Annotated in this window: 48 protein-coding genes (2 of these 48 cut by a window edge); 28 read left to right on the plus strand and 20 right to left on the minus strand. The window is 64.8% G+C overall.

Features of this window, described 5'->3' with window-relative positions:
• Positions 1–279, minus strand: partial view of a hypothetical protein gene (locus tag DM872_RS11905; protein WP_179059686.1) — the 5' portion only. Its footprint begins 93 nt before the window's first position; the window shows 279 of its 372 coding nt (coding positions 1–279); it begins with the start codon at positions 277–279; its stop codon lies beyond the left edge, outside the window.
• A 109-nt stretch (positions 280–388) separates the two neighbouring features.
• Between DM872_RS11905 and DM872_RS11910 the strand changes: the two genes are divergently transcribed.
• Entirely contained in the window at positions 389–586 is a 198-nt protein-coding gene (locus DM872_RS11910) for a heavy-metal-associated domain-containing protein (protein WP_069085773.1), read from the plus strand.
• 116 nt (positions 587–702) lie between these two features.
• Here the strand turns inward: DM872_RS11910 and DM872_RS11915 are convergent, their stop codons facing one another.
• On the minus strand, positions 703–1323 hold the full coding sequence (locus DM872_RS11915; RefSeq protein ID WP_179059687.1) for a TetR family transcriptional regulator: 621 nt from the start codon (positions 1321–1323) through the stop codon (positions 703–705).
• 145 nt (positions 1324–1468) lie between these two features.
• Between DM872_RS11915 and DM872_RS11920 the strand changes: the two genes are divergently transcribed.
• The 3 genes from DM872_RS11920 (at position 1469) to DM872_RS11930 (ending at position 7183) form a co-directional block, all read left to right on the plus strand.
• The gene (locus DM872_RS11920) at positions 1469–2644 is read left to right on the plus strand and encodes an efflux RND transporter periplasmic adaptor subunit (RefSeq protein ID WP_179059688.1); all 1176 of its coding nucleotides are present in this window, start codon (positions 1469–1471) and stop codon (positions 2642–2644) included.
• Positions 2645–2657: 13 nt separating this feature from the next.
• A complete protein-coding gene (locus tag DM872_RS11925) occupies positions 2658–5798 on the plus strand; it encodes an efflux RND transporter permease subunit (RefSeq protein WP_179059689.1) in 3141 nt (1046 codons plus the stop codon).
• A 194-nt stretch (positions 5799–5992) separates the two neighbouring features.
• Positions 5993–7183 (plus strand): Bcr/CflA family multidrug efflux MFS transporter, encoded by a 1191-nt coding sequence (locus DM872_RS11930; protein WP_179059690.1) that lies wholly within the window; start codon positions 5993–5995, stop codon positions 7181–7183.
• Here the strand turns inward: DM872_RS11930 and DM872_RS11935 are convergent.
• The 3 genes from DM872_RS11935 to DM872_RS11945 form a co-directional block, all read right to left on the minus strand.
• Entirely contained in the window at positions 7180–7359 is a 180-nt protein-coding gene (locus DM872_RS11935; protein WP_120655344.1) for a hypothetical protein, read from the minus strand. The genes DM872_RS11930 and DM872_RS11935 overlap by 4 nt on opposite strands.
• A 106-nt stretch (positions 7360–7465) precedes the next feature.
• On the minus strand, positions 7466–8479 hold the full coding sequence (locus DM872_RS11940) for a PAS domain-containing protein (protein ID WP_179059691.1): 1014 nt from the start codon (positions 8477–8479) through the stop codon (positions 7466–7468).
• A 282-nt stretch (positions 8480–8761) separates the two neighbouring features.
• On the minus strand, positions 8762–9775 hold the full coding sequence (locus tag DM872_RS11945) for a zinc-binding alcohol dehydrogenase family protein (RefSeq protein WP_179059692.1): 1014 nt from the start codon (positions 9773–9775) through the stop codon (positions 8762–8764).
• Positions 9776–9875: 100 nt separating this feature from the next.
• Here DM872_RS11945 and DM872_RS11950 point away from each other — a divergent pair, with 100 nt between their 5' ends.
• From DM872_RS11950 to DM872_RS11970, 5 genes are all read left to right on the plus strand, one after another.
• Positions 9876–10790, plus strand: coding sequence for a LysR family transcriptional regulator (locus tag DM872_RS11950; RefSeq protein ID WP_179059693.1), 915 nt, complete (start codon positions 9876–9878; stop codon positions 10788–10790).
• A gap of 171 nt (positions 10791–10961) precedes the next feature.
• A complete protein-coding gene (locus DM872_RS11955; protein ID WP_179059694.1) occupies positions 10962–13502 on the plus strand; it encodes a PAS domain S-box protein in 2541 nt (846 codons plus the stop codon).
• 120 nt (positions 13503–13622) lie between these two features.
• Positions 13623–13889, plus strand: coding sequence for a PepSY domain-containing protein (locus tag DM872_RS11960; RefSeq protein ID WP_179059695.1), 267 nt, complete (start codon positions 13623–13625; stop codon positions 13887–13889).
• 3 nt (positions 13890–13892) lie between these two features.
• The gene (locus DM872_RS11965) at positions 13893–14426 is read left to right on the plus strand and encodes a cytochrome b/b6 domain-containing protein (RefSeq protein WP_179059696.1); all 534 of its coding nucleotides are present in this window, start codon (positions 13893–13895) and stop codon (positions 14424–14426) included.
• A 316-nt stretch (positions 14427–14742) separates the two neighbouring features.
• A complete protein-coding gene (locus tag DM872_RS11970) occupies positions 14743–15396 on the plus strand; it encodes a 7-cyano-7-deazaguanine/7-aminomethyl-7-deazaguanine transporter (RefSeq protein ID WP_179059697.1) in 654 nt (217 codons plus the stop codon).
• A 64-nt stretch (positions 15397–15460) separates the two neighbouring features.
• Here DM872_RS11970 and DM872_RS11975 read toward each other — a convergent pair whose 3' ends face one another.
• The 4 genes from DM872_RS11975 to DM872_RS11990 form a co-directional block, all read right to left on the minus strand.
• Complete coding sequence (locus tag DM872_RS11975) at positions 15461–16411, minus strand: adenosine deaminase (protein WP_179059698.1); 951 nt, start codon at positions 16409–16411, stop codon at positions 15461–15463.
• Positions 16412–16920: 509 nt separating this feature from the next.
• Entirely contained in the window at positions 16921–17505 is a 585-nt protein-coding gene (locus DM872_RS11980) for an IMPACT family protein (protein ID WP_179059699.1), read from the minus strand.
• Positions 17505–18173, minus strand: a complete 669-nt coding sequence (locus tag DM872_RS11985) for a TetR/AcrR family transcriptional regulator (RefSeq protein WP_179059700.1) — start codon at positions 18171–18173, stop codon at positions 17505–17507. Before DM872_RS11985 ends, DM872_RS11980 begins: the two co-directional genes overlap by 1 nt.
• Positions 18174–18402: 229 nt before the next feature.
• A complete protein-coding gene (locus DM872_RS11990) occupies positions 18403–19323 on the minus strand; it encodes a LysR family transcriptional regulator (protein WP_179059701.1) in 921 nt (306 codons plus the stop codon).
• 120 nt (positions 19324–19443) lie between these two features.
• On the opposite strand from DM872_RS11990, the gene DM872_RS11995 reads away from it, so the two are divergent.
• From DM872_RS11995 to DM872_RS12005, 3 genes are all read left to right on the plus strand, one after another.
• Complete coding sequence (locus DM872_RS11995; RefSeq protein ID WP_179059702.1) at positions 19444–20790, plus strand: aspartate aminotransferase family protein; 1347 nt, start codon at positions 19444–19446, stop codon at positions 20788–20790.
• Positions 20790–21077 carry a cupin domain-containing protein gene (locus tag DM872_RS12000; RefSeq protein ID WP_077524298.1) on the plus strand — a complete coding sequence of 96 codons (288 nt, stop codon included), beginning with the start codon at positions 20790–20792 and terminating at the stop codon, positions 21075–21077. The genes DM872_RS11995 and DM872_RS12000 overlap by 1 nt, the downstream gene beginning before the upstream one ends.
• 111 nt (positions 21078–21188) lie before the next feature.
• Positions 21189–22685 (plus strand): CoA-acylating methylmalonate-semialdehyde dehydrogenase, encoded by a 1497-nt coding sequence (locus tag DM872_RS12005; RefSeq protein ID WP_179059703.1) that lies wholly within the window; start codon positions 21189–21191, stop codon positions 22683–22685.
• Positions 22686–22847: 162 nt separating this feature from the next.
• Here DM872_RS12005 and DM872_RS12010 read toward each other — a convergent pair whose 3' ends face one another.
• Positions 22848–23663, minus strand: coding sequence for an NYN domain-containing protein (locus tag DM872_RS12010; RefSeq protein ID WP_077524296.1), 816 nt, complete (start codon positions 23661–23663; stop codon positions 22848–22850).
• A 149-nt stretch (positions 23664–23812) separates the two neighbouring features.
• On the opposite strand from DM872_RS12010, the gene DM872_RS12015 reads away from it, so the two are divergent.
• On the plus strand, positions 23813–23977 hold the full coding sequence (locus DM872_RS12015) for a type II toxin-antitoxin system HicA family toxin (protein WP_179059704.1): 165 nt from the start codon (positions 23813–23815) through the stop codon (positions 23975–23977).
• Positions 23978–24009: 32 nt separating this feature from the next.
• A complete protein-coding gene (locus DM872_RS12020) occupies positions 24010–24417 on the plus strand; it encodes a type II toxin-antitoxin system HicB family antitoxin (RefSeq protein WP_179059705.1) in 408 nt (135 codons plus the stop codon).
• Positions 24418–24499: 82 nt separating this feature from the next.
• Here the strand turns inward: DM872_RS12020 and DM872_RS12025 are convergent, their stop codons facing one another.
• A complete protein-coding gene (locus DM872_RS12025; protein ID WP_179059706.1) occupies positions 24500–24838 on the minus strand; it encodes a zinc ribbon domain-containing protein YjdM in 339 nt (112 codons plus the stop codon).
• Between the two features lie 239 nt (positions 24839–25077).
• Here DM872_RS12025 and cysC point away from each other — a divergent pair, with 239 nt between their 5' ends.
• Positions 25078–25659, plus strand: a complete 582-nt coding sequence (gene cysC, locus DM872_RS12030; RefSeq protein WP_256873383.1) for an adenylyl-sulfate kinase — start codon at positions 25078–25080, stop codon at positions 25657–25659.
• Positions 25660–25662: 3 nt separating this feature from the next.
• On the opposite strand, the gene DM872_RS12035 is transcribed toward cysC, so the two are convergent.
• The 3 genes from DM872_RS12035 to DM872_RS12045 all read right to left on the minus strand — a co-directional run bounded on the left by DM872_RS12035 (position 25663) and on the right by DM872_RS12045 (position 28370).
• Positions 25663–26133: an LEA type 2 family protein gene (locus DM872_RS12035; RefSeq protein ID WP_179059708.1), complete on the minus strand. Its 471-nt coding sequence runs from the start codon at positions 26131–26133 to the stop codon at positions 25663–25665.
• 498 nt (positions 26134–26631) lie between these two features.
• Positions 26632–27381, minus strand: a complete 750-nt coding sequence (locus DM872_RS12040) for a phytanoyl-CoA dioxygenase family protein (RefSeq protein ID WP_373273708.1) — start codon at positions 27379–27381, stop codon at positions 26632–26634.
• A 155-nt stretch (positions 27382–27536) separates the two neighbouring features.
• On the minus strand, positions 27537–28370 hold the full coding sequence (locus DM872_RS12045; protein WP_179059710.1) for an arylamine N-acetyltransferase family protein: 834 nt from the start codon (positions 28368–28370) through the stop codon (positions 27537–27539).
• A 390-nt stretch (positions 28371–28760) separates the two neighbouring features.
• On the opposite strand from DM872_RS12045, the gene DM872_RS12050 reads away from it, so the two are divergent.
• Positions 28761–30206 carry a sodium:solute symporter family protein gene (locus tag DM872_RS12050; RefSeq protein ID WP_179059711.1) on the plus strand — a complete coding sequence of 482 codons (1446 nt, stop codon included), beginning with the start codon at positions 28761–28763 and terminating at the stop codon, positions 30204–30206.
• Between the two features lie 339 nt (positions 30207–30545).
• On the opposite strand, the gene DM872_RS12055 is transcribed toward DM872_RS12050, so the two are convergent.
• From DM872_RS12055 to DM872_RS12070, 4 genes are all read right to left on the minus strand, one after another.
• Positions 30546–30857 (minus strand): hypothetical protein, encoded by a 312-nt coding sequence (locus DM872_RS12055; protein ID WP_179059712.1) that lies wholly within the window; start codon positions 30855–30857, stop codon positions 30546–30548.
• 108 nt (positions 30858–30965) lie between these two features.
• Positions 30966–31784 (minus strand): outer membrane protein OmpK, encoded by an 819-nt coding sequence (locus DM872_RS12060; protein ID WP_179059713.1) that lies wholly within the window; start codon positions 31782–31784, stop codon positions 30966–30968.
• Positions 31785–32172: 388 nt separating this feature from the next.
• Positions 32173–34377: an Ig-like domain-containing protein gene (locus DM872_RS12065; protein ID WP_179059714.1), complete on the minus strand. Its 2205-nt coding sequence runs from the start codon at positions 34375–34377 to the stop codon at positions 32173–32175.
• A 42-nt stretch (positions 34378–34419) separates the two neighbouring features.
• Positions 34420–35715 carry a hypothetical protein gene (locus tag DM872_RS12070; RefSeq protein WP_179059715.1) on the minus strand — a complete coding sequence of 432 codons (1296 nt, stop codon included), beginning with the start codon at positions 35713–35715 and terminating at the stop codon, positions 34420–34422.
• Between the two features lie 388 nt (positions 35716–36103).
• On the opposite strand from DM872_RS12070, the gene DM872_RS12075 reads away from it, so the two are divergent.
• The 3 genes from DM872_RS12075 (at position 36104) to DM872_RS12085 (ending at position 39678) form a co-directional block, all read left to right on the plus strand.
• Entirely contained in the window at positions 36104–37516 is a 1413-nt protein-coding gene (locus DM872_RS12075; protein WP_179059716.1) for a sensor histidine kinase, read from the plus strand.
• 6 nt (positions 37517–37522) lie between these two features.
• Positions 37523–38953 carry a sigma-54-dependent transcriptional regulator gene (locus tag DM872_RS12080; RefSeq protein ID WP_179059717.1) on the plus strand — a complete coding sequence of 477 codons (1431 nt, stop codon included), beginning with the start codon at positions 37523–37525 and terminating at the stop codon, positions 38951–38953.
• A 191-nt stretch (positions 38954–39144) separates the two neighbouring features.
• On the plus strand, positions 39145–39678 hold the full coding sequence (locus tag DM872_RS12085; RefSeq protein WP_179059718.1) for a response regulator: 534 nt from the start codon (positions 39145–39147) through the stop codon (positions 39676–39678).
• Between the two features lie 570 nt (positions 39679–40248).
• Here DM872_RS12085 and DM872_RS12090 read toward each other — a convergent pair.
• The gene (locus tag DM872_RS12090; RefSeq protein ID WP_179059744.1) at positions 40249–41439 is read right to left on the minus strand and encodes a type II secretion system F family protein; all 1191 of its coding nucleotides are present in this window, start codon (positions 41437–41439) and stop codon (positions 40249–40251) included.
• Between the two features lie 5 nt (positions 41440–41444).
• Complete coding sequence (gspG, locus tag DM872_RS12095) at positions 41445–41867, minus strand: type II secretion system major pseudopilin GspG (RefSeq protein ID WP_179059719.1); 423 nt, start codon at positions 41865–41867, stop codon at positions 41445–41447.
• Positions 41868–42032: 165 nt separating this feature from the next.
• Between gspG and DM872_RS12100 the strand changes: the two genes are divergently transcribed.
• The 9 genes from DM872_RS12100 to DM872_RS12140 form a co-directional block, all read left to right on the plus strand.
• Positions 42033–42653 carry a lytic transglycosylase domain-containing protein gene (locus DM872_RS12100; protein ID WP_179059720.1) on the plus strand — a complete coding sequence of 207 codons (621 nt, stop codon included), beginning with the start codon at positions 42033–42035 and terminating at the stop codon, positions 42651–42653.
• A gap of 401 nt (positions 42654–43054) precedes the next feature.
• Complete coding sequence (gene mnxG / locus DM872_RS12105; RefSeq protein ID WP_256873384.1) at positions 43055–48868, plus strand: manganese-oxidizing multicopper oxidase MnxG; 5814 nt, start codon at positions 43055–43057, stop codon at positions 48866–48868.
• A gap of 573 nt (positions 48869–49441) precedes the next feature.
• Positions 49442–51352 (plus strand): YncE family protein, encoded by a 1911-nt coding sequence (locus DM872_RS12110; RefSeq protein ID WP_179059721.1) that lies wholly within the window; start codon positions 49442–49444, stop codon positions 51350–51352.
• A 10-nt stretch (positions 51353–51362) separates the two neighbouring features.
• Positions 51363–52085, plus strand: coding sequence for an SCO family protein (locus DM872_RS12115; RefSeq protein ID WP_179059722.1), 723 nt, complete (start codon positions 51363–51365; stop codon positions 52083–52085).
• Positions 52082–52714, plus strand: coding sequence for an SCO family protein (locus DM872_RS12120; RefSeq protein WP_179059723.1), 633 nt, complete (start codon positions 52082–52084; stop codon positions 52712–52714). The genes DM872_RS12115 and DM872_RS12120 overlap by 4 nt, the downstream gene beginning before the upstream one ends.
• A gap of 11 nt (positions 52715–52725) precedes the next feature.
• Positions 52726–54285 carry a cytochrome c/ABC transporter substrate-binding protein gene (locus tag DM872_RS12125; RefSeq protein ID WP_179059724.1) on the plus strand — a complete coding sequence of 520 codons (1560 nt, stop codon included), beginning with the start codon at positions 52726–52728 and terminating at the stop codon, positions 54283–54285.
• Between the two features lie 24 nt (positions 54286–54309).
• Positions 54310–54945, plus strand: coding sequence for a SurA N-terminal domain-containing protein (locus tag DM872_RS12130; protein WP_179059725.1), 636 nt, complete (start codon positions 54310–54312; stop codon positions 54943–54945).
• A gap of 418 nt (positions 54946–55363) precedes the next feature.
• Positions 55364–57052, plus strand: a complete 1689-nt coding sequence (locus DM872_RS12135; RefSeq protein ID WP_179059726.1) for a GspE/PulE family protein — start codon at positions 55364–55366, stop codon at positions 57050–57052.
• Positions 57033–57671: the 5' portion of a hypothetical protein gene (locus DM872_RS12140; RefSeq protein WP_179059727.1), read on the plus strand. Its footprint extends 153 nt past the window's final position; only the first 639 of its 792 coding nucleotides appear in the window; the start codon lies at positions 57033–57035; its stop codon lies off the right edge, out of view. Before DM872_RS12135 ends, DM872_RS12140 begins: the two co-directional genes overlap by 20 nt.

Genomic DNA, 57671 nt, shown 5'->3' on the forward strand with positions numbered 1-57671 from the left:
CTGCTGGCGCAGTTGCTCGATGCCCGGCTTGCAGCGTCCGGGACCGAGCAGGCTCAGGCGGATCGACAGGGGCCCCGGCGGCAGGTTGAAGGAGACTATCTGGCCCTGCACCAGCCGCGCCGCCAATTGGTCTTCCAGATAGAGGCCGACGTCGCAGGCCGTGGCGAGCTCCAGGCGCTCCCGGGAGACGATCAGCACGCCATAGTCGACCGGAGGCTGGGCCAGGGCCAGCAGCGGGGCCGCCAGAAAGGCGAGCAGGGCGGGGCGGAAGCCGTACATGGCAGAAGTCTCCTACAAGACATTCAACCCAGTGTAGGACCAGCCCTTGACCTTGCCACGGTGGAAAGGATGAGACTGGCGCCAGGTTCCACTCACAAGGAGAACGACCATGCAGGTATTCAAGGTTCAAGGCATGTCTTGCGGACATTGTGTCCGTGCCATCACCCAGGCCGTGCAGGCCCGCGACCAGGCCGCCGAAGTGCAGGTGGACTTGGCGGCCGGTGAAGTGCGGGTGGCCAGTCGGTTGGCGGAAGAGCAGGTCCTGGAAGCGATTCGCGAAGAGGGCTATCAGGCGGAGGCGGCCTGAAGTCCGTACCCTGTGGGGGCGATTTCAATCGCCAAGCGGACCGCAGGTTCGCCATTCGGGCCTCGCGGGGCGGCTGCGCCGCCCGTAGGGGTGAATGAATTCGCCCCTACGGGCATTCAATCCCAGTCCTTCACCAGTCCCCGGAACAGCGCATCCACCATCGGCTCGGCATCGATCAGCGGGTCGAACAGGGCGGGGTCGCGTGTCCAGTCGCTGAACAGTCCAATCACCAGTCCATGCACGGCTCGCGACGCTTGTAGCGGGGTGATGCCCGGGCGCAAGCGCTCGCGGCAGGCGGGGCGGGCGAACAAGGCTTCGCAAAGCTGGATGAACTGGTCGACGAAGGCGTAATGGCGTTCCTCGGCCTCGCGCAGTTCTTCAGTGAATTCGCAGCGATGCAGCAGGATGTTGAAGATGCGCTTGCGCTGCTCGTCCCGCGCCAGGTTGAGAATGGCTTCCAGGCACAGATCGCGCAGTGACAGCATCGGGTCCTGGCCATTGCAGCCGCACAGCCGTTCGGTCATCTGCTCCTGAGGCAAGCGCACCTGGGACAGCATCTCGTGGAACAGATGGGCCTTGTTCTGGAAATGCCAGTAGACTGCCCCACGGGTCACCCCGGCGGCGCGCGCGATCTGTTCCAGTGATGTGTGCGCCACGCCGTTCTCCAGGAACAGGTGTTCGGCGGCGTCGAGGATTGCGCCTCGGGTTTTCTCTGCTTCTTCTTTCGTTCTGCGCATAGCAGTTGGGCCAATAGTGACTAGGCTTCTTGTTTGGGGAGCGGAGTGTACCGATTTTGCCGGGACATGACCGTTACAAACACAAATGAATGTATAGCTTAACGCCTGCTTCATTTGCCGATTCGGCACCGTATGGAGACACCTTATGCCGTTTACCCGCAGCCTTCCCCTCAGCCTTGCATTTCTAGCCGTAAGTGCCAGTTTCGCCGGTCTCGCCGGCGCTGCTGATGCACCCGGCGGCGCACCCCCTGCGCCTGAGGTGGTGGTGGAAACCGCCAAGGCCGCGCCGCTGCCGCTGGTCCTCGAGTATGCAGGGCGTACAGCGGGCTTCCGCGAAGTGGAGGTGCGGGCGCAAGTCAGCGGCATCCTTCAGCAGCGTACCTACACAGAAGGCAGCCGCGTGAAGCAGGGCCAGATCCTGTTCCGTATCGACCCGCGTACCTACGAGGCGGCACTGGCACGGGCCAAGGGTGCGCTCGCCCAGGAACAGGCGCGCTACCGGCAGACGGAACGCGACTTGAAGCGTACCCGCGAGCTGCAGAAGAAGGGCTTCGCCAGTGAAAGCGAGCTGGACAACGCGATTTCCAACTTCGAGCAGAGCAAGGCCAACGTCGAGGCCGCGCAGGCCGAGGTGAAGGCCCGCCAGATCGACCTCGACTACACCACGGTGGAAGCGCCCATTTCCGGCATGACCAGCAAGGAAACCCGTTCCGAGGGCAGCCTCATCGTGGCGGGTGACCCGAACGGAAGCCTGCTGACCCAACTGACCCAGCTCGATCCGATCTACGTCAATTTCGCCTACCCGGATACAGAGGCCGAACGCCTGCGCGAAGGCGTGAAGACCGGCAAGGTCGAGCTGCCGCCAGATGGGCTGCTCAGCGCTGACCTGAGGTTCGGCGATGGTTCCACCTACCCGCTCTCCGGCCGGGTCGATTTCACCGACAGTTTCGTCAACACCGGCACCGGCACGGTCAGTGCGAGGGCCGTGGTGCCCAATCCGGAGCAGAAGCTGCTGCCCGGCATGTTCGTGCGCGTGCTGGTGAAGGGGTTCACCCGGCCGCAGGCCATCACCCTGCCGGAACGTGCCCTGGCCCAGGGGCCGCGCGGCACTTTCGTCTACGTGGTGGACAAGGACGGCATGGCGCGGGTGCGCCAGGTGAAGACCGGCGATACCCGCGATGGCCGCTGGGTGATCGAGTCCGGCGTCACGGATGGCGACCGCGTGATAGTCGAGGGCCTGCCCAAGGTTCGTCCCGACTCGCCGGTGAAGGCCGTGGAGGCCAGCCAGGCCCCGGCCGCACAAGCTGCCAAGCAATCCTGAAGGAGCGCCTAACGTGATCTCGCGCTTCTTCATCGACCGACCGGTATTCGCCGCGGTCATCTCCATCGTGATCGTGCTCGCGGGCCTTGCCGCCATGCGTGCGCTGCCCATTGCCCAGTACCCGGAAATCCTCCCGCCTCAGGTGTCGGTCACGGCGGTCTATCCAGGTGCCAGTTCCCAGGTGATCGCGGAAACCGTGGCCGCGCCCCTCGAGCAGGAAATCAACGGCGTCGAGGGCATGATCTACCAGCTGTCCAACTCCGACAGCAGCGGGGCCATGAGCCTGACCGTGTATTTCGAAGTGGGCCGCGACCCCGACCAGGCCACCATCGACGTCAACAACAAGGTCCAGGCTGCGCTCGCCAAGTTGCCTGAAGAGGTGCGCCGGCAGGGCGTGAAGGTGGAGAAGAAATCCTCCGACATCCTCCAGGTGGTCACCCTCTACTCGCCGGACAACTCCCGTGACCCGATCTTCATCAGCAACTACGCGCTGATCAACGTGATCGACGAACTGAAGCGGATTCCCGGCGTGGGCGACGCCAGCCAGTTCGGTTCCAAGGACTACTCCATGCGCATCTGGCTGCGGCCGGACAAGCTGGCGCAGTACGACCTCACCCCGACCGATGTGGTCAATGCCATCCGCGAACAGAACTCCCAGTTCGCCGCCGGCAGCTTCGGCCAGCAACCGCTGGACCAGCCCCAGGACTTCACCTACACGGTGACCACCCAGGGCCGTTTCACCGATCCCAAGGAGTTCGAGGGCGTCATCCTGCGTTCCGACGCCACCGGCGCCAGCCTGCTGCTGAAAGACGTGGCGCGGGTGGAACTGGGGGCCCAGGACTACTCCCTGATGACCTCCCTCAACGGCCAGCAGAACGCCGCCTTCGGTATCTACCTGCAACCCGGCGCCAACGCCCTGGACACCGCAGACGCGGTGAAGTCGACCATGGAGCGGCTGGCGAAGCGCTTCCCTGAGGGCATCGCCTACAAAATCCCGTACGACACCACCAAGTTCGTCCAGGTCTCCATCGAAGAGGTGATCAAGACCTTCTTCGAGGCCCTGCTGCTGGTGGTACTGGTGGTGTTCATCTTCCTGCAGAACTGGCGCGCCACCCTGATCCCGGTGCTGGCGATCCCCGTTTCCCTGGTGGGCACCTTCGCCGGCATGTACATGCTCGGATTCTCCATCAACCTGTTGACGCTGTTCGGCATGGTGCTGGCCATCGGCATCGTGGTGGACGACGCCATCGTGGTGATCGAGAACGTCGAACGGGTGATGTCGGCCAAGAAGATCGGCCCGCGGGAAGCGGCCATCGAAGCCATGGAAGAGGTGACCGGTCCGATCATCGCCATCGTGCTGGTGCTCTGTGCGGTGTTCATCCCGGTGGGCTTCCTCGGCGGCCTGGCGGGGCAGATGTACCAGCAGTTCGCGATCACCATTGCGGTGTCCGTGGTGATTTCCGGCATCGTCGCGCTGACCCTGTCGCCAGCGCTCTGCGCCCTGATGCTCAAGCCCACCCATGGTGAGCCGGCAGCACCGTTCCGCTGGTTCAACACCTTCTTCGAGCGCATGACCAATGGCTATGGCGCCGGGGTGCAGTTCTTCCTCAAGCGTTCGCTGATTGGCCTGCTGCTGTTCGGCGGGATGATCGCGCTGCTGGTCATCCTCTTTGGGCGGGTGCCTGGCGCGCTGGTGCCGGACGAGGACCAAGGCTATGTGCTCAACGCCTACTTCCTGCCGCCGGCGGCGTCGCTGACCCGAACCGAAGAGCTCACCAGCACGGTCACCGAGGAACTGATGAAGCACCCGGCGGTGCAGGATGTGGTCACCTTCGCCGGTTTCGACATCCTCACCTTCGGCACCCGCAGCAACGCCGGGGTGTCCTTCGTGCCGCTGAAGGACTGGAGCGAACGCACCACGCCTGAACTCGATGCGCGCAACCTGACGCACACCTTCATGCAGATGGGCGCCGGGCAGAAGGACGGCATCGTGATGTCCTTCAACCCGCCGCCGATCACCGGCATGAGTACCACCGGCGGCTTCGAGTCCTACATCCAGGACCGCAGCGGCGGCACCGTGCAGCAGCTCGAAGCCGTGGTGCAGAAGTTCGTCGCCGCGGCCTCCAAGCGTCCCGAACTCGCGGGGGTGAACACCACCTTCAACGCCAACGTGCCGCAGTACTACATCGACCTCGACCGCACCAAGGCGCGTGCCCTGGGCGTGGCGATCAACGATGTCTTCACCGCCATGCAATCCACCTTCGGCAGCTACTACGTCAACGACTTCACCCTTTACGGGCGAACCTGGCAGGTGAGCCTGCAGTCGGAGCCGGAGTTCCGCCGCAAGCCGGATGACCTCAGCCAGGTCTATGTGCGGTCGGCCTCTGACGATCTGGTGCCGCTGTCATCCCTGGTGCGGGTGGAGCGCATCCTCGGTCCGGACTCCTACGCGCGCTTCAACGTCTACCCGGCCGCCAAGGTGCTCGGTGGGCCGGCACCGGGCTACAGCTCGGGTCAGGCACTGGAGGCGATGCAGGAGGTGGCGAACGAAGTGCTGGGTGAGGACTACAGCCTCGGCTGGATCGGTTCCGCCTACCAGGAGCTCGCGTCCCACGGCTCCGGCAGCACCGCATTCGTCTTCGGCCTGATCATGGTGTTCCTCATCCTCGCCGCCCAGTACGAACGCTGGACCCTGCCGCTGGCGGTCGTCACCGCCGTGCCCTTCGCGGTGTTCGGCGCCATCCTCGCGGTGTGGTTGCGGGGCATCCAGAACGACGTGTACTTCCAGGTCGGCCTGGTGACCCTGATCGGCCTCGGGGCGAAGAACGCCATCCTCATCGTCGAGTTCGCGGTGCTTTGCCGCGAACAGGGCATGGGGCCGGTGCAGGCGGCGCTGGAAGCGGCCAAGTTGCGTTTCCGTCCGATCGTGATGACCTCCCTGGCCTTCATCCTCGGTTGCGTGCCGCTGGCTATCAGTTCCGGCGCGGGCTCGGCAAGCCGCCACTCCATCGGCACCGGGGTGATCGGCGGGATGCTCGCCGCCACCATGCTGGCGACCTTCCTCATCCCCATGTTCTTCATGCTGGTGGAGAAGGCTTCGGACTGGCTGGAAAGCAGGAAGGCGCCCAAGTCCGAGCAGGCTCACGAGGGCTAGGGGCATCTAGATAATTGTGGGGGCGAATTCATTCGCTGATGGGCGCGCAGCGCCCACTTTCGGGCTGCAATGCCGGACCTGCCGGTCCGGTTAGCGAATGAATTCGCCCCCACAGAAAAGCTGCTCCGCCGCAGTCCTATTCACCCCTGTTACTATCTGGCGCCTTGTCCGCAATGGATGGCGCCCGATACACCATGACTTTCCGCATCCTCCTCCTGCTTGGCGCCCTCAGCGCTTTTGGCCCCATGGCCATCGACTTTTACCTGCCCAGTTTCCCGGCGCTCGCCAAAGCCTTCGCCACCGACGTGGAGCATGTGCAGCTCACCCTGGCGTCCTACTTCATTGGCCTGGCACTCGGCCAACTGATCTATGGTCCGCTGGCGGACCGCTTCGGGCGGCGGCCACCGCTGCTGGTGGGGGTGACCATCTTCACCCTGGCTTCGGTCGCCTGCGCCCTGGCACCCAGCCTGGAGTGGCTGGTGGGCGCGCGTTTCGTCCAGGCCCTGGGTGGCTGCGCGGGGATGGTGGTGTCGCGGGCGGTGGTGCGTGATCTCTGCGATCCCATCGCCTCGGCCAAGGCCTTCTCGCAGTTGATGCTGGTGATGGGGCTGGCGCCGATCCTGGCGCCCCTGGGCGGAGGACTTCTGCTGGAACTGTTCGGCTGGCAATCGATCTTCTGGGGTCTGACCCTGTTCAGCGCGCTGGTGCTGCTGGGCATCGCCGCCTGGTTGCCGGAGACGCTTTCCAACGTCACGCCTCGCGCGCCGCTGAATGGCGCCCTCGGGCAGTACCGTCGGCTGTTCGGCGACTGGCAGTTTCTCGCCTATGGCATGACCGGTGGTTTCGCCATCGCCGGGATGTTCGCCTACATCGCCGGCTCGCCCTTCGTTTTTATCGAACTCTATGGCGTGCCGCCTGAACACTATGGCTGGCTGTTCGGCTCCAACGCGGCGGGATTCATCCTGGTGGCCCAGATCAATGCCGTGCTGCTCCGTCATCGCGGGCCGTCCTTCTGGATGCGGCGGATGGTCTGGGTCTATCTGGTGTGTGCGCTGGCGCTGTTGGCGGTTTCCAGCCTGCAGACGCAAGCGCTGTGGCCGCTGCTGTTACCGCTGTTCGGCTGCATCGCCAGCCTGGGGTGCATCCTGCCCAATGGCTCGGCTTGCGCAATGGCTGGCCAGGGCCAGAACGCGGGTAGCGCCTCGGCGTTGATGGGCAGCCTGCAGTTTGGAGTGGCGGCGGGAGCTGCCGCGCTTGTGGGGTGGCTGCACGACGGCACTGCCATGCCCCTGGCCCTGGTCATCAGCCTGTGCGGCTGCGCGGCAGTCGCCTGTTCGTTGCTGACCTGGCGCCTCGACCGTAACGGCCAGGCGCCCCTGGGTTAACTCGCGATCCGTCTAGACCAGTCAGGCAGGACATGGGGCGCCTTCAGGCGCTCTTCGAGGACGCTGACGAATCGGCGTGCTTCGGCCTCGCTACGAAAGCTCACCGCATGCTGGTCAAGGCAGACTTGCCAGCCGGAACCCTGCGGGGTGGCGGTCGGACGGACAAGAATTTTCACCTCGGTCATCTCCCAATCAAGTGGCGGGGAAGCTGAGTGTAGACCCGGCCAGATGACAGAAAATGACCCGTATCAAGCAGCCGACTGGTGGTCGATACCGTTCGTCCTAACCTTGTTCGCCGCTGCTTGATTGGCGCTCTGGGGCGCGTTGGGCAAGGCTTTCCAGCAATTCCTGGTAACGATTCTCGCTCTGCCGAAGAGCGTCCCGCGCTGACTTCAGGGCGCTGAAATCGATGTCGACGCAGTAGAGCTCCAACTGGTTGTGCAGGTTGCGCAGCACCAGATGGCTGGAGAACACCGTCACCGGGCTGCCATCGCTGCGTTGCAGGGTCAGTTCACTGGCGGGGACGGCGGGGCCGCCGATCAGCCAGTTGTTGATGTCGGCCACCACCTGCTCGCGCATGGCAGGCGGAATGATGAGCTCCTCCAGATGACGCCCCATGGCTTGCTCCAGCGTGTAGCCGTAGAGCTGCTCACTGGCGTGGTTCCAGTAGATCACCCGGCGCTGACGGTCGTAGCCCTGCACCGCGATACGGGGTGTCTGCTCGAACAACTGGCGGAAGCGCCGTTCGCTGGCGCGCAAGGCCTCCTCGTCGCGCTTCTGGGTGCTGATGTCCTGCAGCGTGCCGAATGAGCGGCCATCGGGCTGGACCTCGCCGCGCAGGGCCAGCCACACCGTCTGCCGGTCGCTGGGGAGGTTCAGCCGTGCATTCACCGCAAGGGCCGCGCCTTGCTGGAACAGCGCTTCGAGGCTGCGTTGCACGTTGCCGCGGTCGGCTGGGTGGAAGCGGTTCAGCAGGTCTTCGAGGCTGTCTTCGCCGCCGCAGCCGAGAATGCGCTGGGCGCCCAGGCTCCAGGCGAAACGATGATCGAACTCCCAATTGCCCAGGGTCGCGTCACGCTGCGCCTGCTCCAGTTGCAGGCTGGTGCGCCTCAGTCCTTGGCGCAGGTGCTCGCGGCCCAGGCGGTGACGGCGTTCGAGGAAGAAGATCAGCAGGGCGCTGAACAGGATCAGTACGAAGACGCTGAGCGGCCCCGCGCCAAGGACCAGGAGCCAGGCGCCGGCGCACAACAGGTAAAGGCCTGCGCGAATGGCGGGCCGGACGACGGTGGGATGCATCCTGAACCCCGGCGGAGCTGAAACGATGCGGCGTGGCCGGCCGCTGGCGAGACGAGAAAAAGCATAGTCCCTTTGCACTCGCGTACCGGACCGTTCGCCAGCGCATCAGCTCGCCGGTCAGTGCCGACTCGTCCGTTCGCGGTGCAGCCCTTCGCGAATGAATTCGCTCCACAAAAGCGTGCGGGCGCTCTTCTTGTAGGAGCGAGCTTGCTCGCGAAGTCCGAGCACGGTCTTTCGCGAGCAAGCTCGCTCCTACAGAAAAGGAGTTCCCAACGGACAGGCTCAGAAACCTTCGAGCACGATCTTGCCCTTGGCCTTGCCACTTTCCAGCAGCGCATGGGCGCGGCGCAGGTTGGTGGTGTTGATGGTGCCGAAGTGCTCGCCCACGGTGGTCTTCAGCACGCCCGCGTCAATCAGTTGGCTGACACGCTCCAGCAGACGGTGCTGTTCGAGGATGTCCGGCGTCTGGAACATCGAGCGCGTGTACATGAACTCCCAGTGCAGGGACAGGCTCTTACGCTTGAGCTTGGCCACGTCCAGCGAAGCCGGGTCGTCGATCAGACCGAGCCGGCCTTGGGGCGCCAGGGCTTCCACCAACTGATCCAGGTGCTGATCGGTCTGGGTCAGGCTGGCCACGTGGGTGACCTGGGTGAGGCCGGCGCGGCGCAGTTCCTCGGCCAGGGGCTTGCTGTGGTCCAGCACGTGGTGGGCCCCCAGTTCGCGCACCCAGGCCTGGGTTTCCGGACGCGAGGCGGTACCGATCACGGTCAGGCCGGTGAGTTGTCGGGCCAGTTGTACCAGGATCGAACCCACGCCCCCGGCAGCGCCTACCACCAGCAGGCTCTGGCCCTGGTCGGCCGTGCCCTCGGCAATCTGCAGGCGGTCGAACAACAGCTCCCAGGCGGTGATGGAGGTCAGCGGCAGGGCGGCGGCCTGGGCGAAGTCCAGGCTCTCCGGCATGTGGCCGACGATGCGCTCATCCACCCGATGGACTTCCGCGTTGCCGCCCGGACGCGTCAGGTCACCGGCGTAGAACACGCGGTCGCCCGGCTGGAACAGGGTGACGTCGCTGCCCACTGCCTTGACCACACCCGCCACGTCCCAGCCCAGCACCTTGGGTTGACCGGCTTCGGGAGGCGCATTGCGGCGGACCTTGGTGTCCACCGGATTGACCGAAATGGCACGGACCTCCACCAGCAGGTCGCGTGGGCCCGGTTGTGGCTCCGGCAACAGGATGTCCTGCAAGGACTCGGGATTGTCGATGGGCAGGTTCTGGAAATAGGCGACGGCTTTCATCGGGATTCTCCGCATGGGGCTTGATGCGCCGCATGGTCGGTTATTTCGCTGGCGAGAGAAATCGGCTAGAAAGCGACAGTCTTTCAATGAGAATTTGAAAATGCTGCGCCTCGACGATCTCGCCCTGTTCGTCAGCACCGCTGACCACGGTAGCCTCTCGGCCGCCGCCCGCAAGCTGGATGTCTCACCGGCCGTGGCCAGCGCCGCGCTCAAGCGCCTGGAGCAGCAGTTGGAGGTGCGCCTGTTCGCCCGCTCCACCCGCAGCCTGCGCCTGACGCCCGAGGGCGAGCAGTTCCTCGTCCATGCGCGCAACGCTTTGGCCAGCCTGGAAGAGGGGCAGCGGCAACTGGCGGGCGGCCGCGAAGATATTGCAGGGGTGCTGCAGCTGTCGGTGCCCTCGGATTTCGGCCGCAATGTGCTGGTGCCCTGGCTCGATGACTTCCAGCGCGAGCACCCACGCCTGGCCATTCGCCTGCACCTCAGCGACCGGGTTGCCGATCTGTTCCGCCAATCGGTGGACATCGCCATCCGCTACGGCGAGCCGGAAGACTCCAGCCTGGTGGCGCTGCCTCTGGCCGCCGCCAATCGTCGGGTGCTTTGCGCCTCCCCCGATTATTTCGCCCGTCATGGCCGGCCGCAGCAGCCTGAGGACCTGGCGGGGCACAACTGCCTGCTCTACCAACTGGGCGGGCGCGTGCATGATCGCTGGAGCTTCAGCGAGGGTCGGCGCGAGCAAGTGGTGGCCGTGAGCGGCAACCGTACCTGCGACGATGCCGACGTCGTGCGACGTTGGGCACTGTCCGGGCAGGGGCTCATCTACAAGTCCTGGCTGGATGTGGCCGGGGATATCCAGGCCGGGCGCCTGGAACTGGCCTTGCCGCAGTACCGTGGGCAGGCCACGCCGCTGAACCTGATCTGCGCCCACCGTGCCCAACTCAGCAAGCCGGTACGGCTGCTCCGCGAGTTCGTCCAGGTTCGCTGCGCCACGCTACTCGTCGGCGCGCCCTGGAGTTGAGTGTCGGTCGTGGTAATGCCGGCGTCTGATCGTCGAATTGCTCGGGCCTGAGGTTCCGCTATCGTCTGGATAAGCCGTGGCCTGCGTGGAGACTCCCGTGGCTGACTTGTGTCCGACCTACCTGAATCCTGCCGGGCCCGCGCCTGGCGCCTGCCGTGGGAGTGCCGGCTGATGCTGCGTAACCGCGAGCCTGGTGCTTTCCTGCCGACCTTGCTGCTGGTCTTCAGCGGTTACCTGCTGCTGGCCCTGGGGGCTGTCTGGCTGTCTCGCCAGCCCGGCAGCATTGCCACCCTCTGGTACGCCAACGCCTTCACCGTGGCCTTGCTCTGGGACCAGCCGCTGCGCCGCTGGGCGCCATTGCTGGTGGGGGCGATGCTCGCTGATCTTCTGGCCAACCTGGCCTTCGGCGATGGCTTTTTCCGGGCGGCGAGCTTCATCCCGCCCAATCTGTTGGAAGTGGTGCTGGCCGCGTCCCTGTTGCGGGTCAGCGGCGCGGCATTGCGGATGAACGAAAGCCCCGGGGCCTTCCTCCAGTTCATCTTTTTCGGTGCCCTGCTGCCGCCATTGATGGGCGCCAGCCTGGGAGCCAGCATTCTCGCCTGGCAGGGGCTGGATTCCTTCGAACGGGGCTGGATGTACTGGGTCGAGGGCGCCATGCTCGGCGCTGTCTCGGTGCTACCCCTGGCCGTCTGGCTGCGCCAGCACAGCGGCTGGGAACTGATCGGTGAGCGCCGCCACCACGAACTGCTGCTCTATGTCGGGCTGGTGGTGCTGGGCACACCCTTCGCCCTGCTGCTGTTGCCGTTCCCCTTCGTCTACCTGTCCCTGCCGCTGATCATCGCCGCGGTGCGCCTGACCTTCGCCAGCACCGCGCTGCTGGTGGCGCTGGCGTCGGTGAGCGGCGGGCTGATCATTGCCCTGGGCATGATGGAGCTGCCCGTTCCGCAGGAGGGCTGGCGCGACCTGCTGATCTACCTGCCGCTGCTGCTGGCACTGTTGCCGGCGCTGCTGCTTGCCTCGGCGGTGGAACAACTGCGTCGGCGCCGGCGCGAACTGGCGGCCAGCGAATCACGCTTTCGCGACGCCATGGACCATTCCGCCATCGGCATGGCGCTGGTGGGGCTGGATGGCCGCTGGCAACGGGTCAACCGGGCGCTCTGCGACATGCTCGGCTATGCGGAGGAGGAACTCGCCCGCCTGAACTTCCAGGACGTCACCCACCCCGACGACCTGGAGGGCGACCTTGAACTGGTGCGTGAGGTCCTCGCCGGGCGGCGTCACAGCTACCGCCTGGAAAAGCGCTACCTGCATAAGAGTGGGCGGGAAATCTGGGGATTGCTGGCGGTATCCCTGGTGCGTGACCACGAAGGTGAGCCGCTGTACTTCATTGCGCAGATCGAGGACATCGACCGGCGCAAGCGCGCCGAGGAGCGCGAGGCGGAACTGGCGCGCCGCTATTCGGTGGCGACCGAGGCCAGCGGTGTCGGCGTCTGGGAATGGGACCTGGTCAACGATCGCCTGCTCTGGGACGAGGGCATGTATCGCCTGTATGGTCGCAGCCTGGGTGATGAGCTGTCTTTCGCCGATTGGCGGGCCCACCTGCACCCGGACGATGCCACCCGCGCCGAACGCGAGGTGCTGGCCGCGCGGGAAGGCAGCCGGCGCCTGGACATCGAATTTCGTATTCGTCGTGGTGACGGCAACCATCGCGTCCTCAAGGGGCATGCGCGACTGGTCTGCGATGCCAACGGTCAGCCGCTGCGCATGGTCGGCACCAACTGGGACGTCAGCGAGCTGCACCAGCTTGCCGAGCGCCTGCGTGATGAACGCGAGCGACTGCAGGTGACCCTCGATGCCATTGGCGATGGCGTCATCACCTCCGACCTGGAAGGCAGGGTCAGCTTCCTCAATCCGGTGGCCGAACGCCTCAGTGGCTGGGGCAGCGACGAGGCCCGGGGTCTGCCCATCGAACAGGTGTTGCTGCTGGAAGGGGAGGACGGGCGGCTGGTACCCAACCCGGTGCGCGACTGCCTGGAGCGTGGCTGCGCGGCCAGTCTCCAGGGCCTCGCCTCGCTGCGTCACCCGGCCGGGGGCACCATCGCCCTGCGCGGCCAGGCGGCCCCCATGCGTGCAGGCGACGGCACCCTGCTCGGCAGCGTGCTGGTGCTCACCGACGTCAGCGAAGCCCGCGCCATGCAGAAGCACCTGCGCTACGCCGCCACCCACGATGCCCTGACCGGCCTGCTCAATCGTTCGGCCTTCGAGGATGCGCTTGCCGAAAGCTGTCGCGAGGTCGTGCAGAACGGTGGCAACAGCGTGCTTTGCTTCATCGACCTGGACCGCTTCAAGCAGGTCAACGACAACGCCGGTCACGCCGCCGGGGATGAGCTGCTGCGACAGCTTGCGAGGCTGATGCAGGCCCAGGTCCGCGCGGGTGACCAACTGGCACGCCTGGGTGGCGACGAGTTTGCACTGATCCTGCGCAGTTGCCCGTTGGCCCAGGCGGAACTGCTGGCGGCGCGGCTGATCGCCCAGATCCAGGGCGTAGTGCTGGCGTGGGAAGGCCAGGAATTCCGCGTAGGTGCCAGCGTTGGCATCGCCTGCATCCACAGCGCCAATGCGCAGCCGGCGGAGCTTCTGAAACAGGCTGATACAGCTTGCTATCGGGCCAAACACGCAGGTCGGGGACAATTCGCTGTCGAACACCGCTGAGACCGGCGGACCGATATATGACAGCCGCCAAGGCCTGGCCTAATCTCCATCGTCATGGCAGTGAATGAGAAACCCTTGCATTGCCCTTCGCCATACAACGCAAAATTCGAGGTCGATACCATGCGTAAGCTGCTCCTTCTTTCCCTGGCCCTCGTCAGCCCCCTGACCTTCGCCAAGACCGAGTGCACCACCGCCGACAAGTCCACCTGGCAAGACCAGGCCAAGTTCCAGGAAGACCTCAAGGCCCAGGGCTACGACATCAAGAAGTTCAAGGTGACCGCTGGCAACTGCTACGAGATCTACGGCTGGGACAAGGACAAGCGCAAAGTCGAGATCTACTTCAACCCGGTCGACGGCAAGGTGGTCAAGCAGGAGATCGAGGACTGACCCGTGAGCACCGAAACCGTTCGCCTCTGGGACCCGGTCATACGGATCGGCCACTGGTCCCTGGTGGCTGCCTTCATCGGTGACTACTTCCTCAACGAGGCAGGCGACGGCTGGCACCGCTGGCTCGGCTATTACGCCGTGGCGGTGGTGCTGGTGCGGCTGGTGTGGGGCTTCGTCGGCCCCGCATCTGCGCGCTGGGCGGATTTCTCGCCGCGTCCCTCGCAGCTGGCGGCCCATGCCAGGACGCTGCTGAGCGGCGGCCACCTGCACCGCATGGGGCACTCGCCCCTGGGTGGGCTGGTGATGATCCTCATGCTGCTGCTGATGTTCGGCCTCGGCGTCACCGGTTTCCTGATGGAAGAAGTGGACTACTTCTGGGGCGAGGACCTGCCCCGTGACATCCATGTCTTCATGGCCGATAGCCTGTTCTGGCTGGCCTGCCTGCACGTGCTGGCCGCGCTGGTGGAAAGCGTGCGCCTGCGTGAGAACCTGCCCTGGTCCATGGTGACGGGGCGACGCAAGGTGCTTCGCGACTAAGGGCCGCATCGCGGCCCTTTTCGTATGCATTCCCTTTGTAGGGGCGAATTCATTCGCCATTGTAGGAGCTAGCTTGCTAGCGAAAAGTGGCCATTCGCTGGCAAGCCATCTCCTACGGGCATTGCAGCCACTTACAACACCTAATGCATACACAGCGAATGAATTCGCCCAACAGCGTTTTTGCCGCAGACGGATGCGGGCTCGGACGAAGCGTCTTTTCCTGACGCGAGGGTCAAGTTAGAATGCGCGCCGTCGTTGGCCAGGGGGCCGCGACATGGGTTCCCTCACCCCATCGGCAAAAAGGATGCGAACCACTATGCCCGCTGCAACGCCCTCGATCTGGCGCCCGGCCCTGACCGGCCTGATCGCTTTCCACATCCTGATCATCATCGCCAGCAACTACCTGGTGCAGTTGCCTATTACCCTGTTCGGCTGGCACACCACCTGGGGCGCATTCAGCTTTCCCTTTATCTTCTTGGCCACCGACCTGACCGTTCGCCTGATGGGCAAGCAGGCTGCGCGCCGGGTCATCGCGCGGGTCATGGTCCCGGCGCTGCTGGCGTCCTATGCGGTGTCGGTGCTGTTTCAGGAAGCGAGCTTCCAGGGCTTCGCCGCTCTCGGTGAGTTCAACCTGTTCGTCGCGCGGATCTCCCAGGCCAGCTTCCTCGCCTACGTACTGGGCCAGGTGCTGGATATCCAGGTCTTCGACCGCCTGCGGCAGATGCGCCAGTGGTGGATAGCCCCGGTGGCCTCGACCATCGCCGGCAACCTGCTGGATACCTTCGCCTTCTTCTCCGTGGCCTTCTGGCGCAGCGACAACCCCTTCATGGCCGAGCACTGGGTGGAGATCGCTACCGTCGACTATGGCGTCAAGCTGGCCATCAGCCTGGTGTTCTTCGTGCCGCTCTACGGCATGTTGCTCGGCAGCATCCTGCGGTTGCTCAGCCCCCGTCCCGCACCTTCCCTCTAAACGCCTCGCATAACCTGTAGGTTGGGCAGAGCGAAGCGAAACCCAACCTACGAACGCCTTGTGCCTATTTGATCAGCCGCGCATCCAGGCTGTTCTGCGCCAGGCGCTTCGCCTGGTTCTCGGTCATGCCGAGGTGCTCGTGCAGGGCGGCGAAGTTCTCCGTCACGTAGCCGCCGAAGTAGGCCGGGTCGTCGGAGTTCACTGTCACCTTCACACCGCGCTCCAGCATGTCGAGGATGTTGTGCTGGCGCATGTGGTCGAACACGCAAAGCTTGATGTTGGACAGCGGGCAGACGGTGAGCGGAATCTGCTCGTCGATGATGCGCTGCATCAGTCGCTCGTCCTCGACGGCACGTACGCCGTGGTCGATGCGCTCGATCTTGAGCAGGTCCAGGGCTTCCCAGATGTACTCCGGTGGGCCTTCCTCGCCGGCGTGGGCAACGGTGAGGAAGCCTTCGGCGCGGGCGCGGTCGAATACACGCTGGAACTTGCTCGGCGGGTGTCCCTTTTCCGAACTGTCCAGGCCGACGGCGATGAAGGCGTCGCGGAAGGGCAGGGCCTGATCGAGGGTCTTCTGCGCCTCGTCTTCAGAGAGGTGGCGCAGGAAGCTGAGGATCAGCCCGGAGCTGATGCCCAGTTGCTCGCGACCGTCTTCCAGGGCCTGGCGGATGCCGGATAGCACCACCTCGAAGGGAATGCCCCGGTCAGTGTGGGTTTGCGGGTCGAAGAAGGGCTCGGTGTGGATCACGTTCTGCGCCTTGCAGCGTTGCAGGTAGGCCCAGGTCAGGTCGTAGAAATCCTGCTCGGTGCGCAACACGTCGGCACCGGCGTAATAGAGGTCGAGGAACTCCTGCAGGTTATTGAAGGCATACGCCTTGCGCAGGGTTTCCACATCAGCCCAGGGCAGCACCACCTTGTTGCGTTCGGCCAGGGCGAACAGCAGTTCGGGCTCCAGTGAACCTTCCAGGTGCAAGTGCAGCTCGGCCTTGGGCAGGGCATTCAGCCATTCGTACATGGTGGATTCTCTTCATCAGGCGGGGATGGCGGAAAGTTTACCTGTTGTTTGGGCAGATTCATTCGCCAGGGACGGGCACTCTTCGCTCGGTTGGTTTTGTTCGTTTTTCGATCAGCTTCCCGCAAGGCTCGCCAGCCTTGGGCTGCGGCGGATACTCCCAAGCTTATCCACAATCTTTTCCCCGTTGGGCGTGGACAAGATCGGCCCTGCCGAGCGCTTGCTGCGCTGCATGGGGGCGCGGAGGAATGCACCGCAAATCAGATGCTTATGTTTGGGGCAGGGGATAAGTCGGCTACTGGGCAAAAAGCGAACAGTTCTCGCTAAGCCGCGCCGCTGCGGCGTTCCAGGAAAAAGCCCACGAGTTATCCACAGCTGACTCCACAGAATTTGTGGGTGGTATCGAACGTAGGTTCAGACGCGTTGTAGGAGCTAGCTTGCTAGCGAAAAGGGGCCATTCGCTGGCAAGCCAGCTCCTACCGGCAATGCAGGCACAACCAGTGAATTCGCCCCTACAGTCGTTTCACTTCCAGCCGCCCCCGACTGATATCCCGCAGGACCTGCTCGAACCCGGCAATACGGCCCTCGGGCAGGGCCAGGACAAGCTCGGCGCCTTCGGCATCGAAGCGTTCACTTTCCACCAACACGTCGAACTCGGCGAGGCGCGCTTTCAGTAACGGCAGTTCAGCAAAACCGGGATGGCAACTGATGCGACTGCGCGCCACCAGTTCCACACGCTGGCCGCCTTGCAGGCATTTGGCGGCGCTGCCGCCGTAGGCGCGGGCGAGGCCGCCGGTGCCGAGCTGGATTCCGCCGTAATAGCGGATCACCAGTACCGCGACCTGATCGCAGTCCTGGCCTTCGATGGCGGCGAGAATCGGGCGTCCGGCGGTGCCGCCGGGTTCGCCGTCGTCACTGAAACGGTACTGGTTGCCCAGCTTCCAGGCCCAGCAGTTGTGAGAAGCGCCGGGCTCGGACAGGCGTGCGATGAAGGCCTGGGCCTCCTCGACGCTGGCCACTGGGGCTGCGTGGGCGATGAAGCGGCTCTTCTTGATCTCCTCGCGATATTCGGCGGGAGCGGACAGCGTGTACGGCATCAGGCGGTCGCGGGCGGAGTCAGGCCGCAGCCCTTGAGGATGATCTGGATGAGGTTCTGCGTGGCCGCTTCGAAGTCTTCCTTGGTCAGGCGCTTGCGGCCGGTGACGCGGCAGATCTGGGTGTTGAAGTCGGCGTAATGCTGGGTGCTGCCCCAGAGCAGGAAGATCAGGTTGACCGGGTCCACCGGGTCCATCTTGCCGGCGGCGATCCAGGCTTCGAACACGCCCGCGCGGCCCTTGAACCAGGTCCGATAGTCCTGATCGAAGTGCTCGGCCAGGCAGCCACCGCCGCTGATGATCTCCATGGCGAAGATCTTCGAGGCCAGCGGGTGACGTCGGGAGAACTCCATCTTGGCGCGGATGTAGCGGGCCAGCGCCTCGGCCGGGTCATCTTCGGCGGTGAGAGCGTTGAAGGTGCTGTCCCAGAGTTCCAGGTGGTTGCTCAATACCGCGATATACAGCCCCAGCTTGTTGCTGAAGTAGTAATGCAGGTTGGCCTTGGGCAGCCCGGCGCGCACGGCGATGGTGTTCATGCTGGTGCCTTTGAATCCGTGGCGGGCGAACTCTTCTTCCGCAGCAGCGAGTATCAGCTCTTCGTTCTTCTGACGGATACGGCCGGCGGGTTTGATGGAAGGGTCCGGGCTGTGGGCGGGCACCAGTGAAGTCATAGGCTTCCTTATTGTAAGAGGGGGTTGGCGACAGCACTGATAACCCAGGATGACCGCGCCTACAAGCGAAACTGGAGCATCGGTCAGGTTATTCGCGGATTTGTCCGGGCTGCACCGGAATGGAGCTTGAGCGTAGGGTGGATCACGCTTCACCGATCCACCATCGGTGCCGGGCTTGGCCTCGTTGATGGATGTAAAAAGCGACATCCACCCTACAAGATCCGGTTCCTCAACTGGTTGCGGCCAGCGCTTCCAGGAAACTCTCCAGCACCAGGTGCGGCCGGCGACCCTTGCGGGTTACCGAGGCGAGAGACAGGTCATAGAAACGGCTCGCCGGTTTCAGCGCCCGCAGGCGCCCCTGTTGCACCCAGAAGGTGGCGTAGTGGTCCGGCAGATAGCCAATGTAGCGCCCGGTGAGGATCAGGAAGGCCATGCCCTCGCGGTCCGAGGCGCTGGCCGTGCTGTTGAGCACCTGGTAGTGCGACTGGATTTCCGCCGGCAGGCGGAAGGTGGGGGCGATGGCGTCTTGCTCATTCAGGCGCTCGTCGCTCAGTTGCGCATCGTCGGCATAGAACAGCGGGTGGCCGACGGCGCAGTAGAGCAACGAACGCTCGCTGTACAGCGGCTGATACTCCAGGCCGGAGAGGGCCGCGGTCTGCGGTACCACGCCGACGTGCAAGCGTCCGTCGAGGACCCCTTGCTCCACTTCGCTGGGTGGCGTCATGCGGATGTTGATCTGCACATCCGGCCCGAGGGTCTTGAGGCGGGCGAGGGCGTTGGTAATGCGCATGTGCGGCAGGGTCACCAGGTTGTCGGTGAGGCCAATGTTCAGCTCGCCGCGCAAGTGCTGGTGCAGGCCATTGACCTCGGTGCGGAAGGTTTCCAGCGCCGCCAGCAACTGCATGGACGACTGGAACACCTCGCGGCCTTCCTCGGTCAGCGCGAAGCCGGCGCGGCCACGCTGGCACAGGCGCAGCCCGAGGCGTTGCTCCAGGTCGCTCATCTGCTGGCTGATGGCCGAGCGGCCGATGCCCAGCACGCTCTCGGCAGCGGAGAAACCGCCGCATTCCACCACGCTGCGGAAGATGCGCAGCAGGCGGATGTCGAAATCGCTGACCTGCGCCAGCGGTTCGGGGCGGCGGCTGCTCATGGTTTAGTAACCTCTGATCTAAAGATAAGTAAAGTTGGATTTTCGTGACTTTATGCCCGTGGCAATGTCGGCAGCAAGTAGCGCGTCGTTCCTCAGAACAAGACACTTTCGAGGCCATACATGAACATGCCGCAGACCGCCCAGCTTCCCCTCGCCAGCCAGCTCAAGCTGGACGCTCACTGGATGCCGTTCTCCGCCAACCGCAACTTCCAGCGCGACCCGCGCCTGATCGTCGCCGCCGAAGGCAGCTGGCTGATCGACGACCAGGGCCGCCGCATCTATGACAGCCTCTCCGGCCTGTGGACCTGCGGTGCCGGCCACTCGCGCAAGGAAATCCAGGAAGCCGTGGCCAAGCAGCTCGGCACCCTCGACTACTCCCCGGGTTTCCAGTACGGCCATCCGCTGTCCTTCCAGCTGGCCGAGAAGATTGCCAACCTGACCCCCGGCGAACTGAACCACGTGTTCTTCACGGGCTCCGGCTCCGAGTGCGCCGACACTTCCATCAAGATGGCCCGCGCCTACTGGCGCCTGAAAGGCCAACCGCAGAAGACCAAACTGATCGGCCGCGCCCGTGGCTACCACGGCGTGAACGTCGCCGGCACCGCCCTGGGCGGCATCGGTGGCAACCGCAAGATGTTCGGCCAACTGATGGACGTCGACCACCTGCCGCACACCCTGCAGCCGGGCCTGGCCTTCACCAAGGGCGCTGCCGAAACCGGCGGCGTGGAACTGGCCAACGAACTGCTGAAGCTGATCGAACTGCACGACGCGTCCAACATCGCCGCCGTGATCGTCGAGCCGATGTCCGGCTCCGCTGGCGTGATCGTGCCGCCGGCCGGCTACCTGCAGCGCCTGCGCGAAATCTGCGACCAGAACAACATCCTGCTGATCTTCGACGAAGTGATCACTGCCTTCGGCCGCATGGGCACCATGACCGGCGCCGAGTACTTCGGCGTGACCCCGGACCTGATGAACGTGGCCAAGCAGGTCACCAACGGCGCCATCCCCATGGGCGCAGTGATCGCCAGCCGCGAGATCTACCAGACCTTCATGAACCAGGCGACGCCCGAATACGCCGTCGAGTTCACCCACGGCTACACCTACTCCGCACACCCGGTCGCCTGCGCCGCTGGCCTGGCCGCCCTGGACCTGCTGGAGAAGGAAAACCTGGTGCAGCAATCCGCCGAACTGGCCCCGCACTTCGAGAAGGCCATCCATGGCCTGAAGGGCGCCAAGCACGTCATCGACATTCGCAACTGCGGCCTGGCCGGTGCCCTGCAGATTGCCCCGCGTGACGGCGATGCCATCGTCCGTCCGTTCGAGGCCGGCATGGCCCTGTGGAAAGCCGGTTTCTACGTCCGCTTCGGTGGCGACACCCTGCAGTTCGGACCGACCTTCAACGCCAAGCCGGAAGAACTGGATCGCCTGTTCGACGCCGTCGGCCAGGCCCTGCAGGGCGTCAACTGATGAGCCAACGCCCCCAGGCCGTGCCCACCGTGCAGGTGGATAACGACGAGGTGATCGTCACCGAGTGGCGCTTCGCCCCCGGTGCCGAAACCGGTCGCCACCGCCATGGCTATGACTACGTCGTGGTGCCGATGACCAACGGCACCCTGCTGCTGGAAACCCCGGAGGGCGACAAACACGCCCCCCTGGTGGCCGGCCAGAGTTACTTCCGCAAGGCGGGCGTCGAACACAACGTGATCAACGCCAGCGACCACGAAGTAGTCTTCGTGGAAACAGAATTGAAATAGCGCACGGACTGCCCCCTCTCCCTCTGGGAGAGGGCCGGGGGTGAGGGTAATACCCGCCCCTCGGACCTGCCGGCGCCACCAAGACAAAAGCCCTACAAGAGACCCCCACCCATGAGCCTCATCCCGCACCTGATCAACGGCGAACGCATCGACGACCAAGGCCGCACCGCGGACGTGTTCAACCCGTCCACCGGCGAAGCCCACCGCAAGGTTGGCCTGGCCAGCCGCGCCACCATCCAGCAGGCCATCGACGCCGCCAAGGCCGCTTTCCCGGCCTGGCGCAACACCCCGCCGGCCAAGCGCGCCCAGGTGCTGTTCCGCTTCAAGCAACTGCTGGAGCAGAACGAGGCGGTGATCTCCAAGCTGATCGCCGAAGAGCATGGCAAGACCCTCGAAGACGCCGCCGGTGAACTCAAGCGCGGCATCGAGAACGTCGAATACGCCTGCGCCGCCCCGGAAATCCTCAAGGGCGAATACACCCGCAACGTCGGCCCGAACATCGACGCCTGGAGCGACTTCCAGCCGCTGGGCGTGGTCGCCGGCATCACCCCGTTCAACTTCCCGGCCATGGTGCCGTTGTGGATGTACCCGCTGGCCATCGCCTGCGGCAACACCTTCATCCTCAAGCCCTCCGAGCGTGACCCGAGCTCCACCCTGCTGATCGCCGAACTCTTCCATCAGGCCGGCCTGCCCAAGGGCGTGCTGAACGTGGTCAACGGCGACAAGGAAGCCGTGGACGCGCTGATCGAAGCCCCGGAAGTCAAAGCCCTGAGCTTCGTCGGCTCGACCCCGATCGCCGAATACATCTATGCCGAAGGCACCAAGCGCGGCAAGCGCGTGCAGGCCCTGGGTGGCGCGAAGAACCACGCCGTGCTGATGCCCGACGCCGACCTCGACAACGCCGTCAGCGCGCTGATGGGCGCGGCTTATGGTTCCTGCGGCGAGCGCTGCATGGCCATCTCCGTGGCCGTCTGTGTGGGCGACCAGATCGCCGATGCGCTGGTCGACAAGATCGTCCCGCAGATCAAGGGCCTGAAGATCGGCGCCGGCACCAACTGCGGCCTCGACATGGGCCCGCTGGTCACCGCCGCCGCCCGCGACAAGGTGGTCGGTTATATCGACGACGGCGTCGCTGCCGGCGCCAAGCTGGTGGTGGACGGTCGCGGCTACCGCGTCGCCGGTCATGAAGACGGTTACTTCGTCGGCGGCACCCTGTTCGACAACGTCACCGCCGACATGCGTATCTACCAGGAAGAAATCTTCGGCCCGGTGCTCTGCATCGTTCGCGTTGGCAGCCTGGAAGACGCCATGCAGCTGATCAACGACCACGAGTACGGCAACGGCACCTGCATCTTCACCCGCGACGGCGAAGCCGCCCGCCTGTTCTGCGACGAAATCGAAGTGGGCATGGTCGGCGTCAACGTGCCGCTGCCGGTCCCGGTGGCCTACCACAGCTTCGGCGGCTGGAAGCGCTCGCTGTTCGGCGACCTCCACGCCTACGGCCCGGACGGCGTGCGCTTCTACACCCGCCGCAAGGCCATCACCCAGCGCTGGCCGCAACGCGCCAGCCACGAGGCGGCGCAATTCGCCTTCCCCAGCAACGGCTGAGTGATGCGTTGAAACAGAAAGCCCCGGTGATTGCCGGGGCTTTTCTTTGATGGGTACCGCGTCGTTCCAGCGGAGCGCCGCCTGCGATACCCATCAGAGCCTAGAGGCACGGATGTAGGTTGTGGCTGAGCTATGCGAAGCCCAACGATACCGGGCGGACGGCTATTTGCCGGTCTTGCGATTGCGCACGAACAGCACCTTTCCCCCGGTCGTGGTGGTTCCACGTTCCTCAAGTTCGAAGCGATGAGGGTTTCCCTTGATCAGGTCGCTCAGCTTCTTGAAGCCGTACAAACGTGGATCGAAGTCGGTTCGAATCTTGGTGATATCGGAGCCAACTGCCGCAAGCGGCGCCCAGCCGTCTTCGTCGTCGAGTCCGTCGATCACCGTGGCGATCGCATCCACCGGAACCTTCTGCGGCTTGATCGGAGCAGGCTTGTCAGTCGATTTGGCTGGCTCGGCGGCTGGCGCTGGAGCTGCGGGCTGTGGTTTGTCGCCGCTGGCAGCGGGCTCCGGCAGCACCTCCGCGCGCAGTATCTCCGTATAGATGAACTTGTCGCAGGCGGAGACAAAGGGCTTCGGGGTCTTCTCTTCACCGAAGCCGTATACGGTCAGACCTTCTTCTCTCAAGCGCGCGGCCAGACGGGTGAAATCGCTATCGCTGGAAACCAGGCAGAAGCCATCGAAACGCCGGGTGTAGAGCAGGTCCATGGCGTCGATGATCAGTGAGCTGTCGGTGGCGTTTTTGCCCTTGGTGTAGGCGAACTGCTGGATCGGTTGGATGGAGTGGTCGAGTAGGACTTTCTTCCAGCTGCCGAGCTGCGGTGCGGTCCAGTCGCCATAGATGCGTTTGACACTGGCGACGCCGTACTTGGCGATCTCTTCGAAAAGGCCTTCGATGATGGACGCTTGTGCGTTGTCGGCATCGATGAGCACGGCGAGGTGCTTCTGTTGGTGCGTTGGGTGGGCTTTGCTGGCCATGGTTCATCCTTGAAGGGGGATGGCTGAACATACTGCGAAGTCATTGAGCAGCGCCAACCCATCGGACGGAGGAATTGCGGTTTGCTGTTTGGTGGTTACTATAACCACCAAATCCACGCCAAGGACCGGACGCGAACAGTCGACAACTCATGGAACTGATCGAAGCCGATGGATGGTTTCTGGTCAGAACCCGAGGCAGTCACCATCACTTCAAGCACCCGACGAAGCCGGGACTGGTGACGATCCCGCATCCGAAGAAAGACCTGCTGGCCCGGACGGTGGCGAGCATTCTCAAACAGGCCGGACTCAAGTGAGCCAGTCGCATCCACTCCAGAGGAGCCACGTCATGCTTTACCCGATCGCAATCCTTCCCGGTGACGACGGCCACGCCTGGGGTGTGGAGGTTCCTGATCTGCCTGGCTGCTTCTCCGCAGGGGACGACCTGGACGATGCGATGGCCATGGCGCGGGAAGCCATGGCGGGTCACCTGGAAATTCTGGCGGAGGGGGGCGCACCGATTCCGGTGGCGAGGAAGGTGACCTTCCATGCGGCCAATCCGGAGTTTGTCGGCTGTACCTGGGCGCTGGTGGATATCGACGTGACCCGCTACATGGGCAAGGCGGAGAAGCTGAACATCACGCTGCCGGGGTATCTGCTCAATCGTATCGATGAGTATGTGCGCAGCCATCCGGAGCAGAAGAGCCGCTCGGGGTTTCTGGCGGCAGCGGCGTTGCGGGTGTTGCAGGAGGGGTGATGCCTGCGTAGGAGCGAGCTTGCTCGCGAAGCTGTTGCGTCACTTCGCCAGCAAGCTGGCTCCTACCCCAGGAGCAAACGGCTCACACCTTCCGCACGAACTCCGACTTCAGCTTCATCGCGCCGATGCCGTCGATCTTGCAATCGATGTCGTGGTCGCCGTCGACCAGGCGGATGTTCTTCACCTTGGTGCCGACCTTCACCACCAGGGACGAGCCTTTGACCTTGAGGTCCTTGATCACGGTGATGGTGTCGCCGTCTTGCAGGACGTTGCCGACGGAATCCTTGATCACCTTGTCGTCGCTTGCTTCGGCGCCGGCATCGGCGGACCACTCATGGGCGCACTCCGGGCAGATCAGCATTGCGCCGTCTTCGTAGGTGTATTCGGAGTTGCATTTGGGGCAGGGCGGCAGGGTGCTCATGGGGACCTCAACTTCGGTGTCACGAAAAACCATGAATTATATAGGGTTTTGCCACTGCTTTTGCCCGTTTTCTACGATTTCGTACGTCAGATGTATCGGATGCTTTACCGACTTGATCCTATCCAAATTTTTTCGCGAAGAACGGCTGCTAGTCTCCCTGCTCGGATAAATCGCGGGCCGGGCCCGCATCGGGGGGCCAATGCTGCGGGCCTATGAACGTGACTACGAGTGGCTGGGTTATGAGTGAAGCCGTTCCATACGAACTGACCCTGCCGGGGTCGGCCAGGGCATCGATCAAGCATCAACGCCCGCGCTGCATCTGGCTGACCGGCCTGTCAGGCTCGGGCAAGTCCACCTTGGCCAATGCGCTGGAAGTGGAGCTCAACGCCCGTGGCCTGCACACCTACGTGCTGGATGGCGACAACCTGCGCGGCGGCCTGTGCCGGGATCTCGGCATGTCGGCGGAGGATCGCCGCGAAAACGTCCGGCGTATCGCCGAGGTGGCGCGGCTGATGGTGGATGCGGGGCTGGTGGTGATCGTGTCGGCGATCTCCCCGTTCCGCGCCGATCGCGAGGCTGCGCGGCAGCTGTTCGCGCCGGGGGAGTTTTCCACGGTCTACGTCAGTACCTCGTTCGACGCCTGTGCCCGCCGCGACCCCAAAGGGCTGTACCGGGCGGCGCTGGAAGGGCGCATTCGTAACTTCACTGGCCTGGACAGCCCCTACGAACCGCCACTCGATGCGGACTGGGACGTGGACACTGAGGCGATCGCTCTACCACTGGCCATCCGCGATCTGCTCGGGTTCGTGCTGGGCAACTGAAGCTCAGGGCGTGTCGATGGGCTCGGGAATGCTCAACACGCCGGCATCGGTAAAGCGCCGGGTTCCCCAGAAGCCGCCGCCCAGTTTGCCGCGCAGGGCGTAGGGCACGTGCTGGACCGGATGGGCCCCGGTGAGCGTCCAGGCCTGGCGCAGCGCCGAGAACGCGGAAATGGTCACTGGCACTTCGATCAGGGTTTCGCCGAAGCCCGCCAACGTGCCGCCCTGGTTGCTGACGCCGCTGGCCAGGGGCAGGTCATTGAGGTCCATCTCCAGTGCCACACCGCTGTAATGGATGGCGCCCTCGTTGGGGTTCTGCACGCGGAGCTTGAGATTGAAGCGCACCTCCAGCCCCTCGCCGGGGATGGGTTCCATGCCGGCCAGGTCGACCTGCAACGGGTCTCGCGTGCCGAAGCCGACGCAGCCCGTGAGCAGCACCAGGGGGATCAACAGGGCAGCAAGGCCGGTCGCGCGCATAGCGTGTTTCCTGCGGGAGGGAGTGCCTTGAAGTAAAGATCAGGCCGGTACTGGCGTGCCCACATTTTCTGTGGAGCGAGCTGTGGATATGTTCTGGATGAATGGCCGCGGGGCCCGTGCCTGATGGGTTGGGGCCGGTTGCTCGTTTCCTGTGCATCCGGGGTGCAACCCGCTCCGTCCGCCTGGCTGTTGCAGATACCCACGGAATCTGTGGGGCAAGTTGTGGATAGCTTTTGGGTGGATCGCTGCAGGGCCCGGATTGCGCGCCTTTCAGAAGAATGGATGGATTTTGCTCAGGTAGCTTGAGCCGTTTGGACAGCGGGTTGCGACAGTTCTGAAATTCGCGAATGAATTCGCTCCCACAAGGTCAGTTAAGTTCCTGGTGGCAGAACATGTATTGCCCACAAAAACTGTGGGTCGCTCTGTGGATATCTTCGGGATAAATCTCGCTGTGGCCCATGGGAGATGGGCTGGAAGCGCTTGCTCGGTTTTTCGGCGTCAGTCGTATTCGGCCGCGGTGTGATCGCCCAGCAGACGACGCTGCCGTGGCGTGCAGGCGGTCAGCACTTCGGGGTTGAAGTGAAAGGCGAGGTAGGGCGAAAACTTCTGCGCCACCATGCGCCGGCCGTAATGCACCTGCAGCAGGTAGCGCGTACGGTCGGTCGTGCGGTTGCGGCTGCCGGCGTGCCAGAGTTCGCTGCGGAACATCAGGACATCGCCGGCCTTGCACAGCACGGCTTCGGCAGGTTGTCCGCGCCAGCCGGTTTCGCCGGTTCGCGGCTTGCGCCCGGCACGGTGGCTGCCAGGAATGACCAGGGTGGGGCAGAGGTCGGCATCGATATCGTCGAGGTAGATATGCGCGGTGCATATCTGCATTGGCAGCGAAAAGTCCGGATCGGCCAGCAGGCGCTCTGGCAGTTCCATGACCAGGTGATCCACATGCAGGTCGCCACCGATGAACCCCGGGTGATTGCGCCAGGCGGTCATGCCGATGAGGTGGCAGTCTTCGCCGAGTGCCGCTTCAGCCAGTTCGATGACCCCAGGCAGATCGAAATACGGCAGCCATTCCGGCCCGCGGTTGAACACGCATTTGAAGTGGTCGTCCACCAGGCCGCAGTAATCCCAATGGATGGGCTGGAGCTGGTCGATCAACTGGCGTAACGAGGAGACGGCGGCGGCATCGAGCACGCCGGGAAGCAGGGTGAAACCCTGCTCGTGCAGGGCCTTGAGATGCTCGGCGGTGGACATGGGCATGTCCTCTTTCGCGGATGGCGCTACCTACAAGGGTGGACCACTCCCACCAATCGCACCCAGGACAAGGGTGTACGTAGCTTTTTACGTCCACCAACGAGGCCAGGTCAGGTCCCCGAGGTGGATAGAAGAGCGCCATCCACCCTGCAGGTTCAGCTCAGCAGACCCTCGAGCCTGGCTCGCAGCGGCTCGATCTCGTCTTTCGTGAGGTTCAGAAGGAAGTCGTTTCTCAGCACTTCGACCAGTTCGGCCGCATCCTCGATCCGACGGCTTTCCACGCGGCCATCGCGGTGGCGCTTGTTGAAGGTGCCGTTGGCCAGGGTCAGGCGCCATTCGCCTTCGCTGCGGGCGGTCATCAGCATCTGCCGGAATACGCTGTTCGGGTGGGTGGAGGTGTACCAGTTGCGCGGAATGCAATCGACCCAGGCGTTCACCTCCGGTCCGAAGCGATAGCAGGCCGCCCAGCCGCTTTCCGTGCGGAAGTTTTCCAGTTGCACCTCACCGGTTCCATCCTCCTGGGGGCGCAGGCGGTAGGGCAGGTCGTCGGGCATCTCACCCGCCAGGGGCACGGCGCGCCAGGGCGTGGCGGAGCCGAAGCCGACGTCCGCCAGGTAGGGCCCTTCCGGCAGCAGCACGCGCAGCATCAAGTGGGAAAGCATGGTCTGCGGCGCGTCCAGCGGCAGTCCCCAGCGCACCCGGCCTCCCAGTAGTTCCAGCTGGTAGCCGAGGGCGAGCAGCAGGCGCGCGAAGAGGTTGTTCAGTTCGTAGCAGTACCCGCCGCGCTGGCGCTCCACCACCTTGGCGAACACGGCGTCGGCGTCGATATGGATGGGCCGGTCGAGCAATACGTCGACGTTCTCGAAAGCCACCCGACGCTGGTGGGCGGCGATCAGCCGGTCGAGGTAGGCGAGGTCTGGCTGCTTCGGTGCGGAAATGTCCAGGTGGCGCAGGTAGGACTCGGTCTGCTGCGGGTTCAGCGCGTACATGCGGGTCGGCTCCATGACGATGAAGCCTGGATGCTAGCAGATGCCTTTTCGTTGGCGATGAACGGTAGTTTGGTGTCGTTCTTAATCAACGGGGCATGTAAAAAATAAAATACTGACGAGTCACAAGCTGACGTTGAGATGCCTTTAAATTCAAGGCTTTGTGACCAAGCCTGCTCTTTAGTGAGGCACGCATCCTGTCGATTTTTTTGCTCATAGGCGCGGTAATTGTTTGACATATTTTACGTCTTTGGCAGACTGCGCCTCCGTGGTACCCGCCTGCCTCGCGTGGCATCGGGCCCTTCCGCGTCAATAACAAAAACTCCGTCAGTCGAACTCCGGACTCCCAGGCTTTTTCCGGGCTCGACGAGCGTGCCTCTGGAACAAGAACAAATGCTGATCTGGTTTGTTGCGATCTATCTGCTGATCACTGTCGCTGTCGGCTTCTACGCCTCCACTCGCGTCAAGAACTCCACGGACTTCGCTTCCGGCGGCCGGAGTATGTCTTTCCCCCTGGTCGTGGCGATGGTGTTCGCCACCTGGTTCGGCTCGGAAGCCGTGCTGGGCATTCCCGCGACCTTCCTTGAAGAAGGCTTCGCCGGGATCATCGAAGACCCCTTCGGCTCCTTCGGGTGCCTGATGCTGGTGGGCCTGGTATTCGCCCGTCCGCTTTATCGCCTCAACCTGCTCACCATCGGTGACTTCTTCCGCAAGCGCTTCGGCCCGAACGTGGAACTGCTCACCAGCCTGGTGATCATCGCCTCCTATCTCGGCTGGGTCGCTGCGCAGCTCACCGCGCTGGGCGTGGTTTTCAGCGTGCTGTCCGACGGCGCCCTGACCACCACCCAGGGCATGATGATCGGCACCTTCATCGTCCTGCTGCACACCCTGTTCGGTGGCATGTGGTCGGTGGCAATGACCGACTTCCTGCAGATGATCATCATCGTCGTCGGCCTGTTCTATCTGACCTGGCTCGTCGGTGACATGGCGGGCGGCCCTGCGGCGGTGATCAGCCAGGCCGCGAACGAAGGCAAGTTCGCCTTCATTCACGGTACGTCGGCCAAGGACATCGTCGCCTTCCTCGCTGCCGCAGTGACCATGATGTTCGGTTCCATCCCGCAACAGGACGTGTACGCCCGCGTGATGTCGGCCAAGAGCGAGAACATCGCTGCCCGTGCCTCCATGACCGGTGCCTGCTTCTACCTGTGCTTCTGCATGCTGCCGATCTTCCTCGCCTACTCGGCCAAGATGATCGACCCGGCGATGGTGCAGCATTGGCTGGCCGAGGATTCGCAGATGATCCTGCCGCGCCTGATCCTGGAACGTACCCCGCTGTTCGCCCAGATCATGTTCTTCGGCGCCATCCTCTCGGCGATCATGTCTACCGCTTCCGGTACCCTGCTGGCGCCGTCGGTGACCTTCACCGAGAACATCCTCAAGCGTTTCATCCCCGACATGACTGACCGCCAGGCCCTGCTGGCCATGCGCTGCAGCGTGCTGGCGATGACCTTCGCCACTGGCCTGTTCGCCCTGAACTCCAACTCCAGCATCTACGAGATGGTCGGCAACGCCTACAAGGTGACCCTGGTTGCCGCCGCCGTGCCGCTGTTCGCTGGCCTGTTCTGGAAGCGCGCCACTACCCAGGGCGCACTGCTGGCCATCTTCGCCGGCCTCGGCTCCTGGGGGCTGCTGGAAATGACCTATCAGGAAACCGATTTCTGGCCGCCGCAACTGGCTGGCCTGCTGTTCAGCTGGCTGGGTATGGTCGTGGGTTCGCTGCTGCCGCAACTCGTGCGCAGCCGTGCCGAGATCATCGGCGTGGCTCCCGCCAGCGCCTGATCACTCCCGCGATGAAAAAAAGCCCCGCCATGTGCGGGGCTTTTTCATGGGCGAAAGGCTGTGCCACGGCCTTGTAGGTTGTGACTGAGCTACGCGAAGCCCAACGTAAAGGTCGCGTACGAATGTTGGGCTTCGCTGCGCTCTGCCCAACCTACGGGGATACCGTGCCGGAGAGATCAGGCCACCGGTTTGACCGGGTGCCGAGATGCGCCAGGGCTTTGTAGGTTGTGGCTGAGCTACGCGAAGCCCAACGTAAAGGTCACCTCCGAATGTTGGGCTTCGCTGCGCTCTGACGGAACGCCGCCCGCACCAACCTACGGGGATACCGCGCCTTAGAAATCAGGCCACCAATTCGACGAAGCCGCGCAGCACCGTGAGGCCGACGAATACCGCCATGGCAATCGAGCTGTTGCGGGGCACTTCGTCGCAGATGTTGCGGTAGTTGATGGGGGTGATGAAGAGCTTCGGCCAGCAGGCGAAGGCGGCGCAGAGGGTGATCAGGGAGAGCAGCGCCAGGCTGGCGGAGAAGTCGAAGGATTCGTCGGAGAACAGGCAACTGATGGGGATGATGATGCCGAGGGCGATCCAGGCGCTGGAGACCAGTTTCTCACCGCGGGTGTGCGAGGAGGCTTGGGCGCTGTCGCTGGCCATCGGAACATTCCTTTTCTGACTGCAGGCTGGGACTGCCGCGCATTCTCTACCCGCCTTTTCCATGGCGCAAGACAGAAGGGCCCGACATTGTGCCGGGCCCCGCAATCATCAGAAGTGCACCTTGGCCAGCAGGCTGAAGGTGTTCTGGTCGGTGCCGCCGAGGATGTCGTCGCCGAGGAAACTGTTGTCGTCGATGGCGTACTTGTTCTTCCAGTAGTCGTACTCGACGCCCACGTAGAAGTGCTTCACCGCGCTCCAACCCATGGCCTTGCCCAGGTCGTACTTGATCTGCGGGTTGAAGTGCAGGTTGGCGTGCAGGTCGTTCGGGCGGTCGGAAGTGGCGTCCTTGTTGTTCCAGACCCAGTCCATGAAGCCGTCGATCACGACGTCGGAATTACCCACCGGAATGGTGTAGGACCACACCGGGGTGACTTGCCACTGGCCGGACGGGTTGTTGGTGATGCCGTCGGGCTTGCGGTAGTAGAAGTTCAGCTGGAAGTAGTCGAAGCCGGGGAGCTTGAGGTCGAAGCCCGGGCCGATCAGGTAGTTCTGGTTGCGGTTCTCGCCGCGCTCGTAGGTAGTCGCCAGCAACACGTCGCTGATCGGGCCGAATTCCAGCTTCTGGTCGAAGATCTTGCCGAAGGACAGACGCGGGGAAATCTCGCCGTAGTAGGTGTTCTTGCCGGCGTTGGCGTCTTCTTCGCCGTTGTAGTTGATCTGGTCGACGAAAATGAACAGGTCGCCGAAGGTCCAGCCGCTGGCGTGCTCGAAGGTGAAGGTCTGTTGGATTTCAGGGTTGATCTGGAAATCCTTGCCATAGAGGTAGGTCAGGCTGTTGTCCTGCCAGAGCAGGGGGCCGTCGGCCAGGGCATTGCCGGCCGCCAGCAGGCCGCCAGCGAGCATCCAGGAGGAAAAGACGCGGTTCATCGGGTTGGGCTCCAGTGGTTTTAAGCTGTGTCTATCTGCGTAGAACTTGTCTGATTGGTCAGGTATGCCCCAGAGCAAAAAGGGCGCCAGAATGCTCTGGGCAAACGACCGGGCGCGCGATTATCGGGTGATGGCGGGGTTTTTCAAGCGGTTGTGCGAAGTTCGCCAGGATTTCCCGACTGCTGGAAGCTGACCGGGTGCACAACTCTGGGGCGACAGGCATAGCGCCGCCACGACTGATACGGCACTGACGGATGTAGGAGCGAGCTTGCTCGCGAAAGATCGTGCTCGGGCTGTTCGCGAGCAAGCTCGCTCCTACAGGAAGTCCGCCAGAACAAAAAAATCCCCCAGCCGCATGGCGCGACCGGGGGCAACTGGAGCTGAGCGATCAGCGTGCGGAAATGGTGCCGGTGCGCACTCCGCCGAAGGTGGAGCGCACGGTAACGCTGGGGTTGGCAGCGGGAACGACGGCGGTGGAGTTATTCACCGACAACTTCCACTTCCCATTCGGCCCCGGCGCGGCGGTGCCCAGCAGGACGACGCCCTGGGCGCTGGTGACTTCAATGCGGATCTGGTTGCCCGCAGGCCGCGAGGTGGTGCCTTCGAAGTCCCAGGAGAAGCGGTTGTTCGAACCCGCTTTCACGTCCGCCTTGGTGATCGCCAGGGTATCGGCGGCAGTGGCCGGATTCACCGTCACGGTCACCGTTGCCTGAGGCGAGGTGGCACCAATGGAGTCCCGCGCCTGGTAGTTGAAGGTCACGGTGAAGGCGGTGGTCACCGTTGCCGGTGGGGTGTAGGTCACCGTGGTGCCGTTGGTGCTGGTCGTGCCGCGTCCTGTGGGCGGCGTGGTCAGGTTCACCACCGTCATCGGGTTGGCTTCCGGGTCCGCGTCGTTGGCCAGCACGTTGATCGTCACCGGTGCGCCGGCATTGGTGGTCGCAGTGTCGTTGGCGACCACTGGCGGCAGGTTGGGCCGGACGGTGATGGTCACCAGCGCCGGAGTGGACTGAGCACCCAGGTTGTCGCGGGCCTGATAGGTGAAGGTCACCGTCTGGGTGGTCGCGACCTGGGTCGGCGGCGTGTAGATCACCGCACCCGTGCCGCTGCGCACGAGGGTACCCAGGGTGACGCTGCCCAGGCTGGCGATGGACAGCGGCACGTTGCCGTCAACGTCGCTGTCGTTGGCGGTCAGGGCGAGGGTCACCGGTACGCCGGCGGTAGTGCTGGCGCTGTCCGGGTTGGCCACTGGCGGCTGGTTGGCAGGGACATTGGCCGGCCGTCCTTCGATGACCACGAACTCCGTGTCGCTGCCGCCGGCAGCCGATTTCACCGTGACCTTCGCCGGCGGCTGCTCGATGCCGGCGGCCACCAGGCGTTGGGTCGCACCGCTGACCGGCAGCAGGCGGCCGAAGCCTTCGGCCACCATGGACGGGATTTCCACCTCGTCACTGGAGCGCGCTTCCACCGTCAGCGTCTTGTTCGGCCAGGAATAGCGGGCCTGGCTGATCTTGACGATATCGGTCAGCTGCTGGGTCTGCGTGGTGGCCGACGCATTGGTGTCCGTGGCGGTGATCAGTACGAAGGGTGGCAGGCTGGCCGGTGCCAGGTCCTGGCCGAAGAACAGGCCGCTGCCATCACCGGTCATCTCGAACTGGCAGGGCGACGGCGGATCGCCCACCAGGTCGAGGCTTTCGCGGAAGCACAGGGTTGCGCTGGCGCTGGAGTTGGCGAACACCGATATCCAGGTGCGTTGGGCGTCGCGGCTGTAGGTGGCACGGTCGACGCCGACCTTGCTGGCGATGCCACCGGTGAACAGCTTGCCGGACAAGTTGAACAGGTTGGTCTCGATGAAGAGGCCGTTGGGACCGTCGATGCGCACGAAGTTGGTCCCGAAGGGGCTGCCAACTACCGGCTCGGCCAGGTTGGGGTCGCCGATGAAGGTCTCCACTTCATTGGTTTCCGGGTTGGTTTCGGTGTAGAGCGGGCCGTCCCGATGAAGGAACGGGCCGACGTTGCCGGCCAGGGCGCCGCTGAAGTCGCCGGGGGCGCCGATGCCGATGTCTCGGGTCATGTTGATGGCGCGACGGCCGGGCGCGGTGACGGTGAAGGTATCCACGCCGTAGGGGTGAGTGACCGTGTAGGTGCCGGCCACCGGAACCGTCACGCGGATGCGGATGCGCGCGAAGCTCTGCTGATCGCCCAATCGCGGGACTTCGGCAGCGAAGGCCGCTTCGATGCCGGCCACGTAGGCATCCAGCTCCAGGCCATTGCCGGGGTCGTCGATGCTGGCCTCGGCGAGCATCCAGAAGCTTTCATCCGGGAAGTTGCCGGGGAAGGCGACGGGCTTGGTGTCGTCGAAGATGCCGGGGGTCGGCAGCAGGGTGCACATGAAGTTGCCGGGCGCTCGCGAGCTGCGGGCCTTGGACAGGCAAAGCTCCAGGGGGGTGCCCTCGGTGTCCTGGTACCAGCGTGGGAAGTAGCCGCTGGCGGCGGTGAAGGGACCGGGGTCCACCGTCGCCAGTTGCGCCTCGGCAACCGGAATGCCGACGAGCACACCCAGCAACAGGGTGAGTATTCCTGGCCATCTGAACATGACTGCCTCCGTTCACCCGCCTGCGGCAGGTGAGTGTTGTTCTCAGGGGAGAATCAGGACTTCTTCGGTATCGGAGCCGCCATTGGCCGAGCTCACGTGGACGGTCGCCGGTGGAATGAGGCCGGCCGGGAGATCCAGGTGTCCGGCTACGAGCGGGCCCAGTCCCTCGGCGGTCAGCGCCGGCTGGCCGGTCTGGTCGCTGGAGCTGGCATCCACCGTCAGGCGGCCGGTGGCCAGGCTGTACTCGGCTCGGCTGATGGTCACCAGGTCCACCAGCGGGGCGGTCTTGGTGGTGGCGGTGCTGCTGGGGATGGCTGCGCTGTTGTCAGCGGTGAAGGACAGGTTGCCATTGGCCGTCGGGGTGGCCGCGGACTGGCCGTACCAGGCACCCGTGGCGCTGCCCTGCATGGCGCCGCTGGCGCCGGCGGTGTCGGTGTAGCGCACGGTGGCCGGGGCGGGCGGGGCCAGGGTGAAGAAGTCCTGCTGGCTGGCGCCCCCGGTGCCGCCGGTGGAATAGGTGGCGCGCTCGACGATCAGCGGCGTCGGCAACGGCTCCTGGGACAACTTGCCGGAAATGGCGAACTGTCGTGTTTCCGCGCGCAGGCCGTTGGGGCCTTCGATCCGCACGAAGTTGGTCCCGAAGGGGCTGCCGGTGACTTCCTCCAGCACGTTCGGGTCGCCAATGAAGGACTCCGGCAGGCTGGTGACCGGATTGACCTCCACATAAGGCCCGTTCACCGAGCGCAGGAAGGGCCCGACATCACCCTTCAAGGCGCCGCTGAATTCGCCGGGCGTGGTGATGCCGATGTCGCGGGTCAGGTTGATGGCGCGCGTCCCGGGGGTATCCACATCGAACACTTCCACGCCATAGGGGTGGGTGATGGTGTAGGTGCCGGCCACCGGCACCGTCACCCGGATGCGGACGCGCGCGAAGCTGATCTGCTCGCCTACCGCCGGCAACTCGCCGCTGAAGGCCGCCTCCAGGGCGGACACGTACAGCAAGTCGATACCGGTGGCGGCGTCGGTGATGGAGGCATCGCCGGTGAACCAGAACGCCTCGTCGGGGAAGTTGGTGGGGAAGACGATCGGCTGGGTGTCGTCGAACACGCCCGGATTGGGCAGCAGGTTGCACATGAAGGAGCCGGGTACGCGGGTGCTCTGTGCCTTGGAGAGACAGAGGTCAAGGGCGCGGCCGTGGGTGTCCTGGTACCAGGCCGCAAAGAATCCGTTGGCCTCGGTATAGGTGGTCTGGTCAACCGCATAGAGACCGGCCTTGGCCGGGGCGACCGTGAGTCCGAGCAATAGCGGGAGCACGAGTTTCGGCAGTGCGTTGTGCATGGTGTTGCCCTTCCAGTCGATGAACTTCGCCGTTTGTCAGGCTCCGATGGGCAAGGGGCCCGTCGTTGACCGGAAGAGGGCGCAAACCCCATGCCAGAGCGGTTCCGGGGCTCTGGTTCGGGGTTGGCGGCTGAAACATCTTGAAATAAGTCGTGAGGAGGGGTTCCCGGCTCTGGGGGCTGGTAACCCAGAAGTGGGTGAAAAGTGGGTGGGGAAATGGGGGATTTTCGACCCTACCGTTCGGCGACCGCTGAACGGTAGGGCCGCGAATCTCGGGGCCTGCGCTATAACTACCCGGAGTCGGCGCAGGAGTTGCCGACCCGGCCGGAGGCCCCTTTTTACGCCCGCCTTGCGAGCGATCCGACGGTCAAACAAGGGGAGGTTTCGAATGAAGATGGCGCTGGTGAGCAAGCCCTTCAATCTGTTCCGTTGGTTTTCCCTGGTGAGCCTGGTGATCATCCTCGTGGTGGCCATTCTGCTCGGCTCGGCGGCAACCCGATTCCTGATGCGCGAGAGCATCGACCGCGATGCCATGCTCAGCGCCCAGTTCATCAAGTCCATCGCCGATGTCGAAGTCATCCACGGCAACTTCTCCCCCGGCCTGACCCTCGGCGAGTTCCTCGACAAACGTGTCGATGGCGCGCGCCTCGGCGTTTCCCACGAGCAACTGGTCAAATCCCACGAAGAATTCTTCGACCACATCGTGCGCCTGCCCGATGTGCTGCTGGCCAATGTCTATGCGCCCGATGGCGTGGTGATCTGGTCGACCAATCCGAAGCTGGTGGGTGGCCACTCGCTGGAGCGCGCCAAGCTGAGCGAAGCGGTCAGCAGCCGCAACACGGTGACCACCGAGCATCACGGCCCCGATGCCTGCCCGGCGGAAGCCTTTTTCATGCGCGTGCCGCACAGCCTCTATCTGGAAAGCTTCATCCCGCTGCTGGACAGCCGGGGCGAAGTGCTCTCGATCATCGAGATCTACAAGGAACCGGTGGACCTGATCGCCCGCATGAACCGCGGACTCGTGCTGCTCTGGATCGCTACGGCAGTGGGCGGCGCAGTCATCTACCTCAGCCTGTTCTGGTTCGTGCGCCACGCCTCGCGCCTGGTGGACGACCAGCAGCGGCAACTGGTGGAGAACGAAACCCTGGCCCTGCTCGGCGAGATGTCCACCGCCGTCGCCCACAGCCTGCGCAACCCGCTGGCGTCCATCCGCTCCAGCGCCGAGCTGGCGCTTGAAGTGGACCCGGGACCGCTGCACAAGAACCTGGGCGACATCATCACCCAGGTCGACCGCATGTCGAAGTGGGTGCGCGAGCTGCTGCTGTCAGCGCGCCCGCTGGCCGGCGACCAGGAACCGGTGGACCTCACCAACGCCCTGGAAGAAACCCTCACCGCCTACGAACCGCAGATCCGCCATGCCGGCATCGAAGTCGACTGGCAGACCCGCGACGCACCCAAGGTGGTCAGCCATCCGGTACTTCTGCAACAACTGCTGGGTAGTGTCCTTTCCAACGCCATCGAGGCCATGCCGCGCGGCGGTCGACTGGCCATCCGCCTGGAGCCGGATGCGCAGCGCCGGTTGCTGACCCTGACCGTCAGCGACACCGGCAGCGGCATGTCGCCGGCAATGCTGGAGATGGCCTTCAAACCTTTCCATACCACCAAGCGTGGCGGTCTGGGCGTCGGCCTGGTGCTGGTGCGCAAGATCGTCGAGCGCTTCGGTGGCGCAGTCAGCATCGATAGCCGGGAAAATTCCGGTACCAACGTGCACCTGACCTTCAGGGCCACGGCAGGGGGATAACAACAAATGGGCAACAGCATTCTGATTGTCGAAGACGACGAAATCCTGGCCGACAACTTCTGCACCTACCTGCAACGGCGCCAGTTCGACGTCATGGTCTGCAGCTCGGCCGAAGAAGCGCTGCCGATCATCGAGGCGCAGCACCCGGACCTGGTCCTTACCGACTACTGCCTGCCCGGCATGAGCGGTTGCGACCTGATCAGCCGGGCCCGCGCGATGGACGAGCAGCTCAAGGTCATCATGATTACCGGGCACGGCAACGTGCAGGGCGCGGTGGAAGCCATGAAGGCCGGCGCCAGCGACTACCTGACCAAACCGGTGGCGCTCGCCGAGTTGAAGCTGGTGGTGGACAAGGTGCTGGAGGCGCGGCGACAGGAGCAGCGCCTGTCCTTTTACCAGCAACGTGAAGCCCAGGACTCCGGGCTTGCCGGGCTGATAGGCGACTCCGAACCCATGCGCACCATGAAGGACATGGTCCGCCAGGTGCTCGGCGCCGAGGAACGCATGGCCGGGGAAGACCTGCCGGTGGTGCTGATCGAAGGCGAGACCGGGACCGGCAAGGAACTGGTGGCTCGCGCGCTGCATTTCGATGGTGCGCGCAGCAAGGGTCCCTTCGTCGAGTTCAACTGCGCCTCGATTCCGTCGCACCTCCTGGAAGCCGAACTGTTCGGTCACGAGAAGGGTGCCTTCACCGACGCCAAGGATCGCCGCGTGGGCCTGGTGGAAGCGGCCGATGGCGGCACCCTGTTCCTCGACGAGGTGGGCGAGATCGACCTGCTACTCCAGGCCAAGCTGCTCAAGCTGCTGGAAGACCGCACGATTCGTCGCCTGGGCTCGGTTCGCGAGCGCAAGGTCAACCTGCGCATCATCAGCGCCACGAACTGCAACCTCGAGCAGATGGTCCAGGAGGGCAAGTTCCGCCGCGACCTCTTCTTCCGCTTGCGCATCATCACCATCAAGGTGCCGCCGCTGCGGGCCCGTGGTGACGATGTCCTGACCCTGGCCGAACACTTCGTCGCCCAGCATGGCAAGCGCTACGGCAAGCCGGGGCTGCGTTTCAGCGCTGAAGCCCGGGCCGTGCTCAAGGGCTACAGCTGGCCGGGGAACGTGCGCGAGCTACGCAACATGCTCGAGCAGACTGTGCTGCTGGCGCCGGGCAACGTCATCGGTCCGGACCAGCTCACCATCTGCCGCGGCCTGCTGGCCGGGGTTGGCGTCACCGAATCGGCTCCTCCACAGATGCTCGGCGGCCCGCTGGGGCTGGAAGACGAGAACATGAGCCTGTCCGATGCCGAGCGTGATCTGGTGGTGAAGGTGCTGGGCAAGACCGACTGGAACATCTCCAAATCCGCCCGCATGCTCGGCCTCACCCGCGACATGCTGCGCTACCGGATCGACAAGCTTGGCCTGGAACGGCCCGACCGGCAGCAACATTGAAATGGCCCCGATTCAGGGGAATCCCCCGACCAACGTAGGGGGTTATGGGGATGGTGAAACTTTTCCGCCGATCTAGACTCTAGGAATCATCGACCCGGGTGGGTCGATGCACCCTTGGCTCGGAATGTGCAGGGATGCAATCAGCGGTCAGCCTGACCGTCGTCCGATCTCCTGACAGGGGAGCAGCCGCAGTGACGAAGAAAGTACTGATAGTCGACGATGAAGAAATCCTTGCCGCGAATTTCCAGACCTACCTGGAAATGCTCGGTTGCGACGTGCGCACCGCCGCCAACGGTGCCATCGCCCTGGAGGTCGTGGTGAACTTCAAGCCCGACCTGCTGGTGCTCGACTATCGCTTGCCCGACATGACCGGTTTCGAGATTTTCGATGCCATGCGCACCCTGCACAGCTGCGAAGCGGTGCTGATGACCGCGCATCCCAGCATCGAAGTGTGCAACCGCGCCATCGAGCGCAAGATCGACATCATCCTCCTCAAGCCATTCCCCCTGCATGAACTGGGCAACGTTGTGCTCCACGGCCTGCCGACTGCCGCCCAGCGCGATCAGGAATCGCCGGCCGAGCCACCCGTCCAGGTGGACCGTCGTCGCGGAGGCGAGGTGAACTTCCCGCTGAAGCTGTATGACGGCGCCTGGGTGCTCTCCGACCGCCGCCGTCCCGCCGCAAGCTCCGAAGAGCCTCTGAAGCAGATCAAGAAAGGCACCTGAAGTCCCCGTACCACCTCAGCTGTTTGGTGCGTAGGGTGGATGGCGCTTTTTCCATCCACCGCCGCGGGTGCCTGAGAAGCGATTTCCACCCCTACGAAACTGACTGGTAGGAGCGAGCTTGCTCGCTAATAGCCCGGGCACAATCATTCGCGAGCAAGCTCGCTCCTACAGACCTCATCCCGCCTGAGTGCAAGGGTGGATGGCGCTTACCATCCACCGCCACGGGTGCCGGAGAAGCGATTTCCACCCCTACGGCACTGACTGGTAGGAGCGAGCTTGCTCGCGAACAGCCCGAGCACGATCATTCGCGAGCAAGCTCGCTCCTACAGACTTCATCCAGCCCCCGTGCAAGGGTGGATGGCGCTTACCATCCACCGCCACGGGTGCCGGAGAAGCGATTTCCACCCCTACGGCACTGACTGGTAGGAGCGAGCTTGCTCGCGAACAGCCCGAGCACGATCATCCGCGAGCAAGAGCTCGGCATCCCCCTCGCTGCTACAAAAGAAAGCGCAGGCATCTACCTGCGCTTTTTCGTTTCCGGCCGGTGCGCCCGTCAGTGGGGATGCCCCCTCACTGAATACTCGATGCCAGCTCGAAGATCGGGATGTACATCAGGATCACGATCACCCCGATGATCAGCCCGATGAAGGTCATCAGCAGTGGCTCGAACAGGCGCACGAACCATTCGATCCAGCGACCGGTTTCCTCGTCATGGAAATCGGCCGTGCGCTCCATCATCTCGCCGAGGTTGCCGGACTGTTCGCCGGCCCTGAGCATGCGCAGCGACACCGGGGTCGACAGCCCATGTTCTTCCAGCGCACGCGACAACGCCTGGCCCTCGCGAATGCGCGCGGCGGCCTGGTCCAGCCTTGGGCGCGACGCGGCGCCGAGCAGGCCGCGGACCATCTCGATGGCGGTGAGGATGGGAATCCCGCCCTGCAGCAGGATGCCCAGGGAGCGATAGAAACGCGCCAGCTCATAGACCTGGATGCGCTCGCGAATCGCCGGCAAGCGTTCTATCTGGCGGCCGATGGCGCGGCGCACGTTCTCCTGGCGCAGCAACAGCACCAGGGTCACCAGGGCCAGTGCGGCACCGCCGAACACTTCCGCCTGATGTGAGTGGAGGAACAGGCCGCTGTGCAGCAGGACCCGGGACAGCCAGGGCAGGTTCGACCCCAGCCCTTCGAACACCAGGCTGAAGCGCGGCACCACATAGCCCACCAGAAACAGCAGCACGCTGCAGCCGACCATGAACAGCAGCACCGGGTAGACCGACGCACTGATGATCTTCTGCCGCACTTCATCCATCCGCGTGCGATAGGCCACGTAGCGCCCCAGGGCATCACCCACTGCGCCGGTCTTCTCGCTGGATTGCACCAGCGCCACGTAGAGCGCAGGGAACACCGAGGGGAACTGCGCCAGCGCCTGGGACAGCGACTTGCCCTCATAGAGCAGCCGCACCAGGGCTCCCAGCACCTTGCGCGCCTGCGGGTCGGCTTCCTTCTCCGCCAGGCTTTCCAGCGCATCGATCAGCGCCAGGCCGGCGTTCAGCAGTGTGGTCAGCTCCTGGCTGAACAGCAGCAGCGGGAATCCCTCGCGCCGCCGCCAGTTCCGCAGCGACCAGCCGCGCTCGGCCTGCAGGGTCAGCACCCGCAGTCCCTGGGCTTCGGCCTGGCGACGGGCTTCGTCATCGCTTGCCGCCTCCAGCGTCAGGGCGACCACGCCGGCCTGGCCACGTACCGCTTTCACCTGGAAGCGCATGGCGGTCACTGCCAACTGGTGACTTCGGCGTTTTCGCCGTCACCGCCAGGCTGGCCGTCCTTGCCCAGGGTGAGCAGGTCGAAATCGCCGTTCTCACCAGGCGCGCGATAGACATAGGCGCGACCCCAGGGGTCCTGCGGCACTTCTTTCTGCAGGTAAGGGCCACCCCAGCGCGGCTCGTCGGATGGCGCGCTCACCAGCGCCGTCAGGCCCTGCTCGGTACTGGGGTAATGGCCCACTTCCAGGCGGTAGATATCCAGGGCCTTCACCAGTCCCTCGATCTGCGCGCGGGCCACCTTGGTTTCGGACTTGCCGAGTTGATTGAAATACTTCGGCGCCACAATGCCGGCCAACAGGCCGAGCACCACCAGCACCACGAGGAGTTCGAGAAGGGTGAAACCCTGTTCGGGTCGACGAAGCATCATCATGGGAGCCTCCGCTGCAGGTCAGTGCGAAGGGCTATGCAAGAGGTGTGCACGACGAGCGGGCGAGGGGAGCGACACATCACCGTTTGGATCTTCCGGCACGTGCTTTGCTGACGGTACAGCACCCAGCAACCCAAAGGGCATCGGCCCTCACAGGGGAGAACAACGATGAAAGTGCCCGCCCTGGTGCTGCTCAGCATCCTTGCGACTATCGCTGACGAAGCCCGCTCCGACATCTATCAGGTGGTCTCCGCCAACGGCAGCATCACCCTCACCAACATCCACCGGACGGACCGCAAACTGGTCCGCGTGGCCCGCGAAAGACCCGCGCTGGCGAAGGCCCCGAGCCTGGTCAAGCCGATTCGCAAAGGCAGGGCCAAGGCGCCGCGCTACGCCCTGATCGTCGCCCAGGCGGCCTTCGACTACGACCTGCCCGCCGAGTTGCTGCATGCGGTGATCAAGACCGAATCCAACTACGATCCTTCCGCGCTTTCGCCCAAGGGCGCGGCCGGCCTGATGCAGTTGATGCCCGATACCGCGAAGGATCTAGGGGTGCAGGACGTGTTCGACCCGGCCGCCAACGTGCGCGGCGGGGCACGCTACCTGAAGCGCCTGCTGAAGATGTTCGACAACGACCTTTCCCTCACCCTGGCCGCCTACAACGCGGGTCCCGGCACCGTGCTCGCCTATGGCAGCGCCATTCCTCCCTACCCGGAAACCAAGCGTTACGTACCCAGTGTCCTGGGTCACTACCAACGCCTCCAGGCCGACGCAAAACGACCCCGCTAGTGGGGAATTTCCCCAGATGCGGGGGCGTTTTCTGCGAATCAAAGCACCCATAGACAAGGGCAGCTGCGCTGCCCACAGCGATTGAAATCGCCCCCACAGAGGTGTGCCTCCACGCGGAGGATTTGCTGAGCTTTTACTGTGGGGGCGACTTCAGTCGCTAAGCAGGCCGAAGGCTGCCCTTCACATTCGAAATCGCTCCTCATCCATCAATCCATGCCCACCTTCCAACCCCGGTCAAAACCGGGGAATTGGGTGGGAATCGGGTGGGGGAAATACTGGCACTTTCCCCATTGGCCATTCCAACCGTCTGATTTAAAAGGATTTGTGCTGATGGCACAGGCATTGCTCGGTCAGTCCTGCCCTCTATTGGCATCCGTGCACCTGATACCGAGGTCAGCCAAATGAAACGGACTAATCCTTCGCGCAGTGCAAACCCCATTTTCGATGGTGCCCCGAGGGCATCTCTTTACCTGGGCGGCGCCCTTCTATTGCTGGGCGCGCTCTTTCCCACCGAGGAGGCACGGGCGGCCGTGCAGTGCACGCGCAACCTGGTGGCCAACGTCGTGGCCCTGGACCAGCCGCTGATGTTCAACCGCCTCGGCGCGCAGAACATCAACGGCATGATGTTCGCCCTGCGCCGCGATGTGGTGGACAAGAATGAAGTGCCGCTCACCCAGGGCGGCGCGGCGGTACCCGGTGAAGTGGCGCTGCGTCCCGACAAGCGTCCGCGTCCGCTGGTGCTGCGGGTGGCCGCGGGCGACTGCCTGACCATCAACCTGCAGAACCTGCTGGCCTACCAGGCCAACCCCCGCAACCCGGACGACCCGCTGTTCAGGAAGGACGAGCAGGTTGCCGACCGCCATGTCGGTTTCCAGGTCAACGGCATGCAGGCGGTCAATGACATTGGCGACATCGCCACCAACGCCGGGCGTAATCAGAACAACCTGATCCCGCCGGGCGGCAGCCGCTCCTACACCCTGTACGCCGAACGCGAAGGTGCGTTCGCCGCCAGCAGCTACGGCGCCACCTTCGGGGGTGAAGGCACCGGCGGCAACACCGCCAACGGCCTGTTCGCCCAGGTGGTCGTGCTGCCCAAGCTCTCTCGCACCTACCGCAACGTGGTCACCGAAGAAGAGATGCGCCTGGCCACCACCGGACGTACCCCGGCCGGCCAGCCGATCATCGACTACGAAAAACGTTATCCACAGACTTCGCCCTGGACTGAGGAAGGCAAGGCCGGCCTGCCGGTGATCGCCATGATGGACAACGGCGAGATCATCTCCAGCGACACCGATGCCGTGGTCATGGGGCCCAACCCCGATGGCACCTTCCCGCAGAACACCTACCCGCTGGAAAGCTACGGCAAGCGCAACCCGGCGCTGCCCAATCGCCTGGAACCCTTCCGCGACTTCTCCTCCGTGTTCCATGACGAGAACGCCGTGGCCCAGGCCTTCCCCGGTTACTGGAACGACCCAGTGTTCGGCCATGTGCTGGAGCCGACCCGCGACTCCTTCATGATCAACTACGGTGCCGGCGGCATCGGTGCCGAAGTGGTGGCCAACCGCCTTGGCGTCGGTCCGATGCATGACTGCCTGTCCTGCGCCTACGAAGAGTTCTTCCTCAGCGCCCACGTCGTCGGCGATGCCGCCATGCAGGTGGATGTGCCGGCCAACGTTGGCCTCGAATCCATCCTCCCCGGCCAGGTACCGCCGGAAGGCAGCACCGGGGTGAAGGCCACCATGGCCCTGTTCCCGGCCGAGCCGTCCAACGTTGCCCACAGCTACATTGGCGATGCCGTGCGCATCCGCAACACCCACAACGGCTACGAGCAGCATGTGTTCCACCTGCATGGCCACCAGTGGCTGTTCAACCCCAATGACGACAACTCCGACTACATAGACGCCCAGGGCATCGGGCCGGGCTCGGGCTACACCTACGAAATCGCCAACGGCGGCTCGGGCAACCGCAACCGCACCTCGGGCGATGCCATCTACCACTGCCACTTCTATCCGCACTTCGCCCAGGGCATGTGGGCCATGTGGCGCATCCACGACGTGTTCGAGGAAGGCACCCGCCTGGAGGTCTCCGAAGAAGGAGACGATGGCTATCACAAGAAAGCCTTCGAGCTGCGCAGCGGCCTGCCTGCTCAAGGCGCCCGAGCCCTGCCGGACGGCGAGATCGTCGCCGGTACACCGATTCCAGCCATCATCCCGCTGCCGGGCAAGGCCATGCCGCCCATGCCGGGCAAGGTGACCGTAGTCGCCAAATACGGCGAAGAGCTGGTGGCCGCAAGTGACGATGACGACGAGCACGAAGAGGGCGATGACGATTCGAACCACGAGCCGGAACGCAAGGCCGTGGGTTCGGTGGCCCTGGTGGATCGCAGCGAAGCCAACCGCAATGCCGACGGCACCTTGAAGAACCCCGGCTTCCCGTTCTGGATCGGCGGCATCGAAAGCACTGTGGGCCAACGCCCCAGCACCCCGCCGCTGGACATGCTCGACACCGCAAAGGCCCAGAGCCTGCGTGATTCCGGCAAGGCCCTGTGGGCGAACATCGACCCGGCGCAGGCCGGTGGCTGGGACGGTGGCCTGCCGCGCCATACCCTCGACGGCATGTCCGCCGGCGGTGAGGCCGAAGTGGTCACCAGCGCCCTGGACTTCTCCAAGGTGGTCCATCGCGCCAAGGCCGTGTTCCTGCCGGAAGAGGGCACCGATGTCGAACAGTCGGTCATGGCCTTCCATGCAAAACCCAGCCATGCGAGCTTCGCCGTGTCGCCCAGTGGCGCCGTGCAGGCCAGGGACTTCCGCACCAACGGCGCCCTGCCGGTGGGCGGCGCGCCGTACTACGAACCGTGCATGGACGACACCGGCAAGCGCCTGACCCAGGCCTCCGCCCTCGGTCGCTACAACAGCGGCGACACCATCAATGGCCAGTCCTTCACCGGCAGCTCGGCGTACACCGCCGACCGCCCGCGCGTCTACAAGGGTGCCAACATCCAGTTCGACGCCGTGTTCAACAAGGTCGGCTATCACTTCCCTCAGACCCGCATCCTTGCGCTCTGGGAAGACGCCTGGCCGGTAATCACCAAGCAGCAGCCGCCGGAGCCGCTGGTGATGCGGATGAACACCTTCGACTGCACCATGTACCAGCACACCAACCTGATCCCGGCGGTGTATGAGCTGGACGACTACCAGGTGCGCACGCCCACCGACATCATCGGCCAGCACATTCATCTGCCGAAGTGGGACCTGACCGCCTCCGACGGCTCGGCCAACGGCTGGAACTACGAGGACGGCACCCTCTCGCCGGCCGCCGTGGTGGAACGCATCCACGCCATCCGCGAGTACAACCACTGCACCGAGGCGGACCCGCGCGACGGCACCCAGGAATGCCCGGTGGCCAAGGAGCATCCGTACTTCGGCCAGTTCGGCCGCGCCGACTGGCTGGGTGCCCGCACCACCCTGCAACGCTGGTTCGCCGACCCGCTGATCAACACCTACAACGTCGACCGGGGCCTGGGGAACATCTTCACCCACGACCACTTCGGCCCGTCCACCCACCAGCAACTCGGCCTCTACGCCACCGTGCTCACCGAACCCGCCGGCTCCAGCTGGTACCACGGTGAAACCGGCCAGCCGCTCTACAGTGGGCGCCCGGACGGCGGCCCGACCTCCTGGCAGGCGGTGATCGCCACCGGCGACCTGGACGGCGACGGCAAGAACGACAGCTTCCGCGAGTTCTTCATGGAGTACAGCGACTTCCAGCATGCCTACGAGGCCGGCGTCTACGTTGGCGCAGGTCCTGACGGCGTCCCGGATGCCGGTGCCTATCCGACCTCCATGGACAGCTTCCGCTACGCCATCAACCCGCCTGTGCGCCAGTCCGGCCCGAACCTCTTCGAGTCGGTGCGCGAGGCCGCTGGCGGCCAGGTCCTGGGCTGCCCGAGCCGTCCCTGCCCGCAAGCGATCTCGGTGGATGACCCTGGCATGTTCGTCGTGAACTACCGCAACGAACCGGTGGGCCTGCGCATCTTCGACCCCTACAAGGTGGCCCCGGACGGCAAGCCTGGCATGCAGGCAGACGGACTGGCGGGTGATCTCGCCTATGCCCTGCAGACCCGCACCGACCGCGCCATCCCCGCGCTGAACCTGGCGCCCAGCGCCATCAGCTCGGCCACCGGCCCCACCGGTGCCAGCACCGCGTTCCCGCCGCACATCAACGTCGGCGGCGATCTGCCGGGCGACCCCTTCACCCCGTTGCTGCGGGCTTACTCAGGCGACAACGTGCGCCTGCGGATGCACGCCGGCGGCCACGAGGAGGAGCACAACGTCACCCTGCACGGCGTGAAGTGGCTGCATTCGGGCACCGGCTTCGGCAACAGCGGCAACTCGGGCTGGAAGGCCTCGCAGATGGTGGGCATCTCCGAGCAATTCGGCTTCGTCGCCCCGGTGACCATGATGTCTGGCAACACCACCTATGAAGCCGCCGACTACCTCTACAACATGGATGCTTCCATCGAGGGTTACTGGAACGGCATCTGGGGCGTGATGCGCAACTACACCCAACCGCGCGCCGACCTGTTCGCCCTGCCGAACAACCCGCGCCCGGTATCGTCGCGCAACACCACCCAGTTCGACGGCGTGTGCCCGCGCACCAGCCCCAACCCGAACGGCATCGGTACCCGCACCACGGTGCAGCGCAACTACGAGATCGTCGCGGCGCTCGCCAACGACATCCTCGGCAATCCGCTGGGCCTGACCATCGGTGATCCGGCCGGCGCGGGCATGCATGCCGGCGGCCCGCTGAATCCGCAGGGTGGCACCCTGGTGTACAACTCGCGGCCAATGACCATTCCGCAGGCCACCGTCATAGACGAAGAAGACGGCGAGGTGTTCACCATCGGCGGCCAGTCCGGCCCGCTGCACGACCCGACCGCCATCCTCTATGTGCGCAAGGCCGACCTGGACCCGCTCACCGGCAAGCTGAAACCCGGCGTGCCCGTCGAGCCGCTGGTGCTGCGTGCCGCCGCGGGTGACTGCGTGAACATCACCCTGGAAAACCGCCTGCCGCAGGTGATGCCTGACCTGCCGACCTATGCGGTGATGCAGGGCCTGGTCAAGCGCGACCGCAACAGTGCGCAGGGCCCGACCACCTTCAACAACAACATGATGCGGCCCTCCAGCCATGTCGGCCTGCACACCCAGTTGCTGGCCTACGACATCACCAAGTCGGACGGCTTCAACGTCGGCATCAACCCGGTGCAGACCGTGGAACCGCGTGCCGCCGCCGGGGGTGCCTGGCCGTCGAAGAGCTACAAGTTCTACGTCGGCCACCTGGAGCGTGAAGGCAAACCGGTGACCCAACTCGGCCGCAGCGTCGACAACATCACTGCGACCCCCATCGAGTTCGGCGGCTTCAACCTGCTGCCGGCCGACCCGGTCAAGCAGGGCCAGAAAGGCCTCGCCGGCGCCATGAGCATCGCACCCCAGGGTGCCACCTGGGTCGAGGACGCCAACATGCGCGCCGCTGCCACCGTGACCCCGCTGGCCGGCACCAGTGCGCCATACCGCGACTTCTCGCTGGTGCTGCACAAGTCGCTGAACATGCGCTGGGCCAACGGCCGGCCGGTGGAAAACATGGCCTCCGAAGGCTTCGGCATCCCCGCCGATCCCAAGGACAACTCCGGCATGGCCGTGAACTACAAGAGCGAGCCGCTGTGGTACCGCTTCGGCAAGGCGCCGGACGCACCCTTCGGCCACGCCCAGGGCCACGGCTGGGGTGACGTGCCCAACGCGCACATGGCGTACAACAACGAGCTGGTGGGCGGCGACCCGCTGACCCCGATCATGAAGGTCAAGCCCGGCCAGGCGTTCCGTACCCACGTGACCATGCCCTCGGGGGGTAGCCGTGGCATGACCTTCCAGCTCGATGGCCACGTCTGGGCGTTCAACCCCTTCCTGTCCGAGAAGCTGGATGTCTGGGGCTATCCGCAGAAGAACGCCGGCATCGGTTCCCTGCGCTTCGGCATCAACCCGGCGGCGCTGTACATCGGAGCCCAGGAGAGCGTGCTGCCAGCGGCGCACTTCAGCCTGTCGATCCCCAGCGCCGGCGGCGCCAATGCGGTGCCGGGAGACTACCTGTACCGGGACTACGCCGCCTTCGGCAACGTCGGCGGGGTCTGGGGACTGCTGCGGGTGACCAACGAGCAGTAGGGAACAGGATGGTGTTGAGCGTGGCGACACCCATCATCGGAGCCCACCAGAACACTGAAATCGCAGGCCAGAAATGTCCTGCGATTTTCTTTTTTCGGGATCGTTCACCAGGCAGGACTGCGTCCTGCTTGGCGAATGAATTCGCCCCCACAGGATTGTGCCAAGACAGAACGCCGGCACGGACAGCCCCCTCTCCCTCTGGGAGAGGGTTGGGGTGAGGGCTGCCATCGGCTGGCGCGGATGCCTCGTCATTTTCGCGAATGAATTCGCTCCTACAGGGCAGGACTGCGTCCTGCATAGCGATTGAAATCGCCCCCACAGGACTGTGCCGAAGGTGGGCAGGGAGTCACCCCTCGCCCGCTTGCGGGAGAGGGGCCGGGGGGTGAGGGCAGTGTCAGGCTGGCTCGCACTCGCCAACGCAGCATTCCCCAAAAAAGGGGGAAATGGGTGGGGAATATTCCGGGGGCCACCCTTGCCCAGTTCGCAACCCATTGAATCCAGAACCCTTTCGCGGCTGGCACAGGCATTGCTCCTGCATCAGGGCGAGGTCCAGACGAAGGGGAAGGACGCCAGATGAAAGCCCTGCACAACGCTTCCAGCCTGCTGCTGTTCACCGGCTTGTTGGCCGCCCAGTTGCCCGCCGCCGAAGCACCTGCCGGCGTTTCCCAGCGCCTGGTGCGCGATGGGGTCGCCATCGAGTTCGAGGCGCGGCCGCTGGGCAGTGATGGCGTGCTGACCGAAGGCATGTTCGCCGACGTGCGACTGCGTGTTACCGATGCCACTACCGGCCAGCCGCTGGCCGGGCAGGTGCCGGGCGCCTGGCTCGACCAGGCCTTGCCGGAAGGCCAGGCCGACCAGTGCAAGGTGCGCATCGGCACCTACCTCAAGGGCGTCCTCAGTGCCCGTCCGCTGGTGGACCTGAACAGCTACTACCTGGTGGTGATGAACAAGGATTCCGCCCTCACCGTGATCGATCCGGTGACCTCGGTGGGCGGCATCACCAGCACCTTGACCCGCGTCCCGCTGAAGCGTCCGCCCATGGACTGGGCCGCCAGCGCCGACGACCGCCTGCTCTACGTGTCCATGCCCAGTGCGGGTGAGGTGGCGGTGGTGGATACCAGCGAGTTCAAGGTGCTGAGCAGCCTCCCGGCCGGGCCCGAACCGGTGCGCGTGGCCCTGCAGCCGGACGGCCGCTACCTGTGGGTCGGCAACAATGCCCAGCGCGGGGAAGAGGGCGGCGTGACCGTGATCGATACCCAGGCGCGCAAGACCGTGGCGACCCTGGCCACCGGCGGCGGCCACCACGAAATCGCCTTCAGCGGCGACTCGCGCTTCGCCTTCGTCAGCAGTCGCGATGCTGGCCGGGTGACGGTCGTGGATGTCGCCAGCCTGAAGAAGGTGCAGGACATCGAGACCGGACCGAGCCCGCTGTCGATGGCTGTCTCGAAGCTCTCCGGTGCGCTCTACGTGAGCGACGGCAAGGCGGGCACCATCACCGTCATCGACGCCCGCAGCCTCAAGGTGCGCAAGGTGATCGACGCCGGCCACGGCCTGGGCCCGCTGCGCTTCACCCCGGATGGGCGTTTCGGCCTCGCGTTGAACAGCCTGAATGACCAGGTGCTGGTGCTGGATGCCGGGAGCGACGAAATCGTCCAGCGCGCCGAAATCACCGCCGAACCCTACCAGCTGGTGTTCACCCGCAACTACGCCTATGTGCGCGGCCTGGCGTCGCCGAAGGTGACCATGATCAACCTGGAGTCCCTGGGCAGAGGCAAACAGATCATCGTCCAGGCCTTCGAGGCCGGTCCTGCCGCGCCCAAGCTGGCTGGCGATCTGCCGTTGGCCGACGGCCTCAGCCAGGCGCGCGACGAAGGCGCCGTGTTCGTGGTCAACCCGGTGGACAACACCACCTACTTCTACATGGAAGGCATGAACGCCCCCATGACCGGCTACCTCAACCGGGGCCATACCTCGCGCGCCGCACGGGTCATCGACCGCAGCATGCGCGAAGTCGAGCCGGGCCTGTTCAGCAGCCGGATCAAGCTGCCGGCACCGGGCAAGTTCGACCTGGCGGTGATGCTCAACCAGCCGAAGATCGCCCACTGCTTCAGCGCCGAAGTGCAACCCAACAAGGCCATGGCCGCCCAACGCAACAAGCCGCGCGTGGAGTTCCTCATCGACCAGCCCCAGGTGAGTGCGGGCGCCACCACCCAGGCGCGCTTCCGCATCCTCCAGGGCGGAGACGAGCAGCCGAAGACAGGCGTCGCCGACCTGCGTGTGCGCTACTTCCAGGCGCCGGCCTCGCGCCCCTACGAGGTGGCTGCGGTGGAAGTGGGCAAGGGTGTCTATGAAGCGCCGATCGAACTGAAGCAGGCCGGCGCGTATTACCTGCACGTGGGCTCGGCCTCCCTGGGCATACCCTTCGGCTCGCAACCCTATGCCAGCCTGCGCGCCGTCCCGGCCCAGGCGCGAACCAACCCATAAGGAGCACGCCATGGAACCGTTGAAGACAGGCATCGCCGCTGCACTGCTCACCCTGGGTCTGGCCGCCGGCCCGGTGCTGGCGGACCACAGCCCGGAAGAGCACGCCGCCCACATGGCGCAGATGGCCGCTGATCCCCATGCCCAGCACCAGGGGCATGCCGGCGCGCAGGGTGCCCAGGTGGCCTTCGCCGATGTGCCGTTGCTGGATCAGGACGGCCGCGAGCTGCGCCTGAAGGACGATCTGGTGGGTGACCGCATCGTCGTCATCGGCTTCGTCTACACCAGCTGCACCACGGTCTGTCCGGTGATCTCGGCAATCATGCAGAAGCTGCAGAATCAGCTGGGCGAACGCGCTGGCCGCGACGTCCAACTGATCTCCCTGAGCATCGACCCGCTGCGCGACACCCCTGAACGCCTGCACGAATACGCCGGCCGCTTCGAAGCGGGCGAGGGCTGGCGCTGGGTCACCGGCAGCAACGAGGCGGTGACCGAGACCCTCAAGGGCCTCGGCACCTGGACGGCGAACTACCAGGACCACCCGCCGCTGATCATGGTGGGCGATGGTCGCACCCGGCAGTGGACCCGCTTCTACGGCTTCACCGATCCCGCCGTGCTGATGGCGCGGGTCGACGAGCTCAGTGCCGCCCGCGAAAGCGGCGGCCACGAGCAGCACGTCATGCACGACCACTCCGCCCACGACCATGCCGCCCTCGCCCAGGAGACCCAACCATGAAGCGCCTGCTCCCGCTCGTCCTGGCCATGGCCCTGGCCAATGTTGCCCATGCCCACGAAGGCCACGAGAACCACGAAGCCGCTCCGACTTCCAATGCGCCCGCCGCGCAGACCCTGAAGGCGGGCGGCACGACGGACGCCCAGACCTACTTCACCGATACCCTGCTGCGCGACCAGAACGGCCAGGAGGTGCGCTTCTACAGTGACGTGCTCAAGGGCCGGCTGGTGATGCTCAACGTGATCTTCACCCACTGCAACGACGCCTGCCCGCTGATCACCCGCAAGCTCAAGGAAGTGCGCGACGCCATGGGCGAGGACCTGGCCAAGCAGGTCTACTTCATCTCCCTGTCCAGCGATGCCGAGAACGACACCCCGGAAGTGCTCAAGGCCTTCGCCGCCAAGCACGGCGTGGACTCGCCCAACTGGATTTTCCTGACCGGCGACAAGGCCAATATGGACCTGGTACTGGCCCGCCTGGGGCAACTGGGTGAAAGCCCCGAGGCCCATTCCACGCTGCTGATCGCCGGTGACGTGCCGAACAAGCGCTGGAGCAAGATTCGCCCCGACGCGCCGGTGCCCGCCATCGCCCAGCGCCTGCAACTGATGACCATGCCCGTGGCCGGACGTTGAGGGCCGTTGCCATGTGGCGCGCCGTGCTGCTGGCCCTGTTGCTCGCTCTGCTAAGCCCCGCGTTCGCGTTGGAGCTCAGCCCCGAGGAAGCGGCGGGCCGGCGCATCTACCTGGAGGGCGTGGGCGCGGCCAATGGCGAGATCAGCGCGCGGGTCGGTGCCGGCGATACCCTGGTGCCGGCAGCGGTGATGCCCTGCGCCAACTGCCACGGTGCCGATGGCCGCGGTCGTCCGGAAGGTGGTGTGCGTCCGCCGGATATCACCTGGCGACGCCTCTCCCTGCCCTATGGTCAGCTTCAGGCCAACGGCCGCAGCCATGGCCCCTACGACGAAGGCGCCTTGGCTCGCGCCGTGAGCGAGGGCCGCGACCCCGCCGGCAATCGCCTCGACCCGGCCATGCCGCGCTTCGTCATGTCCCTGCGTGACATGGCCAACCTCACGGCCTACCTCAAGCGCCTGGAAGACGACCGCGACCCCGGTGTCCAGGAAACCGAGCTGCGCCTGGGAACACTGCTGCCAACGCGAGGCCCCCTGGCTGAGCTGGGCCATACCGTGGAAGCGGTGCTGCGGGGCGCCCTGGCGCAGGTCAACGAGGCGGGTGGCATTCATGGCCGACAGCTGACGCTGGTGGTACGCGACCCCGGTATGGACCGGCAAAGCACACAGCGGGCGCTGGACCAGTTGCTCGGTGAGGACCAGGTCTTCGCCTTGCTGGCCCCCCTGGTGCCCGCGCTGGATGGCGACCTTTCCGACGCCATCGGCAAGGCCGGCGTACCCCTGGTGGGGCCGCTGGCGCTGTTCGACGAAGCCGATGACAACCGGCTGGTGTTCAACGCATTGCCGGGCCTGCGCGAGCAACTCTTCGCCCTGGCGCGTTACGCCAGCAGCGACCTCGGCCTGCAGCAGCCGGAGGCCCTGGTGGTCTACCCCGGCGAGGCCCGGCAACAAGGCCTGGCCGAATCCCTGGCTCTGCGCCTGATGGACCAGGGCTGGTCGCGGGTGCGCCTGCTGGACTACGACAGTGAAAACCGTGATCGCGCCCTGGGTTCCGCTGCCAAGGGCGCACAGGGCGTGTTCTTCCTCGGGCAGTCGGACGACTTCGCCCGGCTTGCCGATCAGCTCCAGGCCGACGACCTTTCACCCTACCTGTTCGCCGCCTCGGCCCAGGTCGCCAGCAGCGCCCTGCGCATTCCGCCGCGCTTCTCCGAACGGGTATTTCTCGCCTATCCCTTCATGCCCGCCGACTGGACCCCGGAAGGCGAAGCGGCGCTGCTGGCGATACGTCGCAGCCAGGGGGTGGGTGGCCAGCACGCAGCCTTGCAGGTAGGCGCCTACTGCGCCGCCATGCTGGTCAGCGAAGGCCTGAAACGGGCGGGCCGTGACGCCAGTCGCGAGAAGCTGGTCAGTGCACTGGAAGGCCTACGCGGTTTCCACACCGGCCTGACCCCGGCACTGGATTTCGGACCGGGGCAGCGGGTGGGCCTGGCCGGCGCGCATATCGTCACCGTCGACCTGCACAGCCAGAACTTCCGGCCGCTGGGCAGGTTCATCAAGGTGGACACACGGCTCTAGGCATCACGAAGGGGAGGACAGGACATGCAAGGCAATCCTTGGCTCGGGCTGGTCATTGGCCTGCTCACGCCCCTGGTGCTGGCCGGCGAAACCGGCATCGCCGCGCGGGTCAACGGCACCGACATCAGCAACTTCCGGCTGGAGCGGCACTTCGTCGACTACCTGAAGATCCAGGGCCGCCAGGTGGGCGCCATCCGCAGCCCGGTGGCCTACAAGCGCCTCAAGCGCGAGGCGCTGCAGCAACTGATCGACAAGGAACTGCTCTGGCAGGAGGCCAGCCGGCTGGGCATCAGCGTGTCGGATGAGGAAATCAGCGGCAGTCTGGCCGAAATGAAGGCCGCCTTCCCCGACACCCAGGGCTTTACCCGGGCACTGGAGGAGGCCGGTTTCGATGAGCCGTCCTACCGCGACTACCTGCGCCATGAACTGGTCGCCAGTCGTGTGCTCGATGAACTGGCCAAGGCAACCCCACCCACTGAGGCAGAGGTGCAGGCGGCCTACGAAAGCCTGAAGCCGCAGGTCGACCCGGCCATGGACGAAGCCCGTGCCAAGGCCCTGGTGCGCCAGTACCTCACCGGCCAGCGCATGGCCCAGGGCCGCGAGCAGGCGTTGGAGAAATTGCGCGAGAAGGGCAGGGTGGAAGTGCTGGTGGCGCTGTAGGGGCGCGCTTTCCGTCCTGCTTTTCTGTGGGGGCGATTTCAATCGCTAAGGAGACCGAAGGGCTCCCATGATGTTCCGCGCGGCGGTGAATACCCTCACCCCCGCCCTCTCCCAGAGGGAGAGGGAGTTGTCCGTGCAGTCCGAGGCGCCGCTTTTCTGTAGGGGCGAATTCATTCGCCAAGGAACCCGCAGGGTTCCCATGAAAGGCCTTCCCCACTTCTGGGGATAGCCACTGGCCGACATCGGCCATTCCCCCGGTTTTGGGGGAACCCCCGATGGCGGGGAAATCACCCCCATTGCAAATCAGCGACTTAGAAGCCCCTCCGGCCAGCCAGTCGGCTGGCACGATGCATGCGTATGTCCAGGCAAGGGCGGATTCCGGCAGCACCGGACCGCCATGGCCCCTGGAGGTACCACCATGGACAGCCAGCTTCTGACGCAGCCTGTACCGGAGCGTTTCGATACCGAACTGATGCGCGCTGCACGCAAGCGTTCGGACGAGCTGGGTCATCGCCTGGTGGATGCCCTGGATGAGTTGGCCAACCTCTCCCCCGATACCTTCGCTCAGCGCCTGGGCAATACCCTGCATTACCCGGTACTGGCCTTCGAGGCCCTCAGCCGTGGCATGCCCTGCTTCGAGCGGGTTCCGCTGGCGCTGGCCCTGAAGCGCGAGTTCGTCCTGCTGGAGCTGGATGGCGAAACCCTTGGGGTTTTCGCCGACCCCTTCGACGAGTCGCGGCTGGCCTGGATCGAAGAGCAGCGCCAGGGCGCGCCTCTCTACCTGGTGCATCCGCGCGAGCTGGCGGCCTACCTCGAACGCCATGAAGAAAGCTTCCACGCCGTCGATTCCCTGCAGGCGGGTGCTGGCAACGTGCAGGAAAGCGAGGCCCTGGAAACCCTCTCCCTGGCGCGCATCAGCGAAGACGCCAGTGTGGTGGTCAAACTGGTCAACTCCACCCTCTACGACGCCCTCAAGCTGCACGCCAGCGATATCCACCTCGGCATGACCGGCAACGGCCTGTCCATCAAGTACCGCATCGACGGTGTGCTGGGCGGCGGCAGCCGGGTGCCCGGCGTGGAGCTGGCCGAGCAGGTCATTTCGCGGGTGAAGGTGATGGCCGAACTGGACATTGGCGAGAAGCGCGTGCCCCAGGACGGACGCTTCAAGATCGGCATCAATGGCCGCCAGATCGACTTCCGCGTCTCCATCATGCCGAGCATCTTCGGCGAGGACGCGGTGCTGCGGGTGCTCGACAAGCAGGACCTGGCCGACCAGGTCCACGGCGTGCGCCTGGAGGCCCTGGGCTTCGAGGACGGCACACTGCGCAGCCTGCGCCGGCTGGCCTCGGAGCCCTACGGCATGGTGCTGGTCACCGGCCCCACCGGCAGCGGCAAGACCACCACGCTGTACGCGATGATCACCGAGATCAACCACGGCGTGGACAAGATCATCACCATCGAAGACCCGGTGGAGTACCAGCTTCCCGGCGTGCTGCAGATCCCTGTGAACGAGAAGAAGGGCCTCACCTTCGCCCGTGGCCTGCGCTCCATCCTGCGCCACGACCCGGACAAGATCATGGTCGGCGAGATCCGTGACCCCGACACCGCGCAGATCGCCGTGCAGTCGGCGCTCACCGGTCACCTGGTGTTCACCACCATCCACGCCAACAACGTGTTCGACGTGATCGGCCGTTTCAGCCAGATGGAAGTGGACCCCTACAGCTTCGTCTCGGCGCTCAACGCCGTGTTGGCCCAGCGCCTGATCCGCCTGGCCTGCCCGAGCTGCGCCGAGGCCGTGCAGCCGGGCGAGGAAGAACTGCTGGCGTCGGGCATCGACCCCGCGACCGCGCACCAGTACCGCTTTATCACCAGTCCGGGCTGCGGACGCTGCCGCGGCACCGGCTATCGCGGGCGGACCGCCATCGCCGAACTGCTGCGCCTGGACGATGACCTGCGCCAACTGATCATCGAGCGCCAACCCATCAGCCGCATCAAGGAACTGGCCGTCAAGCGCGGCCTGCGCCTGCTGCGTACCTCGGCCCTGGACCTGGTCCGCGAAGGCCGCACCACGCTGGAGGAGATCAACCGTGTCACCTTTGTGGCCTGAGGCCTATACCGCCGTGCTCGGGCCCCACAGCGTGGGCCTGTTGCGCTGCCGCGACCGCGAGTGGCTCGGCAGCACCGACTTCGATGCCGTCGGCGGCCTGGCCTGGCCGTCCGCAGTGGCCGCGCTGGAAACCCTGCTGGCCGGACGCAAGCAGGGGCGGGCCATGCTCAAGGTGCTGCTTTCCAGCCACTACACACGTTTCTGCCTGGTGCCCTGGAGCGAGGCCATCAACACCCCCGAGGAGTTGGCCGGTTACGCGCGCCTCTGCTTCGAAGACATCTACGGCAATCTGGGCGAGGGCTGGAGCCTGTGCCTGGCGCCGGAAGCCGCCGGCCAACCGCGGCTGGCCGCCGCCATGCCGGACGAGCTGCTCACCCAGCTGCGCAGCCTGGCCAAGGCTAATGGCCTGCAACTCGCCTCGGTGCAGCCCTACCTGGTCGCCGCCTTCAACCGCTACCGCGCGGCGTTGTCGATGGACGACTTCCTCTTCCTCGTGGCCGAGCCCGGGCGCGGCAGCCTGCTGCTGGCACGCGGCGGTCGCTGGGCCACCGTGCGCTCGGTTGCGCTGGACACAAGCGACACCGCACTGAATGACCTGATCGCCCGCGAAGGCGAACTC

This window comes from Pseudomonas taiwanensis, from assembly GCF_013393345.1.
Classification (GTDB): domain Bacteria; phylum Pseudomonadota; class Gammaproteobacteria; order Pseudomonadales; family Pseudomonadaceae; genus Metapseudomonas; species Metapseudomonas resinovorans_C.

Coding starts and splice junctions, on each gene's coding strand:
- DM872_RS12045 (WP_179059710.1), bottom strand. CDS start 28,370: ATGTACGCGCTGAACCCGCAGCAGACCGAGTCCTACCTGCGCCACCTG.
- DM872_RS11960 (WP_179059695.1), top strand. CDS start 13,623: ATGCGTAAGCTGCTCCTTCTTTCCCTGGCCCTCGTCAGCCCCCTGACC.
- DM872_RS11930 (WP_179059690.1), top strand. CDS start 5,993: ATGACTTTCCGCATCCTCCTCCTGCTTGGCGCCCTCAGCGCTTTTGGC.
- DM872_RS12005 (WP_179059703.1), top strand. CDS start 21,189: ATGAGCCTCATCCCGCACCTGATCAACGGCGAACGCATCGACGACCAA.
- DM872_RS12055 (WP_179059712.1), bottom strand. CDS start 30,857: ATGGCCAGCGACAGCGCCCAAGCCTCCTCGCACACCCGCGGTGAGAAA.
- DM872_RS11915 (WP_179059687.1), bottom strand. CDS start 1,323: ATGCGCAGAACGAAAGAAGAAGCAGAGAAAACCCGAGGCGCAATCCTC.
- DM872_RS12110 (WP_179059721.1), top strand. CDS start 49,442: ATGAAAGCCCTGCACAACGCTTCCAGCCTGCTGCTGTTCACCGGCTTG.
- DM872_RS11990 (WP_179059701.1), bottom strand. CDS start 19,323: ATGAGCAGCCGCCGCCCCGAACCGCTGGCGCAGGTCAGCGATTTCGAC.
- DM872_RS12115 (WP_179059722.1), top strand. CDS start 51,363: ATGGAACCGTTGAAGACAGGCATCGCCGCTGCACTGCTCACCCTGGGT.
- DM872_RS11910 (WP_069085773.1), top strand. CDS start 389: ATGCAGGTATTCAAGGTTCAAGGCATGTCTTGCGGACATTGTGTCCGT.
- DM872_RS12020 (WP_179059705.1), top strand. CDS start 24,010: ATGCTTTACCCGATCGCAATCCTTCCCGGTGACGACGGCCACGCCTGG.
- DM872_RS12130 (WP_179059725.1), top strand. CDS start 54,310: ATGCAAGGCAATCCTTGGCTCGGGCTGGTCATTGGCCTGCTCACGCCC.
- DM872_RS11985 (WP_179059700.1), bottom strand. CDS start 18,173: ATGACTTCACTGGTGCCCGCCCACAGCCCGGACCCTTCCATCAAACCC.
- DM872_RS11945 (WP_179059692.1), bottom strand. CDS start 9,775: ATGAAAGCCGTCGCCTATTTCCAGAACCTGCCCATCGACAATCCCGAG.
- DM872_RS11975 (WP_179059698.1), bottom strand. CDS start 16,411: ATGTACGAATGGCTGAATGCCCTGCCCAAGGCCGAGCTGCACTTGCAC.
- DM872_RS12015 (WP_179059704.1), top strand. CDS start 23,813: ATGGAACTGATCGAAGCCGATGGATGGTTTCTGGTCAGAACCCGAGGC.
- DM872_RS11920 (WP_179059688.1), top strand. CDS start 1,469: ATGCCGTTTACCCGCAGCCTTCCCCTCAGCCTTGCATTTCTAGCCGTA.
- DM872_RS11940 (WP_179059691.1), bottom strand. CDS start 8,479: ATGCATCCCACCGTCGTCCGGCCCGCCATTCGCGCAGGCCTTTACCTG.
- DM872_RS12050 (WP_179059711.1), top strand. CDS start 28,761: ATGCTGATCTGGTTTGTTGCGATCTATCTGCTGATCACTGTCGCTGTC.
- DM872_RS12090 (WP_179059744.1), bottom strand. CDS start 41,439: ATGCGCTTCCAGGTGAAAGCGGTACGTGGCCAGGCCGGCGTGGTCGCC.
- DM872_RS12025 (WP_179059706.1), bottom strand. CDS start 24,838: ATGAGCACCCTGCCGCCCTGCCCCAAATGCAACTCCGAATACACCTAC.
- DM872_RS11955 (WP_179059694.1), top strand. CDS start 10,962: ATGCTGCGTAACCGCGAGCCTGGTGCTTTCCTGCCGACCTTGCTGCTG.
- DM872_RS12120 (WP_179059723.1), top strand. CDS start 52,082: ATGAAGCGCCTGCTCCCGCTCGTCCTGGCCATGGCCCTGGCCAATGTT.
- DM872_RS11995 (WP_179059702.1), top strand. CDS start 19,444: ATGAACATGCCGCAGACCGCCCAGCTTCCCCTCGCCAGCCAGCTCAAG.
- DM872_RS12125 (WP_179059724.1), top strand. CDS start 52,726: ATGTGGCGCGCCGTGCTGCTGGCCCTGTTGCTCGCTCTGCTAAGCCCC.
- DM872_RS12080 (WP_179059717.1), top strand. CDS start 37,523: ATGGGCAACAGCATTCTGATTGTCGAAGACGACGAAATCCTGGCCGAC.
- DM872_RS12070 (WP_179059715.1), bottom strand. CDS start 35,715: ATGCACAACGCACTGCCGAAACTCGTGCTCCCGCTATTGCTCGGACTC.
- cysC (WP_256873383.1), top strand. CDS start 25,078: ATGAGTGAAGCCGTTCCATACGAACTGACCCTGCCGGGGTCGGCCAGG.
- DM872_RS12060 (WP_179059713.1), bottom strand. CDS start 31,784: ATGAACCGCGTCTTTTCCTCCTGGATGCTCGCTGGCGGCCTGCTGGCG.
- gspG (WP_179059719.1), bottom strand. CDS start 41,867: ATGATGATGCTTCGTCGACCCGAACAGGGTTTCACCCTTCTCGAACTC.
- DM872_RS12135 (WP_179059726.1), top strand. CDS start 55,364: ATGGACAGCCAGCTTCTGACGCAGCCTGTACCGGAGCGTTTCGATACC.
- DM872_RS12035 (WP_179059708.1), bottom strand. CDS start 26,133: ATGCGCGCGACCGGCCTTGCTGCCCTGTTGATCCCCCTGGTGCTGCTC.
- DM872_RS12000 (WP_077524298.1), top strand. CDS start 20,790: ATGAGCCAACGCCCCCAGGCCGTGCCCACCGTGCAGGTGGATAACGAC.
- DM872_RS12010 (WP_077524296.1), bottom strand. CDS start 23,663: ATGGCCAGCAAAGCCCACCCAACGCACCAACAGAAGCACCTCGCCGTG.
- DM872_RS11970 (WP_179059697.1), top strand. CDS start 14,743: ATGCCCGCTGCAACGCCCTCGATCTGGCGCCCGGCCCTGACCGGCCTG.
- DM872_RS12075 (WP_179059716.1), top strand. CDS start 36,104: ATGAAGATGGCGCTGGTGAGCAAGCCCTTCAATCTGTTCCGTTGGTTT.
- DM872_RS12065 (WP_179059714.1), bottom strand. CDS start 34,377: ATGTTCAGATGGCCAGGAATACTCACCCTGTTGCTGGGTGTGCTCGTC.
- DM872_RS12040 (WP_373273708.1), bottom strand. CDS start 27,381: ATGTCCACCGCCGAGCATCTCAAGGCCCTGCACGAGCAGGGTTTCACC.
- DM872_RS11950 (WP_179059693.1), top strand. CDS start 9,876: ATGCTGCGCCTCGACGATCTCGCCCTGTTCGTCAGCACCGCTGACCAC.
- mnxG (WP_256873384.1), top strand. CDS start 43,055: ATGAAACGGACTAATCCTTCGCGCAGTGCAAACCCCATTTTCGATGGT.
- DM872_RS11980 (WP_179059699.1), bottom strand. CDS start 17,505: ATGCCGTACACGCTGTCCGCTCCCGCCGAATATCGCGAGGAGATCAAG.
- DM872_RS12100 (WP_179059720.1), top strand. CDS start 42,033: ATGAAAGTGCCCGCCCTGGTGCTGCTCAGCATCCTTGCGACTATCGCT.